Annotated in this window: 60 protein-coding genes (2 of these 60 running past the window's edge); 33 read left to right on the top strand and 27 right to left on the bottom strand. The window is 68.4% G+C overall.

Annotation, left to right across the window (positions count from 1 at the left end; translation table 11 throughout):
* The 4 genes from serA to H6G16_RS08585 form a co-directional block, all read left to right on the top strand.
* Positions 1-629, top strand: partial view of a phosphoglycerate dehydrogenase gene (serA, locus tag H6G16_RS08600; RefSeq protein WP_190389905.1) — the 3' portion only. The gene continues 958 nt to the left of window position 1, outside the view; only the last 629 of its 1,587 coding nucleotides appear in the window; the start codon falls outside the window, past its left edge; it ends in the stop codon at positions 627-629.
* The gene (gene prmA, locus H6G16_RS08595; protein WP_190389904.1) at positions 629-1,531 is read left to right on the top strand and encodes a 50S ribosomal protein L11 methyltransferase; all 903 of its coding nucleotides are present in this window, start codon (positions 629-631) and stop codon (positions 1,529-1,531) included. Before serA ends, prmA begins: the two co-directional genes overlap by 1 nt.
* 141 nt (positions 1,532-1,672) lie before the next feature.
* Positions 1,673-1,972, top strand: a complete 300-nt coding sequence (locus tag H6G16_RS08590; protein ID WP_094560128.1) for a ferredoxin — start codon at positions 1,673-1,675, stop codon at positions 1,970-1,972.
* A gap of 85 nt (positions 1,973-2,057) precedes the next feature.
* Complete coding sequence (locus H6G16_RS08585) at positions 2,058-2,525, top strand: hypothetical protein (RefSeq protein WP_242036305.1); 468 nt, start codon at positions 2,058-2,060, stop codon at positions 2,523-2,525.
* A 55-nt stretch (positions 2,526-2,580) separates the two neighbouring features.
* Here H6G16_RS08585 and psbV read toward each other — a convergent pair whose 3' ends face one another.
* Together psbV and rnz are read right to left on the bottom strand one after the other, a co-directional pair.
* Entirely contained in the window at positions 2,581-3,129 is a 549-nt protein-coding gene (psbV, locus tag H6G16_RS08580) for a photosystem II cytochrome c-550 (RefSeq protein ID WP_190389903.1), read from the bottom strand.
* Between the two features lie 97 nt (positions 3,130-3,226).
* Positions 3,227-4,186, bottom strand: coding sequence for a ribonuclease Z (gene rnz, locus H6G16_RS08575; RefSeq protein ID WP_190389902.1), 960 nt, complete (start codon positions 4,184-4,186; stop codon positions 3,227-3,229).
* Positions 4,187-4,258: 72 nt separating this feature from the next.
* On the opposite strand from rnz, the gene H6G16_RS08570 reads away from it, so the two are divergent.
* A complete protein-coding gene (locus H6G16_RS08570; RefSeq protein WP_190389901.1) occupies positions 4,259-5,581 on the top strand; it encodes a SpoIID/LytB domain-containing protein in 1,323 nt (440 codons plus the stop codon).
* Positions 5,582-5,589: 8 nt separating this feature from the next.
* Positions 5,590-6,339 carry a glucosamine-6-phosphate deaminase gene (locus H6G16_RS08565; protein WP_242036318.1) on the top strand — a complete coding sequence of 250 codons (750 nt, stop codon included), beginning with the start codon at positions 5,590-5,592 and terminating at the stop codon, positions 6,337-6,339.
* On the opposite strand, the gene H6G16_RS08560 is transcribed toward H6G16_RS08565, so the two are convergent.
* The 4 genes from H6G16_RS08560 to truB form a co-directional block, all read right to left on the bottom strand.
* Positions 6,336-7,715, bottom strand: a complete 1,380-nt coding sequence (locus H6G16_RS08560; RefSeq protein ID WP_190389900.1) for a DUF1254 domain-containing protein — start codon at positions 7,713-7,715, stop codon at positions 6,336-6,338. The genes H6G16_RS08565 and H6G16_RS08560 overlap by 4 nt on opposite strands.
* Before the next feature lie 50 nt (positions 7,716-7,765).
* Positions 7,766-9,259: a DUF1254 domain-containing protein gene (locus H6G16_RS08555; RefSeq protein ID WP_190389899.1), complete on the bottom strand. Its 1,494-nt coding sequence runs from the start codon at positions 9,257-9,259 to the stop codon at positions 7,766-7,768.
* A 93-nt stretch (positions 9,260-9,352) separates the two neighbouring features.
* Entirely contained in the window at positions 9,353-10,141 is a 789-nt protein-coding gene (locus H6G16_RS08550; RefSeq protein WP_190389898.1) for a YebC/PmpR family DNA-binding transcriptional regulator, read from the bottom strand.
* 51 nt (positions 10,142-10,192) lie between these two features.
* The gene (truB, locus tag H6G16_RS08545) at positions 10,193-11,080 is read right to left on the bottom strand and encodes a tRNA pseudouridine(55) synthase TruB (protein WP_190389897.1); all 888 of its coding nucleotides are present in this window, start codon (positions 11,078-11,080) and stop codon (positions 10,193-10,195) included.
* Positions 11,081-11,122: 42 nt separating this feature from the next.
* Here truB and H6G16_RS08540 point away from each other — a divergent pair, with 42 nt between their 5' ends.
* Both H6G16_RS08540 and H6G16_RS08535 read left to right on the top strand, forming a co-directional pair.
* Positions 11,123-11,860, top strand: a complete 738-nt coding sequence (locus H6G16_RS08540; RefSeq protein WP_190389896.1) for a queuosine precursor transporter — start codon at positions 11,123-11,125, stop codon at positions 11,858-11,860.
* A gap of 31 nt (positions 11,861-11,891) precedes the next feature.
* Entirely contained in the window at positions 11,892-12,659 is a 768-nt protein-coding gene (locus H6G16_RS08535; RefSeq protein WP_347238838.1) for a methyltransferase domain-containing protein, read from the top strand.
* Positions 12,660-12,729: 70 nt separating this feature from the next.
* Here H6G16_RS08535 and rpmA read toward each other — a convergent pair whose 3' ends face one another.
* Both rpmA and rplU read right to left on the bottom strand, forming a co-directional pair.
* A complete protein-coding gene (rpmA, locus tag H6G16_RS08530; RefSeq protein ID WP_190389894.1) occupies positions 12,730-12,993 on the bottom strand; it encodes a 50S ribosomal protein L27 in 264 nt (87 codons plus the stop codon).
* 47 nt (positions 12,994-13,040) lie between these two features.
* Positions 13,041-13,424 carry a 50S ribosomal protein L21 gene (rplU, locus tag H6G16_RS08525; RefSeq protein ID WP_190389893.1) on the bottom strand — a complete coding sequence of 128 codons (384 nt, stop codon included), beginning with the start codon at positions 13,422-13,424 and terminating at the stop codon, positions 13,041-13,043.
* A 200-nt stretch (positions 13,425-13,624) separates the two neighbouring features.
* On the opposite strand from rplU, the gene H6G16_RS08520 reads away from it, so the two are divergent.
* From H6G16_RS08520 to kaiC, 3 genes are read left to right on the top strand one after another with little or no spacing between them, the layout of a single operon-like run.
* Positions 13,625-14,485: a circadian clock protein KaiA gene (locus H6G16_RS08520; RefSeq protein ID WP_190389892.1), complete on the top strand. Its 861-nt coding sequence runs from the start codon at positions 13,625-13,627 to the stop codon at positions 14,483-14,485.
* A 19-nt stretch (positions 14,486-14,504) separates the two neighbouring features.
* Complete coding sequence (gene kaiB / locus H6G16_RS08515) at positions 14,505-14,939, top strand: circadian clock protein KaiB (RefSeq protein ID WP_242036304.1); 435 nt, start codon at positions 14,505-14,507, stop codon at positions 14,937-14,939.
* A gap of 28 nt (positions 14,940-14,967) precedes the next feature.
* Positions 14,968-16,509, top strand: a complete 1,542-nt coding sequence (kaiC, locus tag H6G16_RS08510) for a circadian clock protein KaiC (RefSeq protein WP_190389891.1) — start codon at positions 14,968-14,970, stop codon at positions 16,507-16,509.
* Between the two features lie 12 nt (positions 16,510-16,521).
* On the opposite strand, the gene nblS is transcribed toward kaiC, so the two are convergent.
* A complete protein-coding gene (nblS, locus tag H6G16_RS08505; protein WP_190389890.1) occupies positions 16,522-18,501 on the bottom strand; it encodes a two-component system sensor histidine kinase NblS in 1,980 nt (659 codons plus the stop codon).
* A complete protein-coding gene (purD, locus tag H6G16_RS08500) occupies positions 18,498-19,820 on the bottom strand; it encodes a phosphoribosylamine--glycine ligase (RefSeq protein WP_190389889.1) in 1,323 nt (440 codons plus the stop codon). The genes nblS and purD overlap by 4 nt, the downstream gene beginning before the upstream one ends.
* A 153-nt stretch (positions 19,821-19,973) precedes the next feature.
* Here purD and H6G16_RS08495 point away from each other — a divergent pair, with 153 nt between their 5' ends.
* The 9 genes from H6G16_RS08495 (at position 19,974) to H6G16_RS08455 (ending at position 28,380) form a co-directional block, all read left to right on the top strand.
* Complete coding sequence (locus tag H6G16_RS08495) at positions 19,974-20,981, top strand: hypothetical protein (protein ID WP_190389888.1); 1,008 nt, start codon at positions 19,974-19,976, stop codon at positions 20,979-20,981.
* Entirely contained in the window at positions 20,978-21,733 is a 756-nt protein-coding gene (gene purC, locus H6G16_RS08490) for a phosphoribosylaminoimidazolesuccinocarboxamide synthase (protein WP_190389887.1), read from the top strand. Before H6G16_RS08495 ends, purC begins: the two co-directional genes overlap by 4 nt.
* 43 nt (positions 21,734-21,776) lie before the next feature.
* Positions 21,777-23,972, top strand: a complete 2,196-nt coding sequence (locus H6G16_RS08485; RefSeq protein WP_190389886.1) for a BamA/TamA family outer membrane protein — start codon at positions 21,777-21,779, stop codon at positions 23,970-23,972.
* Positions 23,972-24,847 (top strand): UDP-3-O-acyl-N-acetylglucosamine deacetylase, encoded by an 876-nt coding sequence (gene lpxC, locus H6G16_RS08480; RefSeq protein ID WP_347238837.1) that lies wholly within the window; start codon positions 23,972-23,974, stop codon positions 24,845-24,847. Before H6G16_RS08485 ends, lpxC begins: the two co-directional genes overlap by 1 nt.
* Entirely contained in the window at positions 24,847-25,335 is a 489-nt protein-coding gene (gene fabZ, locus H6G16_RS08475) for a 3-hydroxyacyl-ACP dehydratase FabZ (RefSeq protein WP_242036303.1), read from the top strand. Before lpxC ends, fabZ begins: the two co-directional genes overlap by 1 nt.
* 3 nt (positions 25,336-25,338) lie before the next feature.
* A complete protein-coding gene (gene lpxA, locus H6G16_RS08470) occupies positions 25,339-26,145 on the top strand; it encodes an acyl-ACP--UDP-N-acetylglucosamine O-acyltransferase (RefSeq protein ID WP_190389884.1) in 807 nt (268 codons plus the stop codon).
* Positions 26,145-27,329, top strand: a complete 1,185-nt coding sequence (gene lpxB, locus H6G16_RS08465; RefSeq protein ID WP_190389883.1) for a lipid-A-disaccharide synthase — start codon at positions 26,145-26,147, stop codon at positions 27,327-27,329. The genes lpxA and lpxB overlap by 1 nt, the downstream gene beginning before the upstream one ends.
* Complete coding sequence (gene msrA, locus H6G16_RS08460) at positions 27,326-28,003, top strand: peptide-methionine (S)-S-oxide reductase MsrA (RefSeq protein WP_190389882.1); 678 nt, start codon at positions 27,326-27,328, stop codon at positions 28,001-28,003. The genes lpxB and msrA overlap by 4 nt, the downstream gene beginning before the upstream one ends.
* Positions 28,004-28,179: 176 nt before the next feature.
* A complete protein-coding gene (locus H6G16_RS08455) occupies positions 28,180-28,380 on the top strand; it encodes a hypothetical protein (protein WP_190389881.1) in 201 nt (66 codons plus the stop codon).
* A gap of 7 nt (positions 28,381-28,387) precedes the next feature.
* Here H6G16_RS08455 and H6G16_RS08450 read toward each other — a convergent pair whose 3' ends face one another.
* The 5 genes from H6G16_RS08450 to H6G16_RS08430 are packed head-to-tail and all read right to left on the bottom strand — an operon-like array spanning position 28,388 to position 32,263.
* Positions 28,388-28,642 carry a hypothetical protein gene (locus tag H6G16_RS08450; RefSeq protein ID WP_190389880.1) on the bottom strand — a complete coding sequence of 85 codons (255 nt, stop codon included), beginning with the start codon at positions 28,640-28,642 and terminating at the stop codon, positions 28,388-28,390.
* Positions 28,643-28,658: 16 nt separating this feature from the next.
* Positions 28,659-30,185 carry a leucyl aminopeptidase gene (locus H6G16_RS08445; protein ID WP_190389879.1) on the bottom strand — a complete coding sequence of 509 codons (1,527 nt, stop codon included), beginning with the start codon at positions 30,183-30,185 and terminating at the stop codon, positions 28,659-28,661.
* A gap of 43 nt (positions 30,186-30,228) precedes the next feature.
* On the bottom strand, positions 30,229-30,822 hold the full coding sequence (locus H6G16_RS08440; RefSeq protein ID WP_190389878.1) for a GIY-YIG nuclease family protein: 594 nt from the start codon (positions 30,820-30,822) through the stop codon (positions 30,229-30,231).
* Positions 30,823-30,826: 4 nt separating this feature from the next.
* On the bottom strand, positions 30,827-31,516 hold the full coding sequence (locus tag H6G16_RS08435; RefSeq protein ID WP_190389877.1) for a hypothetical protein: 690 nt from the start codon (positions 31,514-31,516) through the stop codon (positions 30,827-30,829).
* Positions 31,517-31,549: 33 nt separating this feature from the next.
* The gene (locus H6G16_RS08430) at positions 31,550-32,263 is read right to left on the bottom strand and encodes a response regulator transcription factor (protein ID WP_190389876.1); all 714 of its coding nucleotides are present in this window, start codon (positions 32,261-32,263) and stop codon (positions 31,550-31,552) included.
* Between the two features lie 116 nt (positions 32,264-32,379).
* Here H6G16_RS08430 and H6G16_RS08425 point away from each other — a divergent pair, with 116 nt between their 5' ends.
* From H6G16_RS08425 to H6G16_RS08410, 4 genes are all read left to right on the top strand, one after another.
* Entirely contained in the window at positions 32,380-32,703 is a 324-nt protein-coding gene (locus H6G16_RS08425) for a DUF1825 family protein (protein WP_190389875.1), read from the top strand.
* Positions 32,704-32,750: 47 nt separating this feature from the next.
* On the top strand, positions 32,751-34,031 hold the full coding sequence (gene tyrS, locus H6G16_RS08420) for a tyrosine--tRNA ligase (protein WP_190389874.1): 1,281 nt from the start codon (positions 32,751-32,753) through the stop codon (positions 34,029-34,031).
* Positions 34,032-34,164: 133 nt separating this feature from the next.
* Positions 34,165-34,884 carry an orotidine-5'-phosphate decarboxylase gene (pyrF, locus tag H6G16_RS08415; protein WP_277874988.1) on the top strand — a complete coding sequence of 240 codons (720 nt, stop codon included), beginning with the start codon at positions 34,165-34,167 and terminating at the stop codon, positions 34,882-34,884.
* Positions 34,881-35,780: an oxaloacetate decarboxylase gene (locus H6G16_RS08410; protein WP_190389873.1), complete on the top strand. Its 900-nt coding sequence runs from the start codon at positions 34,881-34,883 to the stop codon at positions 35,778-35,780. The genes pyrF and H6G16_RS08410 overlap by 4 nt, the downstream gene beginning before the upstream one ends.
* Here the strand turns inward: H6G16_RS08410 and H6G16_RS08405 are convergent.
* Genes H6G16_RS08405 through raiA form a run of 5 tightly spaced genes read right to left on the bottom strand, consistent with a single transcriptional unit; the run spans position 35,766 to position 40,411 of the window.
* Positions 35,766-36,962 (bottom strand): glycosyltransferase, encoded by a 1,197-nt coding sequence (locus H6G16_RS08405; RefSeq protein ID WP_190389872.1) that lies wholly within the window; start codon positions 36,960-36,962, stop codon positions 35,766-35,768. The two genes, H6G16_RS08410 and H6G16_RS08405, sit on opposite strands and share 15 nt — an antisense overlap.
* Before the next feature lie 27 nt (positions 36,963-36,989).
* Positions 36,990-38,330: an MFS transporter gene (locus tag H6G16_RS08400; protein WP_190389871.1), complete on the bottom strand. Its 1,341-nt coding sequence runs from the start codon at positions 38,328-38,330 to the stop codon at positions 36,990-36,992.
* Between the two features lie 25 nt (positions 38,331-38,355).
* A complete protein-coding gene (gene recO / locus H6G16_RS08395) occupies positions 38,356-39,150 on the bottom strand; it encodes a DNA repair protein RecO (RefSeq protein WP_190389870.1) in 795 nt (264 codons plus the stop codon).
* Between the two features lie 8 nt (positions 39,151-39,158).
* Positions 39,159-39,827 (bottom strand): deoxyribose-phosphate aldolase, encoded by a 669-nt coding sequence (deoC, locus tag H6G16_RS08390; protein WP_190389869.1) that lies wholly within the window; start codon positions 39,825-39,827, stop codon positions 39,159-39,161.
* Positions 39,824-40,411, bottom strand: coding sequence for a ribosome-associated translation inhibitor RaiA (raiA, locus tag H6G16_RS08385; protein ID WP_190389868.1), 588 nt, complete (start codon positions 40,409-40,411; stop codon positions 39,824-39,826). The genes deoC and raiA overlap by 4 nt, the downstream gene beginning before the upstream one ends.
* Positions 40,412-40,465: 54 nt before the next feature.
* Here raiA and lipB point away from each other — a divergent pair, with 54 nt between their 5' ends.
* The 6 genes from lipB (at position 40,466) to queA (ending at position 48,071) form a co-directional block, all read left to right on the top strand.
* Positions 40,466-41,146, top strand: a complete 681-nt coding sequence (gene lipB, locus H6G16_RS08380) for a lipoyl(octanoyl) transferase LipB (protein WP_190389867.1) — start codon at positions 40,466-40,468, stop codon at positions 41,144-41,146.
* Positions 41,147-41,178: 32 nt separating this feature from the next.
* A complete protein-coding gene (locus H6G16_RS08375; RefSeq protein WP_347238836.1) occupies positions 41,179-43,134 on the top strand; it encodes an AMP-binding protein in 1,956 nt (651 codons plus the stop codon).
* Between the two features lie 82 nt (positions 43,135-43,216).
* On the top strand, positions 43,217-43,660 hold the full coding sequence (locus H6G16_RS08370; protein WP_190389865.1) for a YlqD family protein: 444 nt from the start codon (positions 43,217-43,219) through the stop codon (positions 43,658-43,660).
* Positions 43,661-43,710: 50 nt separating this feature from the next.
* On the top strand, positions 43,711-45,036 hold the full coding sequence (locus tag H6G16_RS08365) for a dihydrolipoamide acetyltransferase family protein (RefSeq protein ID WP_190389864.1): 1,326 nt from the start codon (positions 43,711-43,713) through the stop codon (positions 45,034-45,036).
* Positions 45,037-45,049: 13 nt separating this feature from the next.
* Positions 45,050-46,915 carry an amino acid permease gene (locus H6G16_RS08360; protein WP_190389863.1) on the top strand — a complete coding sequence of 622 codons (1,866 nt, stop codon included), beginning with the start codon at positions 45,050-45,052 and terminating at the stop codon, positions 46,913-46,915.
* Positions 46,916-46,931: 16 nt separating this feature from the next.
* Complete coding sequence (queA, locus tag H6G16_RS08355; protein WP_190389862.1) at positions 46,932-48,071, top strand: tRNA preQ1(34) S-adenosylmethionine ribosyltransferase-isomerase QueA; 1,140 nt, start codon at positions 46,932-46,934, stop codon at positions 48,069-48,071.
* Between the two features lie 79 nt (positions 48,072-48,150).
* On the opposite strand, the gene H6G16_RS08350 is transcribed toward queA, so the two are convergent.
* From H6G16_RS08350 to H6G16_RS08340, 3 genes are read right to left on the bottom strand one after another with little or no spacing between them, the layout of a single operon-like run.
* Positions 48,151-48,750 (bottom strand): superoxide dismutase, encoded by a 600-nt coding sequence (locus tag H6G16_RS08350; RefSeq protein ID WP_190389861.1) that lies wholly within the window; start codon positions 48,748-48,750, stop codon positions 48,151-48,153.
* Between the two features lie 52 nt (positions 48,751-48,802).
* Positions 48,803-49,444 (bottom strand): FKBP-type peptidyl-prolyl cis-trans isomerase, encoded by a 642-nt coding sequence (locus H6G16_RS08345; RefSeq protein ID WP_190389860.1) that lies wholly within the window; start codon positions 49,442-49,444, stop codon positions 48,803-48,805.
* A 35-nt stretch (positions 49,445-49,479) separates the two neighbouring features.
* Positions 49,480-49,836 (bottom strand): hypothetical protein, encoded by a 357-nt coding sequence (locus tag H6G16_RS08340; protein WP_190389859.1) that lies wholly within the window; start codon positions 49,834-49,836, stop codon positions 49,480-49,482.
* 48 nt (positions 49,837-49,884) lie between these two features.
* Here H6G16_RS08340 and H6G16_RS08335 point away from each other — a divergent pair, with 48 nt between their 5' ends.
* Positions 49,885-51,348, top strand: a complete 1,464-nt coding sequence (locus tag H6G16_RS08335) for an apolipoprotein N-acyltransferase (protein ID WP_190389858.1) — start codon at positions 49,885-49,887, stop codon at positions 51,346-51,348.
* 26 nt (positions 51,349-51,374) lie between these two features.
* The gene (locus H6G16_RS08330) at positions 51,375-52,019 is read left to right on the top strand and encodes a TerB family tellurite resistance protein (protein ID WP_190389857.1); all 645 of its coding nucleotides are present in this window, start codon (positions 51,375-51,377) and stop codon (positions 52,017-52,019) included.
* On the opposite strand, the gene H6G16_RS08325 is transcribed toward H6G16_RS08330, so the two are convergent.
* From H6G16_RS08325 to H6G16_RS08310, 4 genes are read right to left on the bottom strand one after another with little or no spacing between them, the layout of a single operon-like run.
* Positions 51,943-52,482, bottom strand: coding sequence for a cytochrome b/b6 domain-containing protein (locus H6G16_RS08325; protein ID WP_190389856.1), 540 nt, complete (start codon positions 52,480-52,482; stop codon positions 51,943-51,945). The genes H6G16_RS08330 and H6G16_RS08325 overlap by 77 nt on opposite strands.
* Positions 52,483-52,498: 16 nt before the next feature.
* Entirely contained in the window at positions 52,499-52,879 is a 381-nt protein-coding gene (locus tag H6G16_RS08320; protein WP_190389855.1) for a CrcB family protein, read from the bottom strand.
* Positions 52,876-53,253: a CrcB family protein gene (locus H6G16_RS08315; protein WP_190389994.1), complete on the bottom strand. Its 378-nt coding sequence runs from the start codon at positions 53,251-53,253 to the stop codon at positions 52,876-52,878. Before H6G16_RS08315 ends, H6G16_RS08320 begins: the two co-directional genes overlap by 4 nt.
* A gap of 15 nt (positions 53,254-53,268) precedes the next feature.
* Positions 53,269-53,520 carry a DUF2811 domain-containing protein gene (locus H6G16_RS08310; protein ID WP_190389854.1) on the bottom strand — a complete coding sequence of 84 codons (252 nt, stop codon included), beginning with the start codon at positions 53,518-53,520 and terminating at the stop codon, positions 53,269-53,271.
* A 369-nt stretch (positions 53,521-53,889) separates the two neighbouring features.
* On the opposite strand from H6G16_RS08310, the gene H6G16_RS08305 reads away from it, so the two are divergent.
* A protein-coding gene (locus H6G16_RS08305) for a chlorophyll a/b-binding protein (RefSeq protein WP_190389993.1) crosses the window boundary here: on the top strand, positions 53,890-53,972 show its 5' portion. The gene runs 103 nt beyond the window's last position; 83 of the gene's 186 nt are visible here — the first part of the coding sequence; it begins with the start codon at positions 53,890-53,892; its stop codon lies off the right edge, out of view.

The following is a 53,972-nucleotide window of genomic DNA, read 5'->3' as shown; positions in this document are numbered from 1 at the left end:
AGGTGATGGAGCAGCTCAAACCCCACCTGCAACTGGCCGAAACCCTGGGGCAACTGCTGAGCCAGCTGGCCGGCGGCCCCATCAGCGAGCTGGAAGTGCGGCTCCAGGGCGATTTTGCCGCCCACCCCGCCCAGCCCCTGGTGGTGGCGGCCCTCAAGGGCCTGCTCTCCACCGCCCTCGGCGACAGCATCAACTACGTGAACGCCAGCCTGGAGGCCAAGGAGCGGGGCCTCCACGTGGTGGAGGTGAAGGACGACGCCAGCCGCGATTTCGCGGGCGGCTCCCTGCAGCTCAGTTCCAAGGGGTCCAACGGCAACCACACCGTCACCGGGGCGGTGTTCGCCGAGGGTGAACTGCGGATCACCACCATCGATGAGTTTCCGGTGAACGTGGCCCCCAGCCGCCACATGCTGTTCACCCGCCACCGCGACATGCCTGGCATCATCGGCCATCTGGGCTCCCTGCTCGGCGAGCACAACGTCAACATCGCCTCGATGCAGGTGGGTCGCCGCATCGTGCGCGGCGACGCCGTGATGGTGCTCAGCCTCGATGATCCGATTCCTCCGAGCCTGTTGGCTTCGGTGCACGCCATCAACGGCATCCAGGAAGCCCATCCGGTCACCCTCTGATGGGGACCGCGCCGGGTTGGTGGCGGCTGGAGCTGGCGTCCCTGCCGGAACTCGAGGAATCCCTGGTGTGGAAGCTCGGTGCCCTGGGGATTCCCCGGGTTGCGGTCCAGCACCGTCCAGAGGCTCCCGCTGAACGCCAGCTGATCGCCTGGCTGCCAGCGAGCGATTGGCCCGAGCACGAGCGCTGGCAGCTCGAGCAGGCCCTGGCGCCCCTGGCGCAGCCCTTCGGTTTGGACCTGCCGCCCCTGCAGTGGAGCCAGCAGGCTGAGGAAGACTGGAGCCTCAGCTGGAAGCAGCACTGGCAGGCTGATCCCGTGGGCCAGCTGCTGCTGATCCTTCCCGCCTGGTTGCCCTGCCCGCCCGAGCATGCCGGGCGCCAGGTGATCGTCATGGATCCGGGCAGCGCCTTCGGCACCGGCAGTCACCCCACCACGCGCCTCTGTCTCGAAGCGCTCGAATCCCTGGATCTGGCGGGCGTACGGCTGGCCGATCTCGGCTGCGGCAGTGGCGTGCTGGGCCTGGCGGCCCTGCGCCTGGGGGCGGTTTCCCTGGCCGCCGCCGATACCGATTCCCTGGCGGTGCGGGCTACCGCCGACAATGCCGGCCTCAACGGGCTGACGGACCAGGTCCGGGTGGCGCTGGGGTCGGCAGACACCCTGGCCGGTCTGCTCGACGGCCAGCCAGCCGATTTGCTGCTCTGCAACATCCTGGCGCCGGTGATTCAGGCCCTGTGTCCGGCTTTTCACACCCTGTTGGCTCCCCACGGAGTCGGCCTGCTCAGCGGCCTGCTGGTGGACCAGGCCCCCGCCCTCCAACAGGCGTTGCTGGAGGAGGGCTGGCGGGCCGAACTCACCGCCCAGCAGAGCCAGTGGGGCCTGCTAACGATCCGCCGTGTTGCATAAGGCACGCTGATCTGTGCCTTGGCTTTGATTGGGCTTCCTCCGTCCTCGCTGACAAATCGGCAGGAAAGGTGCGCGGCGGATGTATGAAGGGCGGGTCCTACAGGCCCGGCTTCCGGGTGCCTGTGAGCCCCAATCCCTTTCATGGCTTCCTACAAGGTCACCCTCATCAGCGAGAGCGAAGGCCTCAACAAGACCATCGAGGTTCCTGACGACCAGTACATCCTCGACGCCGCTGAGGAGCAGGGCATCGACCTGCCCTACTCCTGCCGTGCCGGCGCCTGCTCCACCTGCGCTGGCAAGTTGACCGCCGGCACCGTGGACCAGAGCGACCAGAGCTTCCTGGACGACGACCAGATCGAAGCTGGGTTTGTGCTCACCTGCGTGGCCTACCCCACCAGCGATTGCACCATCAAGACCCACGCCGAAGAAGAGCTCTACTGAGTTCCCGCTTGGGTCATGGCCCCTGGCCTTGAGCCAGGGCAGCCATGCTGCTTCCGGCCCCTGCCAGGCACCCTTCCGTGCCTTGATGGCCGGATCCCTCTCTGCCACCCTGCGGGGTGGCTTTTTGCTGTCATCTCGGAGCCGTCGTTCTGTGTCAGCCCAGGCACCCCCCTCCCGGGGCCACGTCGCAGCCCTGCTGGAGCCGGGGAGCGAGCACACCAGCCCTGGTGGTCAGTACAGCTACCGGGTGCTGGGGCCGTGCTGCCGCCTGTTTGATCGTGAGGAGCTGCCCTGGCCCTGCTGCCGTCTGGCCTGGCGCAGCAAGGAGCCCAGCTGGCGGCGTATCGGCCGGCGCTTCGTGGCCGATCTCGCCTCGCGTCGCTGTCCTTCCTATGCGGTGGAGCTGCTCCAGCCAGGAGCCCGCCCCACCCGCACGGTAATCACCCTATTTCCGGTGCGGCTGGACGCTGATCTGCAGGAGTGGTGGTACAGCAAGCAGCCCGGCTCGCTCGATCCAGCCAACAGCCGTCCCCCGGAGACGGCGGGCCATTAAAAAGCCGGTGTGGAAAACACCGGCTCGAAAGGGGCACTGGATCTGCTGTGCTTGCTCAGAAGTAGATCTTGCCGCCGCCCCACTGAACACCCTGCACCTTGGGGGCCACCAGGATGTAGCCGGCCATCAGACGCAGGTCGTCGTCGTCGAGATCGCGCATCTTCACGAAGATGTCGCTGCTGCGCAGGCTCGGGTGCACGTCGGCGATGCTGTATTCCCCGTCGTAGGACGTGGGATCTTTCATGTAGTCGACCAAGGCCTCGACGTTGTCCCGGGGCGGAGTGGCCAGGGCCAGGGTCTCGGGGTCGAGGCCCACGTTCTGGTTGGTCTTGGTGATGCCGCCGGCGTGGCACTCACCGCAGCTGCTGTTGAACACCTTGCGTCCGGCCTTGATCTCCTGCTCGCTGAAGGTCACCAGGGTGCCGTCAGGGGTGGCGGGCACGGTGAGCTGCTCCGTGCTCCACTGGGCCGCCAGGGCTGGGCTGCCGATGCCCAGGCACAACAGCAGGGCCAGGGGTGCGGCCAGCAGGGTTCGGGCAAGGGCGCGAACGGCACTGCTGAAGCTGGCCCTGCGGAAGGCAGCCGAGGAGAAGGAGGAGGCCATTGGGAAAAGCCGGCGGGTAGGCGGAAAGACCGCATCGGAGACCTTGTATCACGGGGGAAGGGCCCTCCGGAGCGGAATCGCGTGAACTGTTGCAGGCCTAGGCCGTGGCCGGATCGGCTGGGGTGATGTCGAGGCTGAGGAAATCCTTGGCCACCAGGGTGTTGGGGAAGATGGCGCTGGCCTCCGCCACCAGGTCGTCGGGGGTCATGGGATTGCCGGGCATGTAGCGGGGGCTCAGGTGGGTGAGCACCAGTTGCTTGACGCCCGCTTCCAGCGCGGTTTGGGCGGCCATGGTGCTGGTGGAGTGCTGGCGCTGGTAGGCCAGCTCCGCTTCGGCGTGGGAGAAGGTGGATTCGTGGATCAGCAGGTCGGCTCCCCGGGCCAGCTCCACCGCCGCCTCGCAGAACACGGTGTCGGTGCAATACACGACACTCGCCCCCGGGCGCTCGGGGCCGCACAGGCTGGCCCCCTTGATGATCCGGCCATCGTCGAGGGTCACGGTGCGTCCGGCCTTGAGCTCCGCATAGATCGGCCCTGGCGGGATGCCCTCGGCCCTGGCCCGCTCCACATCAAACCGGCCTGGGCGGGGTTTTTGATCCACCCGGTAGGCGAAGGCCGGGACCCGGTGGGTGAGGGGGGCGCAGCGCACGGTGAGGTCGTCGTCGTCGAGCAGCATGGCGCCGCTGCTGGCGGCGGGCTGGACCTTGTGGGTGCGCAGGGGGTAACCGATCCGGGTGGAGGAGGTGCGCAGCACCCCTTCGAGGTAGTCGCGCAGGGGATCGGGGCCGTAGAGGTCGATGCCCGTGCAGGTGCCAGCCAGGCCGAGGCTGGCCAGCAGGCCTGGCAGGCCAAACACGTGGTCGCCATGCATGTGGGTGATGAAGATCCGGCGCAGCTGGCTCACCCGCAGCTCGCTGCGGAGGAACTGGTGCTGGGTGCCCTCGCCGCAGTCGAACAGCCACAGCTCACTGCGCTGGGGTAGCCGCAGCGCCACCGCCGACACGTTGCGGCCCCGGGTGGGCACGCCGGAACTGGTGCCTAGAAAGGTGACCTGCACGGTCCTGCCGCCTCTGGCGCATGCTGCCACGCCGGGCACAATGGGCCCCCTGAGCAGGAACCTGTCCCGGTGATGCCCTTGTCCCGCTCTTCCCTGGTCTCCTGGCTGGCAAGCGGGCTGGTGGGCTGGCCCGTTCTGGCCCTGGTGGGGGTCGGGGCGGTGCCCGCCGCCCTGCGGGCGCAGAGTGCCGACCCCCAGGTGCGGGTGCTGCTGCTGGAGGCATCGCGGGTTCCCCTGGTCGCCCGGCAGCAGCCGCTGGTGTTGCGGGCCGGCGCCCGGCGCTGGCCCGTGGCACCCAGCGAGAGGCTGGTGGTGACGCTGGCCGCCTCCGGTGGCCTGGAGCTGGAGCGCGGCGGCGCCGTGGAGGCCCTGCCGGCGGTGGCCGAACTCTGGTTGGAACCGGCACCGGCCGCTTCGACGGCCCCGCTGGACCAGGCTCTTGCCCTCCTTCCTGGGGATGGGGCCGCGTTCCAGCTGCAGCAGCGGGGCTATCGGGGGCGCCTGCAACTGTTGGTGGCGGGCTCGGCCCTGCAGGCCATCAACCATGTGCCCCTGGAGGACTACCTGCCCAGCGTGGTGGGCAGCGAAATGCCGGCCAGTTGGCCCCAGGCAGCCCTGCGGGCCCAGGCGGTGGCGGCTCGGACCTACGCCCTGCGGCAGCGGAAGCCCGCGGCCCCCTTTGACGTGAGCGCCACCGTGTCGAGCCAGGTGTACAAGGGCGTGGAGGCGGAAACCCCCTCCACCCGCCAGGCCGTGGCTAGCACCCGCGGCCAGGTGTTGATCTACGGCTCCAGTTTGGCCAATGCGGTGTTTCACAGCAGTGCCGGTGGGAGCACGGAAAACAGTGGTGATCTCTGGAGTCAGCAGCTCCCCTACCTGGTGAGCGTGCCCGACTTTGACCAGCACAGCCCGGTGCATGCCTGGCAGCAGCGATTGGAACCCGACCAGCTGCAAAAAGCTTTCGGCGAGATCGGCGGCGCCCAGAGCATCGAGGTGCTCGCCACCACGGGCTCCGGCCGGGTTCGCCAAGCCCGGGTGATCGGCCCCAGCGGCACCCTGGTGCTCACCGGCGCCCAGTTGCGCAGTCGCCTCGGCCTCAAGAGCACCCTGGTGCGCTTTGAGGTGGTGGCCCCCGAATTGGCGGCCCTGCCGGCCTTGCCCCCGCTGCTGCCCTTGGACGGCCAGGGTCGCGGCGCCGATCCTGCCCCGACCCCGGATCAGCCGCCCATGCAGGTGCCCCCGCCGTCGCTGCTGGCCATCGGCCGGGGCTACGGCCATGGGGTGGGGATGAGCCAGTGGGGGGCCCACGGTCTGGCCCAGCGGGGCCAGACCTATGACCAGATCCTGCGCCACTACTACCGGGGAGCGGAGTTGCGTCCCTACGGCACCCCCTGACCGTGGAGTTGACCGTGATGGCAGACCCCGGGGCCGTGGCCGAGGCGGTGGCGGAGCGGCTGTTGCAGGAGCGTCGCGCCTCCTGTCCCCGTCCCCTGGGCCTGGCCACGGGACGCACCATGGTGCCCGTGTATGGCGCCTTGCGGCGGCAGTTTGATCGGTTCAACGCGCCGGACCAGCAGGCCATCCGGCAGGGCTGGCTCAGCTTCAACCTCGATGAATACGTCGGCCTCGGGCCGACCGATCCCCGTTCCTTCGCCGCGTTCATGGCGGATCAGCTGCAGGGCCCGCTCGGGTTGGCGCCGGCCCAGGTGCAGCTGCCCGATGGCCTGGCGGCCGATCCCCTGCAGGAGGCCGGGCGCTATCGGGCGGCCCTGGTTGGCGCAGGGGGGATCGGTCTGCAGCTCCTGGGCTTGGGCAGCAATGGTCACGTGGGCTTCAACGAACCCCCCTGTGGCCCGGAGGCCCCCTGCCGTTGCCTGGCGCTCAGTGCCGCCACCCGGGCCCAGAACGCCCCGGCCTTCGGCGGGGATGCCGGGGCGGTGCCGCTCCAGGCGATCACCCTGGGATTGGCCGAGATCCTGGCGGCCGAGCGGATTCTCCTGGTGGTGACCGGTGCGGCCAAGGCCTCGATGCTGCGCCGGGCGCTGCTGGAGCCTCCCTGCCCGGAGGTGCCGGCCAGTTGGCTGCAGCACCACCCGCGGCTGGAGGTGCTGGTGGATGGCCCTGCAGCCACCGCCCTCCCCCAGGAGCGCTAGGGGCGTTCCTGCAGGGGGGGCAGCTGCCATTGCCCGGAGAGGGCCGACGGGCCTGGTCCATAGAGACGGCCCACGAAGAAGAAGGGCCCAGCGGGGGCGGGTAACCAGTTGGAGACCTTGTCTGGCCCTGGGTTGTCATGCTGGAGATAGATCTCCAGGGAGCCGTCGGGCCCCAGCTTCAGGCCCTGGGTGCGATCCCCGATTGAATAGCGGTTGATCGGATTGGCCACCAGCAACCGCTGGGGCAGGTTGTACATCGTGATCGACCAGAACTCACGCACCGGCGGCAACTGGCCGGCGGGGAACCGCAGCACCCACTGGCGACGGCCGTCGAGCACCTTGCCGTCGGGGCCCGTCTGTTGGCTGGCGTAGAAGGCCTCGGCACTGCTGTTGCCGTAGATCCCCAGCATCGCCCCCATGGCGCGGTAGGTGAGGTAGTCGCTGCCCAGTTCGTCACGGGTGCCGAAGAACCCCTTCGAACTGCTCTGGGCCAGGGCCTTGGTACGCAGGTTGGCGGCGGCGGCGGCCACCCCGGCCTCGATGGCGCTGCGGGTGGCGGGCTGGAGCTGATTCGGATCAAAGGGGCGGCCCGGGCCGATGCCGATGCGGGCAAAGCGCGCCATCAGCGCCCTCTCCGAGGGCACGGTGGGCATGAACGGCAGCAGGGCGTTGAGATAGCTGATGAAGCCGATTCCCTCGGCCTTGGCGGCATCCCAGGCAGGCCAGGTCACCGCCGGTGCGGGCCTGGGGGGCTGGGTTCCTTCAAAGCGCGAGAGGGGGATCAGTTGGTACTGGGCCTGCAGCGCCTGCAGGGCGGGGATGTCGTCGGGTCCGTTGAGCTGGGTGCGGGTGAGGGTGCCCACGAAATCGGTCTCGGCCCGGAACACCTTGGTGATTCCTTTGGGAACCGTGCCCCGCCAGCGGGGGCCGCCGAACAGGTAGGTGCCGGCGCCGCGCCCCGTGGCCCGCACGCCGGTATAGGCGAAGTTATGGGTGTAGAGGTCGAACCACTGGTTCACGTAATACCGGGGTGCCTTCACCGCCGGCAGCTTCAGCACGATCGGCTCGGCCCGCAGATCCAGCCAGGCCCAGGAGTAGGGCGTGTCGTTGTTGGGGGTGACGATGTCCGTGTCTGCCGGGGTGGCCGAACGGCTGTAGTGGCGGAACCGGTTGAACCCGCCCACATAGCCCGGAAAGGCCTTGTTCTGGGTCTGGTTCCAGAAGGTCTGGTAGCCCTGCAGCGGCGCGTAGGCGTAGAGCCAGGCCTCCTCGGCGATGGCCTTCGCTTCGGCGGGGGTTGGGGCGGTGGTGGCCGCCGGCGCTATGGCGGCTGGCGTGGCGGCTAGGGCTGGGCCCGGCACGCTGGCCATCGTCATCAGGGCGAGGATCAGCCCAAGGGGCCGGAGCGGGCGATGGTGGATCGGTGTCATGGCTGAATGGGTGTGATGTCGTTCAGCTGCCAGGTCTTGGCGAAATAGGGCTCAGTGGGGCCGTAGAAGCGGAAGTAGGCGAACCAGCCCTTACCCGGGCTGGTCTGGATCCAGTTCTTCGCGCCCGCAGGGCGGACAGGCCCGAAATCCACATCCACCGAGCCGTCGGCGTTGCTCACCAGATCGGGTTTGCGGGAGCTGAGGTCGGCGGCGCCCTGCGCCGTGATCAGCGGTCCGCGGCTGAGGTTGTCGTAGAGGGTGATCGACCAGAACTGCTTCACCGGGGCGCTTGCCGGCACCCGCATGCGGTAGGTGCGACCGCCATCGAGCCATTGGCCCTTGGCGTCCTTGGACGCCTCCAGGTACACCTGGCCGAAGCCCACCACCCGGCCCTGCATCCCCACCGACATGCCGATCGCCTCGTAGAACCACGACGTGCGCTCGTCGAACTGCACCCGCCGTTTGTCGGGCGATTCCTGGTCGAGATCGAAGAGCACCGCGTATTCCCAGAGTTTGCCCGGGTACACCGTGGCGCCGGGGGTGCGCTTGTCGTAGGCGATGCTGCGGGCCATCAGGTCGCCCAGCTGGGCCGCCTCGCCCAGGATCCGCGCCTGGCGGGCATCGGGCTGGAAGGGCTGGCCGGGGTTGATGCCCAGGGGTGACAGCATTCCGAACATCATCCGGTCGCGCGGGGCCACCGGCTCGTTCGCATAGAGCTCACTGAGCAGCCGCCAGTAGGAGAGATCGGCGGGCTGGGCCGACTGCCAGGGGCGACCGCCCACCTCCGCGTAGCGGGACACCGGCGGATTGGCGCGCTGGTTCCAGCCGTAGAGCCGGTGCTGGCGCACGGTGGCCTCGGCCACGGCCTTGTCGGGGGCCAGGCCGCGGGTGCCGAACCACACCTGGTTGCTGGACGCCCGGAAGATTCGGTAGCCCGGGGCCACCACCTCCGGTCCCCCGGGGGGAAGGATCAGGTACTTGCCGCCGGCACCCTTGTCGGGCCCGGTCTGGCCCATGTCGGTGATCGGCTGCTGCCAGATGTCGAGCACGCCGCCGGCGGTGAGCCCGGCCGGCACCTCCACCACCAGCGGCCCCTGCTTGGCCAGATCCCAGAAGCTGAAGGCGTAGAGGGTGGTGATGTTGGGGGTGAGCATCCCCGCCTTGTCCTGCAGCGTGCGGTAGAGCAGCACGTCGCCGTTGCGCACGCCCATGGTTTTGGCCTGGGCGTCGTAGAGCGCCTTGAAGCCCACGGCGGGTAGGGCCCAGAGGTAGCCCTGGGTGGCCCGCTGCAGATCGAGTTCGTTGTAGAGCTTGCGGGCGGTGGCGGCGCTCGGGTAGCCGTTCTCCAGGTCCAGGCGTCCCAGCGCCGGGATGTCCACGCTGGTTTTGGTCGCTGGGGTGGTGCCGCCCTGGGCCAGGCCGGCCGAGGGCAAGACGCTCAGCAGCCCCAGGACGGCGAGGGCCCAGGCTGCGGAGGGACGGTTTGGCATGGGGCGTGGTGAGCGGGCATGGGCTCCAGCTTGATCAACCCACCCAGTCCGGCCAGGTGCCTACACCGGTTGTGATCCGACCGGCTTGGGCTTTCAGTCGAGCACGGTGGCGATCAGGTCTTCGTCGGCCTCCAGGTTGCTGGTGACGCTGCGCACGTCGTCGAGCTCTTCGAGGGCATCGAGCATGCGCAGGCAGCCCCGCAGGGTGGCAGGGTCGCTGAGGAGACAGGCCGTCTGGGGGATCCAGCGGTGCTCCCAGCCAGTCACCGCGAAACCCTGGCCCCGCAGGCCATCCTGCAGGGCCTCCAGCACCTCGTAAGCCCCGAACACCTCGGCCCCCTGGCCATCGAGCTCGTAGCCCAGGGACGGCGGGCCGCCCCGTTCCTCCAGGGCCAGCAGGCCCTCCAGCAGGGCGTCTTCGTCCAAGGCCTGTCCCGGCTGGGACGGCGAGGCGACTTGCACCACCGCCCGCTGTTCGAACAGATAGCCCACGCAACCCAACTCGCCCAGGTTGCCGCCCTGTTTGCTGAAGGCCAGGCGCACCTCGGCGGCGGTGCGGTTGCGGTTGTCGGTGAAGGCCTCTACCAGCACGGCCACGCCGCCGGGGCCGTAGCCCTCGTAGCGCACGGCCTCAAAGGTGTCGCCACCGCTGCCGCCTTGCCCGGATCCTTTGGCGATGGCGCGCTCGATGTTGGTGTTGGGCAGCCCGGCGGCCTTGGCTTTCTCAAGTGCCGTGCGCAATTGGAAGTTGCCGGCTGGATCGGCCCCGCTCCGGGCCGCCACCGTGATCTCCCGCCCCAGCCGGGTGAACAGGGCGCCGCGTTTGGCGTCCACCACGGCTTTGGTGCGTTTGATCTGGGCCCACTTGCTGTGGCCGGCCATCGGAGCGACTGGAAAAAAACAACAGGACTGAGACAGCCCGACCGGGTCGGCTCAACCGGCGGCATTGAACACCAGTTTCGGGTGCAGCAGGCCGGTGTCCTGGGCGCGTGCCATGCCGGCCAGGTTGCCATCCGGCCCCAGCACCGCCACGGGCTCGCCGGTTTCCACGGGCAGATCGTGGCCCAGGGCCCGGCCGCAGCGCCAGCTCTCCAGCTCCCCGCCATCCAGTTGCCGCTTGGGCAGGTGGGCCAGGGCCGTCAGGGGATCCAGCAGGGTTGGGCAGGGGGTCTGGTCGAGGGCCTCCAGGGGCACGGCCTGCTCCAAACCGAAGCCAAGGGCCTCGGTGCGGCGCAAGGTGGCCAGGGCACCGCCGCAGCCCAGCACGTCTCCCAGGTCGCGGGCCAGGGAGCGGATGTAGGTGCCGGCGGAGCAGCGCACCAGCACCTCCAGGCGGGCGGTGGCCCCATCCCAACCCAGCAGCTCCAGGCGGTGCAGTGTCACGGCTCGGGCGGCCAGGTTGAGCTCCTCTCCCTGGCGCACCCGGGCGTAGGCCCGCTGCCCCTCCACGTGCACGGCCGACACCTGGGGGGGCACCTGCTGGATTGGGCCGCGAAAGGCCGCCAGGGCCACCTCCAGATCGGCTCTGCTCAGGGCGGGCACGGCGGCTTGGCTCAGCACCTCCCCCTCGAGGTCATCGCTGACGGTGCGCACCCCCAGCTGCACCACGCCCCGGTAGGTCTTGTCGCCCTCCAGGTAGGGCAGCAGCCGGGTGGCGGGGCCCAGGGCAATCGGCAGCACGCCGGTGACCGCTGGATCGAGGGTGCCGCCGTGGCCCACCCGCTTGAGGCCATAGGCGCGGCGCACCCTGCTCACACAGCCATGGGAGGTGAGTCCGGTGGGCTTGTCGAGCACCAGGAAGCCGCAGGGCTGGTCAGCCATGGATCGGAGCGTCAGCCTTGCAGGGTCCCATGCTCCGCTTCGATGACCGTGCAGCAGCGCCGCGACCTGGCGTTTCTGGTGCTGGCCGGCCTGTTCCTGGGCACGATGGGCATGCTCAACATCCTCGGTCTCACCCGCTTTCTGCAGCTGGGGTCAATCGGCAGCTGGCCCATTGTGGTGGCGGTGGGGGCCCTGCCCTATCCGATCACCTTTCTGTGCACCGATCTGATCAGTGAGCTCTGGGGGGAGCAGAAGGCTTCCCAGTTGGTCTGGGTGGGCCTGTTGCTCAATGGTTGGATCGTGCTGATCCTCTGGCTCGGCGGCATTTTGCCGGGGCTGCAGGGGGCGCCGGAGGCCACCTTCTTCGAGGTGCGGCGGCTGGCCTTTGGTGCCGTCGGAGCCTCGATGGTGGCCTATCTGGCAGCCCAGTTCACCGATGTGCGCCTGTTCCATTTCTGGAAGCGCTTCAGTGGTGGCAAGGCCCTGTGGCTGCGCAACAACGGGTCCACCCTGGTGAGTCAGCTGGTGGACACCAGCGCCGTGGTGCTGATCAGCCATTACGCCAGCCATGTGCTGCCGGTGCGCCCCGGTGAGCCCGTGCTGCCCCAGTTGGCCTCGTTCATTGCCAGTGGCTATCTGTTCAAACTGATTGCCGCCTTGGCGGACACCCTGCCCTTTTATGGCCTGGTGGCCTGGTTGCGGCACTGGCTCGAGGTGCCCGGTGACGGGGTTGAGCTGGCCGATGGCCCCACGGAGAGAGCCCCGAATCCCGGCACCTAGGTTGGCGTCAACCTGTTGAGGGATGGCGTTGGTGGTGGAGAGGCAAGAGGGGCTGGCGCCGGCATCCCCCCTCACGGTGGAGCGGTTTCTGGCCGACGGCTTTGCCCTGCGCCCCCAGTTGGCCAGCTTTCTCCAGATCGCCCCCCAGGAGTTGGAGCGCCGCTTGCCCAGCAGCACCGACGATCTGGCCGCCCTGCATCCCGGAGCCTTCGATCCGGACCGGGTGGAGCAGTTCTACGAAGATGCCGTTGGCACGGGCCACCTGCTGGAGCTGGCGGCCTGGCACCTCGGCAGTGCCGATTACATCGCCGACACCCTGCGCCTGCAGCAGCGCTTTGCCGCCGGTCAGGTGCTCGACTTTGGTGGTGGCATTGGCAGCCATGCCCTGGCGGCGGCGGCCCTGCCCCAGGTGGAGCAGGTGTGGTTCGTGGATCTCAATCCCCACAACCGGGCCTTCGTGGAGGCCCGCGCCGCCGAGCTGGGCCTGGCGGCCAAGCTGCGCTGCTTCCGCGATCTGGCCGATCCGGCCCTGCCCCCGCGCTTCGACACCATCGTCTGCCTGGACGTGCTCGAGCACCTGAGCGATCCGGCCCGCCAGCTGGAGGTGTTTGCCGAGCGCCTCACCCCGGCCGGGATTGCCCTGCTCAACTGGTATTTCTTCAAAGGGTTTGAGGGGGAGTACCCCTTCCACTTCGATGCCCCCGAGCTGGTGGAGGCCTTCTTCCGCACCCTCCAGAGCCGGTTTCTGGAGGTGTTTCATCCCTATCTGATCACCACCCGGGCCTATCGCCTGGCCTGAACGGGCCCTGGTCCCTGGCCATCAAAAAAGCCGGCGGGAGACCCGCCGGCAGATGGGGGAAGCGCCGCGATCAGCCGACGGCGATGTTGATGCGCTTGCGGCTGCGCAGGCCGCGCTTGATGGTGTCGAAGCTCACCACCCCATCCACTAGGGCAAACAGGGTGTCGTCGGAGCCGCGACCCACGTTCACGCCGGGGAGCACCGAGGTGCCGCGCTGGCGGATCAGGATCGAGCCGGCGCTCACGGTTTCACCGCCGTAGCGCTTGACGCCCAGGCGCTTGGAGTTGGAATCGCGGCCGTTGCGGGTGGAGCCTGTGCCTTTCTTGTGGGCCATGGGGTGGAGGAGTCAGGGAAACGTTCGGAAAAGCTAGAGGGATAGGGTCAGGAAATCGCCTTGCCGCCCACGGTGATCGACTCGACCATCACCCGGGTGAGTTCCTGGCGGTGACCGTTCTTGCGACGGGTTTTTTTCTTGGGACGCATCTTGTAGACAATGATCTTCTGGCCGCGGCGATGGGCCATCACCTTCAGCTGCACCGTGGCGCCTTTGACGTAGGGCTGGCCCAGGGTGGTGGCCTTGCCGTCGTTGACCAGCAGCACGTTGTCGATGGTCAGGGTGCCATCGACGTCCACCGCGAGGCGATCGAGGTCGTAGTAGCGGTTTGGCTGCAGCCAGAACTGCTGACCGGAGGCCTCAACAATGGCGTAGGGGCCGGTGACGGGGCTGTCCTGAACGGCAGCGGTGGTTTCGGGGGTTGGGCTCATGGCGGCAAGGGCGTGGCCAGGCTGACGGGGCGACTTCGGGAGGGGCCCCTCTCAGAGGGGGCATCTCCGCGAAGGCGACCGGCCGTCATTCGGCCTGGCGCACACAATCGAAAAACAAACAATAATCTTCCCGCTCAGGCCTTCCTTTCGTCAACATTTGGAGGCCATTCCCGCGGGTCATCCCGCCGCCGAAGCGGTCCATGCCCGAACCGGCTCTCACCATCGCTTCCCTGATCCGCAACACCCGCCTGCAGGAGGCCTGCTCCCGCTGGCTGGCAGGGGGGCACTGCCAGATGGTGTGGGTCGATCCGGCCCGCAACCCGGTGGGGGAGCTGGATCAGCGCCGGGATGAGTTTGATGCCGTCCTGCTGGAGCAGGGCGCCCTGGACAGGCAGAACTACCAGTCGCTGGCCGATCTGGGCCTGCTGTTGCCTGCTGTGGTCATTGGGGAGGTGAGCGGCCAGATCGAGTTCCATGACTCCGAGGTGCACCTGCCTCCCGATCAGCTGGAGCAGCTCAGCTACAGCCTCGATGCCGCCGTGTCCCGTTTCCTCCAACGTGGCTTGGTGAGTGCCGGAAGCCCGCCGGCCGATCAGGCGTCCGCGCCGCCGGACCGCTGGAAGTTGGCCAACCGGCTGAAGGGACGGCTGGGTTTTGTGGGGGTGTTTTACAAGCGTGATCCGGCCCGGTTCCTGCGCAACCTGCCGGAGATCGATCGGGAGGAGCTGGTGAATTCCCTGGAACGCACCTACCGGGACCTGCTGCTCAGCTACTTCCGCGACCCCGCCGCCGCCAACCAAGCGCTTGAAAGTTTTGTCAATACGGCATTTTTCAGCGATCTACCCATTACCAAAACTGTTGAGATTCACATGAATCTGATTGATGGCTTCTCGAAACAGCTCAAGCTAGAAGGGCATAAGAACGATTTTCTCCAGGACTATCGATTGGCCCTGCTCGACGTGATGGCCCATCTTTGCGAGATGTATCGCCGCTCCATTCCCCCCGATGCCCCTCTCGCTGGCCTTCAGGCCCAGTCCCCCGGCCAGTCTTCGATGGCCTGACCCAGGAGCTTCCTGAACCATGACTCCACGCAAGACCTACATCCTCAAGCTGTATGTGGCGGGCAACACGCCGAATTCGATGCGTGCCCTCAAGACCCTGCGGAACATTCTCGAGACGGAGTTCCGGGGTGTCTATGCCCTCAAGGTGATTGATGTGCTGAAAAATCCCCAGTTGGCCGAGGAAGACAAGATCCTGGCCACCCCCACCTTGGCCAAGATCCTGCCGCCGCCGGTGCGGCGCATCATCGGTGACCTCTCGGATCGGGAGCGGGTGCTGATCGGTCTCGACCTGCTCTACGAGGAGCTCACCGAGGAGGCCCTTGGCGATGACGAGGACGCTGAGGAAGGCCATCCTGGGGACTCCCCGTTGGATCGCGTTCAGTCCGATGGCGGGTTTGGGGAGGCAGCCCCAGCTCCTACAGATCCTCTCCCTTCTCAGTCCCCACTGCCCTGACTAGTTTTACTTCAGACCCCGACTGTCGATGCAGGACCCAAGCGCCACCAGCAATCCCCTGATGCAGGTGCAGAAGCTCCCGACTGGGATTGAGGGCTTCGATGATGTCTGCCATGGAGGGCTGCCCATCGGCCGCTCCACCCTGATCAGTGGCACGTCTGGCACGGGCAAGACGGTGTTCTCGCTCAACTTTCTCTACAACGGCATTCGCGAGTACAACGAACCCGGAATTTTTGTCACCTTTGAGGAGTCGCCGCTCGATATTCTGCGCAACGCCGCCAGCTTTGGGTGGAACCTGCAGGAGATGGTTGAGCAGGACAAGCTCTTTATCCTCGATGCTTCGCCCGATCCAGAAGGGCAGGATGTGGCCGGCAGCTTTGATCTCTCTGGCTTGATCGAGCGCATCAATTATGCAATTCGCAAGTACAAGGCACGGCGGGTTGCGATTGATTCAATCACGGCAGTGTTTCAGCAATACGATGCTGTTTCGGTCGTGCGGCGTGAAATTTTTCGCCTGATTGCGCGCCTCAAGGAGATTGGTGTCACCACACTGATGACCACCGAGCGCATCGATGAATACGGCCCGATCGCCCGTTACGGCGTTGAGGAGTTCGTGTCTGACAACGTTGTGATTCTGCGCAACGTGTTGGAAGGGGAGCGCCGGCGGCGCACTTGTGAGATCCTCAAGTTGCGGGGCACCACCCACATGAAGGGTGAATTCCCCTTCACGATGGGGGCCCACGGGATCAGCATCTTCCCGCTCGGAGCGATGCGCCTCACCCAGCGCAGCTCCAATGTGCGCGTGAGCTCCGGGGTGCCGCGGCTCGATGACATGTGTGGGGGCGGCTTCTTCAAGGATTCGATCATCCTGGCCACCGGCGCCACCGGTACGGGTAAGACGCTTTTGGTGAGCAAGTTCGTGGAGAACGCCTGTGCCAACAAGGAGCGGGCCATTCTCTTCGCCTATGAGGAGTCCCGGGCCCAGTTGCTGCGCAATGCCACCAGTTGGGGGATTGATTTTGAACAGATGGAGCAGGATGGCCTGCTGAAAATCATCTGTGCCTATCCCGAGTCCACCGGTCTGGAGGACCATCTCCAGATCATCAAAACCGAGATCAGCCAGTTCAAGCCCTCGCGCATGGCGATCGATTCGCTTTCCGCCCTCGCCCGAGGCGTGAGCCACAACGCCTTCCGCCAGTTTGTGATCGGCGTGACCGGCTATGCCAAGCAGGAGGAGATCGCCGGCTTCTTCACGAACACCTCCGAGGAGTTCATGGGTAGCCACTCGATCACCGATTCCCACATCTCCACGATCACGGACACGATCCTGCTGCTCCAGTACGTGGAAATCCGTGGCGAGATGGCCCGGGCCCTCAACGTGTTCAAGATGCGTGGCTCCTGGCACGACAAGGGCATCCGTGAATTTGTGATCACGAGCAATGGTCCGGAGATCAAGGACTCCTTCTCCAATTTCGAGCGAATCATCTCTGGCGTCCCCCATCGCATCACCACCGACGAGCGCAGTGAGCTCTCCCGGATTGTGCGGGGTGTGGCGGACGACGACCGCTAAGCGAAGGGCTCCCTAGGCGGTGACAGCCTGGTCGTAGCGCCGCCGTTCGGCCAGCAGCCGCAGTTCGTCGGAGTCGGAATCCTCCAGGGGCAGGTCAAACCAGAAGGTGGTGCCGATGCCGGGCGCGCTGGCCATCCGGATTCGGGTGCCGTGCTTCTCGAGGATCCCCCGCACAATCGAGAGGCCCAGCCCCGTGCCGGCCTCGGTGTGCACCGCATTCTCCACGCGGAAAAAGCGCTCGAAGATGCGGTCCTGGTCGGCCTCGGAGATGCCACAGCCGCTGTCGGCAATCTCGATGCGCAGCCTCGGCAACGGCGAGGTGAGTTCACAGCTCGGACTGTCGCTGCTGGGTTCGGTGCCGGGGGTGAGCTGGCAGAGATCGGGCCAGGGGTAGGCCCGCAGCTGGAGCTGCCCACCTTTGGGGGTGAACTTGAGGGCATTCCCCACCAGGTTGTCGAACACCTGCAGCAGCAGGTCCCAGTTGCCCAGAACCCGCGGCAGCAGGGGATCGGCGTCGAAGGCCAGGGTTACGCCTTTTTCGTCCGCATTCAGCCGGTAGGTGCGCAGGGTCTGCTCGATGGCGGGAGCCAGCTCCATGGGCTCCAGACTCCACACCCGGTCCGACTCCAGTCGGGAGAGGTCGAGCACGTCGTTGACGAGTCGGGTGAGACGATCGGTTTCGGCGTTGGCGATGCCTAGGAATTCCCGCTTTTCCTCCTCGGTGAGCTGGTCGCCCAGGTCGTGGAGGGTTTCCACATAGCTCTTGATGTTGAACAGCGGCGTGCGCAGCTCATGGGAGACGTTGCTGATGAAACGGCTCTGGGCAGCGTTGAGTTCCACCTCGCGGGTCAGGTCCTGGATGGTCATGGCGATGCCCTTGAGGCTTTCCCCGCTGGCATCGCGCACCGACTGCAGCACGATCCTCAGGGTGCGGGAGGGTTCGCCGAAGCTGCAGCGTACATCCGTCGTTTCCCGGTCGCGACAGGTGACGCTTTCGAGGGCCGATTGCAGCTCCATCGCCAGCCGCTCGGGCAGTTCGGCGATCAGATCGTTGCCCTCCAGGTTGCGGCCCTCCCAGCGAAACAGGCGCCGGGCGGTGGGATTGGCCAGCACAATCGCCCCTTCGGCATCGAGCAGCACGGCCCCATCCGCCATGGTGGCAATCAGGGATTGCTGCTTCACCTGGGCCGCGGTGAGCTCTTCGATGTTGGCCGCCTTGTAGTCCTCCAATTGGGAGGCCATCGTGTTGAACCCTTCAAGCAGCTCCCCCAGTTCCCCCCCCACGGGCAGGGCCAGGCGCGTTTCGAACTTGCCTCCCGCGATGGAGCGCACGCCCTGCAACAGCTCCTTGACCGGGCGGGTGATGGTGAGGGCGTTGAAGACGGCCCCCAGAATCACCAGCACCCAGATCGAGATGAACACCGCCACGGTGACCTCCCGGGTGAGGGCGGCACTGGCCAGCAGGGTTTCATTGGGATTGATGCCGAGGGCCAGCACCCCCAGATAGCGGCCCTCGCTCAGCATCGGCACAAACACATCGGTCACCTGGCCATCCGGGCTGAGGTGCTGGCGTACCAGCGGCGTATCGGGTCGTTTCTGCAGGTCGGCCGGCAGCTCCAAGCGGCGACTGAGCAGCAGCTCACTACTGCCCGAGCTGGCGCCGATGGGGATCCCCAGGTAGATGACCCCCTCGGGGTCGGCGAAGAAGATGTAGCGGAGACTGCGGCTGGAGCGCCAGAACCGATCGGCGACGGCCGCCAGCTCCCGGTCGTTCCCCTCGGCCACCAGCGGGGTCACGTTGGCGGAGAGCAGCAGGCCAAGATCCCGCGCGTAGCGGGTGTCGCTCATCTGGGCATCCCGTTGGATGCTGTTGAGGGCAAAGAAGGTGATGCCTGTCATCAACAGGCTCACCACCAGGGTGGCCACCGCCAGCAGCTTGGTCTGCAGGCTGAATTCCGCCCACCAGCGGCCCAGGGCCTGTCGCCAGCTCATCGGCTGCGCACCTGATGGCCGATGTCGCGGCGGAAGGTCATGCCCGCAAAGCTCACCTGGGCCAGGCCGCCGTAGGCCCGCTCGAAGGCGGCATCAAAGCTGTCGGCCTGCCCCACCACCGCCAGCACCCGGCCGCCGCTGGTGAGGCAGTGGCCATCCGCGTTCCGCTGGGTGCCGGCATGGAAGAGCTGCAGGGTGTTGTCACTTTCGAGTGTGCTGGTGATGACGTCGCCCCTGCGGATCTCGCCGGGGTATCCCGCTGCCGCGGCGATCACACAGGCACTGCAGCCGGGATGGATGGTGAGAGCGGGAGCCTGGTCCAGGCTGCCGTTGGCGCAGGCGAGCAGGATCTGGGCCAGTTCCGGCCCCAGCAGCGGCATCAGGGTTTCGCATTCCGGATCGCCGAAGCGACAGTTGAACTCGATCACGCTCGGACCGCTCTCGGTGAGCATCAGGCCGGCATAGATCACACCGCGGTAGTCAATGCCGCGGGCCCTCAGGGCGGCCAGGGTGGGTTCCAGCACCAGCTGGCGCACCGCCTCCAGGCCCTGGGCATCCAGCAGGGGCGCGGGTGCATAGGCGCCCATGCCGCCGGTGTTGGGACCGGTGTCCCCCTCGCCGATGCGCTTGTGGTCCTGGGCGGTGGGCAGCAGCACCATCCGCTGGCCGTCGCAGAGCGCAAAGACAGACACCTCGGGGCCGTGGGTCCGCTCCTCCAGGACGAGGGAGGCCCCGTTGTCTTGAGCTTCGCTTCCCCCACCCCCGAACCGGCCGGCAAAGATCGCCTCAATGGCGGCTCGGGCCTCGTCCAGGCTCTCCGCCACGGTCACTCCCTTGCCTGCCGCCAGGCCATCGGCCTTCACCACCAGGGGGCGGCCCTGGGCCTCCAACACCGCCAGAGCCTGCTCCCGGCTGCTGGCGGGCCAGAAGCCGGCCGTGGGGATGCCGGCCTCCACCATCAGGGCCTTGGCCCACTGCTTGCTGGCCTCCAGCTGGGCCCCATCGGCTCCCGGGCCGAAGCACGGGATGCCGGCGGCCCGCAGCTGATCGGCCAGGCCCGCGGCCAAGGGCGCTTCCGGGCCGACCACCACCAGTTCCACCGACTGGTCCCGGCAGGCGGCGAGCAGCCCGGCTGCGTCCGTCTCTGCAATGGGGAGCTGGCGGCAGCCGGCCAGCTCGGCGCTGCCGCCGTTTCCGGGCGCAATCCACACGGCCTCCACGCCGGGACAGCGGGCCAGGGCCCAGCCCAGGGCGTTCTCGCGCCCGCCGCCGCCGACCACGAGGATTCGGGAGGGGGTGGGGTACGGGGCGGATGCCATGGGCGGGGAGGTGGTCGGAAGGGCTGGGTGGTGGAGCGGGTCTGCCTGGGAGGAAGGGGTCTGGGCAGCAGTGGGCTCGGAAGGCTGGAAGGGACGCGGCAGCTCCCTTAGGTTGAACCCTGCTGATCGGGTTGCCGTGCCCGATGTCCCGACATGCCGACCAGCCGAGCCCCATTCTCCCAGCGCGCCCGTTCGGTGCCATCGCTGGGGCGCAGTCTGGGGCTCGGGGTGGCGCTGCTGGCCCTGGGAACCTGGATGGCACCCGGGGCGGTGCGGGCCGCTGCCGCCCCCACGGCCGCCGATCCCGCTTTTGCCGCCCTGCTGCGCCAGGGAGATCTCACGGCCCTGGATGGGGCCTGTGTTGCAGCTCTGCAGCAGGGAGATGGACCGCGGTTGCGGCAGCTGCAACAGCGCCTGCTCACCATCCATCCGGCGCCCCAGCCCCTGGCGGTGGTGTTGGCCAATGCCCATGGTCTGCTGAGTTGCCAGGCGCCCGATGGGGCGCTGCAGGTGCTCGGGCGGATCAGTCCGGCGGCGGGCCCTGAGCGCAGTCAGTGGCTGCAGCTGCAGTGGCGGGCTGCCCAGGCGGGCCTGCACCATGGGCTGGCGGCGGCGGCGCTGGAGCGCCTGGCGGCCGGCGACCTGGCCCGGTTGGCGGCCCTGGAGCTGCCGGTGGCCCAGCGCCAGGACGGCACAGCGGTGACGCGCCCCGCCCTCGATCTTCTGGCCGGTCATCTCGAGAGCCTGGGCCAGCGCCAGCGGGCCGCTGAAGTGTTGCTGGCCGGTCGCCCATCCGGGCCGGTGGCGGCGGAGCGGCTGGCCCAGGCGGTGCTGCTGCTGGACGGGTTGCCCGCCGTGGAGCAGGAGCGCCTGTTGGAATTGGCTCTGGAGCAGGCCGCCGCTGCCGGATCCTGGGGTCTGGTGGCCCAGATTCTCGATCAGCAGCTGGCCCTGGCGGGCAGCTCGCCGCAGGCCTCGGCCCGGGCGGCCGAGCGGCGCCTGCGGCTCAGCGGTGGCCTCGATGATGCCTACGGTGAATGGCTCTGGCGGCGCCGTGATCCGGCCTCCCTCACCCGCCAGGGTGAGTTGGAACGGCAGCTGCGATCCCCCCGCTCCCCCGGCGGTCACGCCGCGCCTCCCACCTCCGATCCCCAGCCATGACGGCCTTTACCCTCGGTTCCCTCCTGTACGAAGGCAAGGCCAAGCGGGTCTTCGCTACCGACCAGCCCGACCTCGTGGCGGTGGAGTACAAGGACGACGCGACCGCATTCAACGCCCTCAAGAAGGCCCAGCTGGCCGGGAAGGGGGAGCTGAACTGCCGGATTTCGGCCCTGCTGTTCGAGCATTTGGCCTCCCGTGGGGTGCCGACCCACTACCTCGGCATCCAGGGCAGCCAGTGGATGCTGGTGCGGCCGGTGCGGGTCATCCCGATCGAAGTGGTGATCCGCAATGTGGCGGCCGGATCCCTGTGCAAGCAGATGCCCATCCAGCCGGGGACGCCCCTGGATCCCCCCCTGCTGGATCTCTATTACAAGGACGACGCCTATGGCGACCCGCTGCTCACGGAGGCCAGGCTGGAGATTCTGGGCCTGGTGACCCCGGAGCAGCGCCGTCAGCTGGAGGAGTTGGCTCGCCGGGTGAATGGGGAATTGCTGACCCTGTTCGACGGGATCGGCCTGCAGTTGGTGGACTTCAAGATCGAACTGGGCTTCACCGCCGGCGGCGAATTGGTGGTGGCCGATGAGATCAGTCCTGACACCTGCCGTCTGTGGGACAGCGCCGTGGCCGATGCCAGCGACCGAATTCTCGACAAGGATCGATTCCGTCAGGATCTGGGCGGCGTTGTCGAGGCCTACGGGGAGGTCCTCAAACGGGTCCAAGGGGCCTGTCCCGAACCCCGGATCTACCGGTAAGGTCGACGGCATTTGCGGCCTGTCCGCTCCGCCCCCCTTCCTCATGGCTGGCTTGCTGGGTTTGAAGGCCGCATGGCCCCTCGTGGGTGCTGCCCTGCTCTCGGCAGCCCCTGCCCTGGCCCAGCCCGCTGGCGGCCCGGCGCCCGCCTCCGAGAAGCCCGTTTCCGAGCAGGTCGACAACCCTCTGGCCGACCCGGTCAGCCCCCCATCAGGCCAGCCCCCCCCCACCCAGGCGCCCGCCCCTGCCCCCGCCCCAACCCCTGAGCCCGCGGCCAAGGCTGAGCCCAAGGTGTTGATCGCCGAGGTGGTGATTGAAGGGCTCCAGGATCACCCGGAGCGGGAGCGGCTGGAGTTGGCGGCCTACGCCGCCATGGCCGCAACCCCGGGTTCGCGGGTGACCCGCACCGAGCTGCAGACCGACCTCTCGGCGATCTATGCCAGCGGTTGGTTCTCCGATGTGCGGATCCAGCCCGTTGACGGTCCCCTGGGCGTGCGCCTGGTGGTGGTGGTGGTGGCCAACCCCGTGCTCCAGCAGGTCAAGCTCGACCCGGCCGATCTCAAATTGCCCGAGCAGGTGGTGCAGGACACCTTCGTGGCGGATTACGGCAAGACTCTGAACCTCAACACCCTGCAGACCCGCATGCAGGAGTTGCAGCGCTGGTATGCCGATCAGGGCTATTCCCTGGCCCGGGTCACCGGCCCCAGTCGGGTCAGTCCCGACGGGGTGGTGGAGCTGTTGGTGCGTCAGGGCACGGTGGAAGGGGTGGAAGTGCAGTTCCTCAACAAGGAGGGTTCGACCACCAATGACAAGGGTGAGCCGATCCGGGGCAAGACCAAACCCTGGGTGGTGACCCGGGAGGTCTCCCTGCGTCCTGGTCAGGTGTTCAACCGGCGGGAACTGGAGGAGGACATCAAGCGCATCTATGGCACCGGCCTGTTCAGCGATGTCAAGGTGACCCTGAAGCCGGTGCCGGCCGAGCCCGGCAAAGTGGTGATTGTTCTTGGCATTGTCGAGCAGTCAAGCGGCTCTCTCTCCGGTGGTCTCGGCTACAGCCAGAGCCAGGGGGTGTTCGGTCAGATCCAGCTGCAGGACAGCAACCTCTTCGGTCGTGCCTGGGATCTGGGCACCAACATCTCCTACGGCCAGTACGGCGGCCTTGGGGACATCACCTTCACCGATCCCTGGATCAAGGATAACAAGTACCGCACTTCGTTCCGGGCTCGCGTCTTCTTCAGTCGTGAGGTGCCCCAGTTGTTCCAGAATGAGAACAACTCCTTCACCTACGAGCTGCAGAATTTTGATGGGGCCGACTTTGATGTGGTCACCAGTCGCACCGTCAATAACAACGGTACGGAAACCGTCACGACCAATTTCGACACCGTGGCGATTCAGCGCATCGGTGCCAACGTCCAATTTGTGCGGCCCCTCAATGGCGGCAACCCCTACAAGAAAGCCCCCTGGAACCTGATCCTGTCCTTCGGAGGGCAAGAAGTCACCCCGATGGATTTCTCGGGAAGCAAGTACTCCTACGGGGTGGTGGGAGCAACCAGCTCACCCGATACCGTGCCGAGTAATCAGGTGATTTGCCTGGCCTACAATTGCGCCTCGGAAAACCAATTGGTGAGTTTTCGAGTCGGTGCTACCTACAGCACGCTGAACGACCCTCGCAATCCCACCAAGGGCAATTTCTTGAGTTTGGGCACCGAACAGTTCATTTCCGTCGGTGAAAACTCTCCCACCTTCAATCGCCTCCGCGGCAGCTTTACCCACTACATCCCGGTGGAGTGGCTCAAGATCTTCAAGGGGTGCCGCCCCAAGCCAGGCGAAACCAAAGATTGCAAGCAAGCCCTCGCTTTCCAGGTATCCGCCGGCAGTATGATCGGCAGCGAGATTCCCCCCTATGAAGCATTTTGCTTGGGTGGTGGTAATTCGGTTCGGGGTTATTACGACTGCGACCTAGGCGTGGGCAAGAGCTTCGCTGAGGCGACGATCGAATATCGCTTCCCGATCTTCAGCATTATTAGCGGCGAAGTTTTCTTTGACGCGGGTACCACCTTTGGCACCCAAGGCGATATTCCTGGCAACCCCGGCGGGCTGCTGGGCAAGAAGGGCGAGGGCTACTCCCCCGGGATTGGTTTGATCGTCACCACCCCGGTGGGCCCCCTGCGGCTCGAGGCCGCCACCCAAGACTTCACCAGCGACTGGCGCTTCAACCTGGGTGTGGGCTGGAAGTTCTAGTGATGCCCTGGCCCACTGATTACACCGGGGCGTGGACCCTCCATGCCTCCGTGGAACGGCGGGGTGTGGGACTGCACAGCGGCGCCGAGTCCCGGGTTCGCCTCCAGCCCTCGGAGCGGCCTGGCTACTGGGTGGGTTGGTTGGATGCTCCTGAGTTGCCCCTCTGCCGGCTTACCCCTGCCCAGGTGCGGGATACCCGCCTCTGCACGGCCCTCCAGCTCGATCAGCGCCGTTTGGCCACGGTGGAGCACCTGCTGGCGGCCTTGGCGGGTACCGGCGTGACCCAGGCCGAGATCCTGGTGACTGGCGAGGAGATTCCCTTGCTGGATGGCTCGGCCCTGCCCTGGGTGGAGGCCCTGGCTGAGGCTGGGCTTGAGGCCTTGCCCGGGCCATCCGGGGGGCTCGCCTTGGCGCAACCCATCACGGTGAGCAGTGGCGCCAGCTTCGCCACAGCCCTCCCCTATGAGGGCCTACGCCTGGGGGCGGCCATTGAATTCGCTGAGGCGGCCATTGGCCGTCAGCTGTTCAGCCTTGATCTCTCTCCCCGCCAATTCGTGGCCGAGATCGCCCCGGCCCGCACGTTTGGCCTGCGCTCCCAGGTGGATCAGTTGCGGGAGGCGGGCCTGATCCAGGGGGGCTGCCTGGAGAATGCCCTGGTGTGTGACGGTGATCAGTGGCTCAATCCGCCCCTGCGGTTTGCCGAGGAACCAGTGCGCCATAAAATCCTCGACTTGTTGGGGGATCTTGCCCTCGTCGGCCTGCCACGGGCCCAGGTCTTCGCTTACCGCGGCTCCCACGGGCTTCACACATCCCTGGCGGCAGCTCTTTCGGGCCTGCCCGAAGCTCCAACCCCTGTCTGCCCCCCATCCGGTTGATGCCCTTGTCCGAGCCCAGTTCCCCCCCGTCTTCCAGCCCCGGCGCTCCCAGCCCGGTGCTGCTCACCACGGAGCAGATCCAGGGCCTGCTGCCCCATCGCTATCCATTTGCGCTGGTGGATCGGGTCATCGCGCATGAGCCGGGCAAACGGGCCGTCGCGATCAAGAACGTCACCATCAACGAACCCCACTTTCAGGGCCATTTCCCTGGACGTCCCCTGATGCCAGGGGTGTTGATCGTCGAGGCGATGGCCCAGGTGGGTGGACTGATCGTCACCCAGATGCCCGATCTGCCCAAGGGGCTGTTCGTGTTTGCCGGGATCGATGGGGTGCGTTTCCGTCGCCCGGTGGTGCCCGGTGACCAACTGCTGATCAGCTGTGAACTGCTCAGCCTCAAGCGCCAGCGCTTCGGCAAGGTCAAGGCCGAGGCCACCGTTGATGGCCAACTGGTCTGCTCCGGTGAGCTGATGTTCTCCCTGGTGGACTGATCGATGGCGACGACCATCCATGCCACCGCCGTCATCGATCCCAGGGCCCAGCTGGCGGAAGGGGTTGAAGTGGGTCCCTATGCCGTGATTGGTCCGGAGGTGGAGATCGGTCCGGGCTGCCGCATCGGTCCCCATGTGGTGCTCGATGGGCGCGTGCGCATGGGCAGCGGCAATCGCATTTTTCCGGGGGCCTGCATCGGCCTGGAGCCCCAGGACCTCAAATACACCGGGGATCCCACCGAAGTGGTGCTGGGCGACGACAACACCATTCGGGAGTGCGTCACCATCAACCGCGCCACCACGGGCCATCAGCAGACCCGGCTCGGCAGCGGCAACCTGCTGATGGCCTACAGCCACCTTGGCCACAACTGTGAACTGGGCGACCGGATCGTCATCGCCAATGGGGTGGCGGTGGCGGGCCATGTGGTGATCGGCGATCGGGCCGTGATCGGCGGGGTGCTCGGCATCCATCAGTTCGTGCACATCGGCACCCTGGCCATGGTGGGGGGGATGAGCCGCATCGAGCGGGATGTGCCTCCGTTCACGATGGTGGAAGGTCACCCGTCCCGGGTGCGCGCCCTGAACAAGATCGGTCTGCGGCGCAGTGGTCTGGTCGACCTCGACGGCGGTCAGCAGTTTGAGGAGCTCAAGCAGGCCTGGAGCCTCCTGTATCGCCGTGGGCTCACCCTGGCCGAGGCCCTCAGCCAACTCCGCAGCCAGCCGCTGCAGGGTGCCGCTGACCAACTTTGCGCTTTTCTGGAAGCCTCCCTGGGCCCCTCCCGCCGTGGCCCGATCCCGGGGGCGCGCTGATGCTGCGTCTGCTGGTCAGCACGGGGGAGGTGTCGGGGGACCTCCAGGGGGCTCTGCTGGTCCGGGCCCTGCACCAGGAGGCCAGGCGCCGGCAGCTGGATCTCGAGATCGTGGCCCTGGGCGGCGAGCGGATGGAGCGGGCTGGGGCCGAGCTGCTCGCCAACACCACCCGCATGGGGGCCATCGGCCTGCTGGAGGCCATTCCCTTTGTCTTGCCCACCCTGAAGCTGCAGCGTCGGCTCAAGCGCTGGTTCCGCAGTGATCCCCCTGATGGGGTGGTGCTGATCGACTACATGGGCCCCAACGTGAGCCTGGGCCTGCGGCTCAAGCGCAAGTTTCCGCGGGTGCCGGTCACCTATTACATCGCTCCCCAGGAGTGGGCCTTCAAATTCGGCAACGGCGGCCGCTCCAATCTGATCAGCTTCACCAATCAGATCCTGGCCATCTTCCAGGAGGAGGCCCGCTTTTACCGCTGCCGGGGTGCCAACGTCACCTACGTGGGCCATCCGCTGTTGGACACGATCGGCCAGCTGCCCAGTCGCCAGGAGGCCCTGCGCCAACTGGGCCTCCGCGATGCCCCGGTGCTGTTGCTGATGCCGGCCTCGCGCCGCCAGGAAATCCGCTACATGCTGCCCCATATCGTCGCGGCTGCTGCGGAGTTGCAACGCCAGCGGCCCGAGCTCCAGGTGGTGGTGCCGGCGGGCCTGCCAGGCTTTGAAGCCCACCTGTCGCGACAGTTGAGCGAAGCAGGGGTGCGCGCCGAGATCATTCCCGCCGCCGATTCCGACCAGCTCAAGGCCTGCCTCTGCGCAGCGGCCGATCTGGCCCTGGCCAAATCCGGCACGGTGAACCTGGAACTCGCCCTACGGGGGGTGCCCCAGGTGGTGGTGTACCGCGTCAGCCGGGCCACGGCCTTTGTGGCTCGCCACATCCTGCGGTTCAGCGTGCCCCATATCTCTCCGGTGAATCTGGTGTTGGGGGAGCGCCTGGTGCCCGAGCTGCTGCAGGAGGACCTCTCGGCCGCGGCGATTGTGCGGGAGGCCCTGCCCCTGCTCGATCAGGCCAGCGCACCGCGGCACACCATGCTCGAGGGTTACCGCCGGCTGCGGCTCGAGCTGGGCGAGCCCGGTGTCACCCAGCGGGCGGCCTGCGCCATCTTTGACCAAGTGTTGGAGGCGCGATGAGCCGGCGCGGCCAGTCCCTGGGCTCCTCGCTTCAGCGTTGGATGCTGGCTGTCGTGCTCAGTGGGCTGTTGCTGTTCAGCCTGGTGCCTGCGGCAGCCTGGGCGGCCCCGACCCAGGACGCCGTGTTGGCGGGGGGCTGTTTCTGGTGCCTGGAGCACGACCTTGAAAGCCTGCCCGGAGTGCTTGATGTCCAGAGTGGCTACAGCGGCGGCTCCCTTGAGCAGCCGACCTATGGCCAGGTGTCGGCCGGGGGGACCGGCCACCAGGAGGTGGTGCAGGTGCGCTTCGACCCTGACCGGATCAGTTACGCAACCCTGCTGCGCTCCTACTGGCGCAACATCGATCCCCTCGATGGGGGCGGCCAGTTTTGCGATCGCGGCAGTTCCTACCGGCCGGTGATCTTCACCAGCGGGGCTAGCCAGCAAACCCAGGCCCAGGCGAGCCTGGCTGCGGCGGCCACTGAACTGGGGCGGGACAGGGCGGCTCTGAAGGTTCAGATCAAGCCCCTGAAGCGTTTCTGGCCCGCTGAGGGCTATCACCAGAACTACGCCGACCGCAACAGCGTCAAATACACCTACTACCGCTGGGCCTGCGGCCGGGATCGGCGGCTTGATGCGGTCTGGGGAAGGCGAGCCCGCAGCTCCACCGCTTGGGACTCCGGCAGGAAGTCCTGACCGAAGGCCTGGGCCCGGGGAGCGCTGCCGCACCTGAAATCCCGGCAATTCCGATGAAAAGTTGAAGAGTTGGTGCCAGTTGGAAGCTCCAAATGGCAGTGATGGAGCGGATTTCCGACCTTCCCAGGTCCAGGAGGATTCCTTAGCGTGAGGGCTGCCACCGAGTGCTTCCCTGTATGTATCTGCTGACCATTCGCGACGGTCTGCAGACCCGCCATATCGGGCCCTACGGGAGTCCGAAGCAGGCTGCGGACGATCTGGATCGGTTGTTGCCCCTCTGCGGGGAGCGGGCGCGCTGGCAGATCCATGCCCTGGAATCGCCCGCCGAGGTGATGGCCAGCCTGGCCGGAGCCGTGCGGCAGGGTGTGGCGGCCTGAGGTCGCCTCAGTTGCGGCCGGGGTAGCCCCGCAGCAGGCCGCTTTCGATCATCAGGCCGACGCCCGCATTGATCAGGATCAGGCCGAAGGTGCCGTACCAGAACCAGGGCCCGGGCTTGGTGAGCGTTTCCACCGTGCCGGAGGCCGCCAGCACCTGGATCCCTTTGCGGATCACCGCTTCGCCGAAGAGGCACAGCCCGGCCGGCAGCAGCAACACGCCGAGCTGGGCTTTGACGTACCAGCGAATCTTCTGAACGGCCATGGACGAAGCGAAGGCGTCAGGACTCCAAACCTAGGCCGCCCGAACACACCCAATGCACCAGGGTGCGCACGCCGAAGCCGGTGGCGCCGGCGGGATCCTGGCCGCGGCCCTTGTCGCTCCAGACGGTGCCGGCGATGTCGAGGTGGGCCCAGGGCAGCTTCGGGGTGACGAAGTCCTGCAGGAAGAGGGCTGCGGTGATGGAGCCTCCGGGCCGGGGCCCGGTGTTCTTGAGGTCGGCGTAGGGGCTTTTCAGCCCGGCCTTGTAGGAGGACCGCAGGGGCATGCGCCAGAGGCCTTCGCCCTCGGCCTCGGCCGCGCCCAGCAGGGCATCGGCCAGCCCGTCGTTGTTGGACCACAGGCCTGCCATCTCCTCGCCCAGGGCGATCACGCAGGCGCCGGTGAGGGTGGCCAAATCCACCACTGCATCGGGTTCGAGCTTGCAGGCGTACACCAGGGCATCGGCCAGCGTGAGCCGCCCTTCGGCATCGGTGTTGTTGATTTCGATGGTCTTGCCGTTGGAGGCGGTCACGATCGCGCCGGGGTGGATGGCCCCGCCGCTGATCATGTTTTCGCAGGCGGCCACGATCATGTGCACCTCCACGCCAGCGGGCTTCAGCTCGGCGATGGCGCGCATGGCCCCCAGCACCGCCGCGCTGCCGCCCATGTCGTACTTCATCATCTCGATCTGGGAGCCGGCGGTCTTGAGGTTGTAGCCGCCGGAATCAAAGGTGAGGCCCTTGCCCACCAGCACCAGCCGGCGCGTGGCGGTTCCGGCTGGCCGGTAGGTGAGGTGGATGAATTTCGGGGCCAGATCGGAACCCTGGGCCACGGCCAGGTAGGAGCCCATGCCGAGGGCTTCGCAGTCGGCCCGTTCCAGCACCGTGAGCTCCAGGCCGAAGTCGCGGGCGAGGGCGGCGGCAGTGTCGGCCAGGTGCTGGGGGGTGGCCACGTTGGGTGGGGCGGCCACCAGCTCCCGGGCCAGTTCCACACCAGCGCAGGTGGCCGAGACCGCCGCCAGGGAGGGCTGGCCATCCTCGGTCAGGCCGATCAGGCTGACCGTCTCGGGCAGGTTGCGGGGCTCGGGTTCTCCCTTGAAGCGCTGGTCACTGAACAGGGCCAGGCGGGCCGCCTCGGCCATGGTCCGCGCTGCCGCGCTGCCATCCAGCCCCGCCAGCGGCATGGCCAGGCCGAGATGGCGGGCTCCGGCGGTGGCGGCGGCCTGGCTGGCGGCGGCACAGGCCTGGCGCAGGCCGGCGAGGTCAAAGTCGGCCGGGGCCCCCAGACCCACCAGGATCAGGGTCTGGGGGGTGCCGTCGAGGCGCTCCAGGCTCAGGCAGCTGCCTGGCTTGGCCTTGAAGCGCCGTTGCTCTAGCCGCCCCGGGAGCGACGGGTCAAGGCAGGCCGCCAGCTGGGCCAGCTGGACCGGCTCGGCTTGCCCGGCTGCGGGGGTGTCGCCGTCGGCGAAGAGACCGACGGCCAGGCAATCCCCGTCCCACTGGTCCAGAACCGTGGGCAGGGTGTCGGGGATGCAGCGAAACTCCATGGGCCGGCCGGGGGTGGCGCGATCGTAGCCAGGGTGCTCAGGTTCACTCCGCCTGGAAGGGCGTGGCCCAGCGGCTGCGGGTTTCCTTGTTGAAGGGCGGGAGCCAGCGCTGGATCAGGGCCTGCTCGAGGGCCCGCCGCGGCCGGGTGGCCTCGGGTGCATCCAGCCAGAAGCGGATGCTCAGCTGGCAGGTGAGGCCAGCAGCCAGCAGCGCCTCGCTGTAGGCCGCCAGGTAGGCCTTGCAGTCGTGCTCCCCCTTCCAGCGCTGGTCGGCCCGGCCCGTCTCCCCGACGTAGAGGAGCAGGGGCTGGTCGAGGTTGGTGGGGCGGTCCGCCACGAAATAGAGCGCTGCGCCCCGCTGGGGGGCGGTGGGCCAGCGCCAGAAGGACAGGGGTTGGGGCCGCAGCAGCAGCGGGTTGGGCGGCTCGCTCTGCCCCCCGGTGGCTGGACCGGCTTCGCCGAACAGGGAGCCCTGCTGCGGGGTGTCGCCCTGCTCGCCCAGCAGGGGGTGCTGGTGGGCGGCCAGGCGGGCCTGCCACTCCAGCAGCTGGTGGGCCAGGAGCGGCAGCTCCCGGGTGCCGTTCTCGCTGGCGTGTGCGAGGGCCGATGGGCCGAACAGTTCCCCCTGGCGTGCCATGGCCCTAGCGGTCCCTGGCGGCGGGTGGCAACACCGGTCCGGCCGGGCCCGGCCGGAACTGGACCCGGCCGATCCAGCTCTCCACCAGCGCGGCGGGCAACTGCAGCCGCTGCTGCAGGTCGGCCAAATCCTGGAAGGGGCCGCGCCCCCGCTCCCGCAGCAGGCGGTTGAGCCGTTCCGGGCCCAGGCCCAGGCGCTCCAGCTCCCGGGCCGGGGCCCGGTTCAGATCGATCCGGCTGGGGGGACCTGCCGTCAGGGCGGGCTCGCCGTACCAGCGGAACTCCAGCAGGGGCAGCCAGGTCCGCACCACGGCCTCGGGCAGTTCCAGCACCCGTTGTAGGTCGTCGCTGCCGCTCAGCTGGACGCCGCCGGCTTGGAGCCGCAGCAGCAGGTCCACCTGGGCCGGCTCCAGGCCGGGCAGTCGCAGCCAGTCGGTGGCGGTGGCGCGGTTCACGTCGAGACGCCAACCCAGGGCGGCGGCGCGCTCCACGGCTGCGGCGTCCTCCAGGCGGAGGTTCGGGTCCTGTTGGAGTTTCAGGGCCAGCAGATCCCGCTCGACGTGCTCCCGGTGGCTGGCTTCGGCGGGAGCATCACCGCAGCAGGGCTGGGCGGGCTGGCGGCTGGGTGCCGGAATCTGGCCAGTGGCCCGCAGCACCTGACGGGCCAGGGGATCCAACCAGTGCCGCTGGGCCATGGCGGAGCGCCACCGCATCAAATCCGACTGAACCTAGCGGGGGTCTTCGTGGTCGGGCCAGTCGATCAGGCCCCAGCGCAGGCCCAGCACGGCGGCGTGGGTGCGGTCGCGGGCCTGGAGCTTGCGGCTCAGATGGCGCAGGTGGGTTTTCACCGTGTCAGCGGTGACAAACAACCGCTGGCCGATTTCGCCGTTGCTGTCGCCCCGGGCCACCAGGCTCAGCACCTCCCGCTCCCGCTCGCTCAGGGCTTCGAGCGGGCCCGGCCCGGCCGGACCCTGGCGGAACAGGTCGGTGAGGCTGCGGTCGACATACACGCCGCCGCCGCTGATGGCATGCAGGGCGGCCATGGCGCTGCCCAGGCCGAGGCGGGACTCCACCAGCAGGCCGTCACAGCCGGCCGCGATGGCGCGCTGGATCGCCGCCTGGCGGTGCTCCTGGGTGATCAGCAGCAGGGTATGGACGGTGGGCCAGCGTTGTTTGATCGTCTCCACTAGGGCCACCCCCGATCCCTGCTCCAGGGTGTCGCTCAAAAACACCATGGAGGGGTGGTGCCGCTCCACCAGGGCCAGCCCTGCGGCTTCGCAGGTGGCGGCCCCGACCAGCTGGTCCCGGTCCACCAGGGCACCCACAAACAAACTGAGCAGGGCCCGGTTGCCCAGGCAGGTCACCAGCCGGGCTTCGCGTAGCAGGTTGTGGATCTGGCCGGTGTTGCGTCGGAGCTGCTCGAGCTTGGGCGTGAAGTCCATGGCTGGGGCTCACCGGCACCGAGCACTGGTCCCATGCTGGCGGGATTACGTCTATCCGCACTCCCCAGAGCGGCCCTTGGTCACCAGAATCGGACCACCGCAACGCTGCCAGGGTCATGGCGTTCTTTGAATCCGAGATCGTTCAGGACGAAGCCAAGCGTCTGTTCGGCGACTACCAGCAGCTGATGCAGCTCGGCGGTGAGTACGGCAAGTTCGATCGCGAGGGCAAAAAGCTCTACATCGAAAAGATGGAAGACATGATGGAGCGCTATCGGGTGTTCATGAAGCGCTTTGAACTCTCCGAGGATTTCCAGGCCAAGCTCACCGTGGAGCAGCTGCGGACCCAGCTCAGCCAGTTCGGCCTGACCCCCGAAACCATGTTCCAGCAGATGCACCAGACCCTGGAGCGGATGAAGGGTCAGCTCGATGCGCCTGCTTAGCGGCTGCGTACGATCCCGCCACATCGCCACCCAGGGGACCTGCGCTGATGACCGGATCGCAACCGTCCGCAGCGCAACCGTCTTCCCTGCCGGCCTGGCTGGTCCGGGGCATGGCCGACCTGTTCCCAGCCGGTGCGGCCGCGGCTGATCCGGATCAACAGCTCAGTGCCCGGCTGGACCAGGCCGAGCGTCGGGGGGTGCCGTTGCGGGTCAAGCTCGGCATCGACCCCACCGGCTCGGACATCCACCTGGGTCACTCGATCCTGTTCCGCAAGCTGCGGGCCTTTCAGGATGCGGGCCACACGGCGGTGTTGATCATCGGCGACTTCACCGCCCGCATCGGCGATCCCACGGGCAAGAGCGCCACCCGGGTGCAGCTCAGTGCCGCCGAAGTGGAGGCCAATGCGGACACCTACCTCGTCCAGCTGGGCCTGGGGCAGGATCCGGCGCGGGCCCTGCTCGATTTCCACACCCCCGGCCGGCTGGAGGTGCGCCGCAACAGTGAATGGTTGGCGGGCCTGGATCTGCCCAAGGTGATCGAACTGCTGGGCACCAGCACGGTGGGTCAGATGCTGGCCAAGGAAGACTTCGCCAACCGCTACGGCTCCGGCACGCCCATTTCCCTGCACGAGTTCCTCTACCCGCTGCTGCAGGGCTACGACTCGGTGGCCATCGGGGCCGATTTGGAACTCGGCGGCACCGACCAGAAGTTCAATGTGGCCATGGGCCGCGATCTGCAGCGCCATTTCGGCCAGCGCCCCCAGTTCGGGATGTTGCTGCCGATCCTGCCGGGCCTCGATGGCGTGCAGAAGATGAGCAAGAGCCTGGGCAACACGGTGGGCCTCAGCGACGACCCCCTCTCGATGTATTCCAAGCTCGAGAAGGTGCCGGACGGCGTGGTTGAGGACTACCTCACCCTGCTGACCAACCTCGACCTGGAGGCGCTGCCGGCCAATCCGCGCGAGCGCCAGAAGGCGATGGCCCTCGAGATCACCCGCCAGCGCCATGGGGAGGAGGCCGCCTGCGCCGCCCAGGCCGATGCGGCCACGTTGGTGGGCGGTGCCCAGGGTGCCGGGGCGGCCGCTGCCGAGGTGCCTGAGGCCTCCCTGGCGGCGGTGAATTTCCCGGCCAAGGCCTTCTATCTGCTCAGTGCCGTGGGCCTCTGTGCCAGCAGCAGCGAGGCCCGGCGCCAGATCCAGGGGGGTGGGGTGAAGCTCGACGGCGAGAAGCTGGCCGATCCCAACCAGGAGTTCGCCGGCCCCGAGGCCCTCGCCGGCAAGGTGCTGCAGCTGGGCAAGAAGACTTTCCGGCGGCTGGTGCTGGGCTAACGGCTAAGGGCTCCGGATCCCCATCCGCCGCCGCCCCATCGGCGCAGCGCCAGGGGAGTGGGCTCGGAGAAGGTCATCGCCCTGTCGGCTGGGCGACCCCCTTCCTAACCTTCCCCCCAGCTGTCAGCGGCCCTTGCTCGATCCTGCCGATCGGATCATCGTCGCCCTCGACGGCATGGCGCCCGCCCAGGCCCTGGCTTTCGCGCGGGCCGTGCCAGCCCTGCGCTGGGTGAAGGTGGGCCTGGAGCTGTTCGTGGCCGGCGGGCCGGCCGTGGTGCAGCAGCTGCGCGATCAGGGCCAGCGGGTGTTCCTCGATCTCAAGTTCCACGACATCCCGGCCACCATGGCCGGCGCCTGCCGCAGTGCGGCGCGCCTGGGGGCTGGGCTGATCACGGTGCATGCCTGCGCCGGTCGCGAGGCCTTGGCGGCGGCCCAGGCGGCGGCGGTGGAGTCGGCCGCGGCGGCCGGCCTGCCGGCCCCTACCCTGCTGGCGGTGACGGTGCTCACCAGCTGGGATCCGGCCCGCTTCGCTGCTGAACTGGCGATCAGTGAGCCCGTGGCCGACTACGTGCCACGGCTGGCCCAGCTGGCGGCCGCTGCCGGCATTGGCGGCTGCGTCTGCTCCCCCCTGGAAGTGGCAGCCCTGCGGGCGGCCCACCCCGAGCCCTTTGCGCTCGTCACCCCCGGCATCCGCCCCGCTGGGGCGGCCCTGGGGGATCAGCAGCGGGTGCTCACACCGGCCCAGGCCCTGGCCGCAGGAGCCAGCCAGTTGGTGATCGGCCGGCCGATCACGGCAGCAGCCGATCCGGCGGCAGCCTTTGCCGCCTGCTGCCGGGAGCTGGATCCGCCATGAGCCGGTTGCGTGCCACCACCCACTTCCGCCAGCTGCTGGCGGCTCCCCAGATCCTGCAGATGCCCTGCTGCCACGACGGGCTTTCGGCCCGGATCCTGGAGCAAGCCGGTTTCGAGGCGATTGCTGCCGCGGGCTACGGGCTGTCGGGCAGCCTGCTGGGGGCCCCCGATATCGGCCTGCTCAGCGCCAGCGAGATGCTGCAGGCCTATGGCCGGATTTGCCAGGCCGTCGCGATCCCGGTGTTCGTGGATCTGGATACGGGCTTCGGCGATGTCAACAACGTCATTCGTGCCGTGCGGGAGGCGGAGCGCGCTGGAGCCGCGGCCCTGTTCATCGAGGACCAGACCTATCCCAAGCGTTGCGGTCACATGGCTGGCAAGCAGGTGGTGCCGGTGGAGGAGTTTCTGCCCAAGCTGCGGGCTGCCCTCTGGGCCCGGGAGGATCCCGATCTGGTGATCACGGCCCGCACCGATGCCGCTGGCGTGCTGGGCCTCGACGAGGCGCTGCGCCGCGCCCGCCTCTACGCGGAGGCTGGCGCCGATCTGGTGTTCGTGGAAGCCCTGGAGAGCGAGGCGGCCATGCGGTCTGCCAACCAGCTGCTCGCCGAACTGGGCACACCGAGCATGGCCAACCTGATCGAAGGGGGGCGCACTCCGCTGCTGACGGCCGAGGCGCTGCAGGAGATGGGCTATGCGGTGGTGGCCCATCCCTGTGGCTCGGTCTTTACGGCGGCCCAGGCCCTGCAGGACTGGGCCCGTCACCTGCGCCTGCACGGCACCAGTGCCGGTTTCGAGGGCCGCATGTTGGATTTCGAGCGCTATGCCCTGCTGGTGGGGCTCGACACCATTCGTGCCCGCCAGGCCGGGTTCAGGGGACCCGCGTCAGGCGACCAGTGAACCCTGGGGCACCAGCTCGGCGTAGAGGGCTTCGAGGGCGTTGATGTTGCCTGCCAGGGTGTAGCGCTCCAGCGCCCGCAGGCGGGCGCGGCGGCCCAGCTCGGCGGTCAGGACGGGCTGGTCGCGCAGCACCGGCAGCAGGGTGCGCAGCTGGGTGGTGACCCCCTGGGTGCTGATCACAATGCCGGCGCCCCCTTCGAGCACTTCCCCGTCGGCGCCGGCATCGGTGGCGATGCAGGCGGTGCCGCTGGCCATCGCCTCAAGCAGGGCCAGGCTCAGTCCTTCCACCAGGGAGGGCAGGAGGAACACTTCGGCCAGCTGTTGGAAGGCCACCCGTCTCTCCAGGCTGGGCTCGTAGCCCCACCACACCAGGTCGGCTTCGTCTCCGGTGGCCTGCAGGGCGCTGCGCAGGGGGCCATCGCCCACGATCACCAGTGTGCAACCGGCCGGCCGTACGAGCCGCCAGGCCTTGATCAGGGCCTCCACGTTCTTCTCGGTGGCCACCCGTCCCATGTAAAGGAACACGCGCCGGCCGGCAAAGCGCTGGCGCAGCTCCTGCAACTCGGGGCTCGGGCTCTCGGGGGCGGGACGCCAGGTGTCGGTGTCGACGCCGTTGGGGATCACCGCCAGCCGCTCGGCCCGCACGCCCAGGCGCAGCAGGACGTCGGCCTGCAGCTCGGAGAACACGATCACCCGGTCGAATTTGGCCAGGGTCGGGGCGTAGAGCTGGTAGGTGAGTTGCTGGGTGCCGGCGGTGAGGTTGCGCAGGCTGGCGTCAAAGGCGGGATGGAAGGTCGCCACCACCGGCAGCCCCAGCTGCTGGCAGAGGTCGGGCAGGCGGAAGTCCAGGGGGGAGAGGGTGAGGCTGGCGTGCACCAGGTCGGGCTTGAGCCGCTCCAGGGACTCGCGCAGCTCCCGCTGGGCCCCCAGGGAGGGAATCGTGTACACCTGGGATTTCACCAGGTAGGGCAGAGCAACCTCTGGCCCCCCGCCATTGCTGTCGCCGAGGTTTTCAACCTCTGGCAACACCTCGCCGGAACGGCCCAGGCTGCCGGCCGGTGTATCGAAGTGGATGAAGCTGATCCCGTGGCCGCGGCTGCGCAGCGCATGGGTGGTGGTCAGTCCGTAGGTGACGTTGCCGCAGAACGGGGTTTTCTTGCCCAGCCAGGCAATGTGGGCCACCAGGGCTCGCGCGTCCTGGGATCCACGCTAACAGCGTTGCCAGGGGCGCTCTAGTAGGGCGGCCATCAGGGCGATGGCGGCTAGCCCCCACAGCACCGGCAACAACCCGTAGCGGCTCACCACCGTGCCCGCCAGCACCAGGGGCAGGCTCAGGGCGATGTTGATCAGATTGTTCTGCAGGCCGAACACCTTGCCCCGGAGTTCCTCCGGTGTTTCCTCCTGGATCGTGGTCTGGGCGGGGATCGCCAGCAGGGCCGAGCCCACCCCCAGCACGGCGCAGAGCAGCAGGGTGAACACGAGGTTGCCGCGCAGCTGGCCCAGCAGCACCAGGCTCCAGGCAATCGTGCCCAGTCCGGTGGCGGCCAGGTGACGGCGGTTGAGGCCCTGGCCCAGCTGGGCTACAGCCAGGGCACCGATGGCCAGCCCCAGGCCGCTCATCGCCAGCAGGGTGCCGAACTGGGTGGGCCCCAGCCCGGGGATGGCCGAAGCCAGGCTGATGGCCAGCACGTAGAGGGCCGCCAGCAGGCTGTAGAGCAGCACCAGCTGCACCATGGCGCTGCGCACCCGGGGGCGCTCGCGCAGCACCTGGACCCCTTCGCCGATTTCCTGCCACACCGAGGTTCGGCTGGGTGGTCGGGGCTCCTCCTGCCAGCGAATCCGGCTGATGGCCACGGCCGCCATCCCGTAACAGAAGGGCAGCAGCAGAAATTCCCCACCGTCGATGCCGATCCGCTGCAGGGCCAGATGCAGCAGCCGCAGGATGGGATCGCCCAGGGCAAATCCCACGATGGTGGCCGCCATGCTGGTGGCCTGGTAAAGGGAATTGGCGGCCAGGAGTTGATCGCCGGGCACCAGCTGGGGAATGGCCGCCTGCTCGGCGGGGGCGAAGAACTGGGTGAGCACCGACTCCAGGAAGGTCATCAGCACCAAGCCCCAGTAGCCCCAGCTCAGGCCGAGCCACTCCGGCCCCTGCACCAGGCAGAAGGGTGCCAGCAGCACCAGGCCGGCCCGCAGGGCGTTGGAGGCCACCATCACGGCCCGCTTGGGCCAGCGGTCGGCCCACACTCCGGCCACCGTGCCCAGCACCATGGCCGGGATCGTGTTGGCCACATAGATCCCCGTGGCCAGCAGGGTGATCATCTGGGCCCGGGTTTCGGGCAGGTCGAGGCGAATGGCCGAGGCGGCCTCGGCCAGGGCAGGATTGGCCTCGGGCGTTCCCCGCACCCAGGTCTGGGCGATCAGGAACACCATCAACACGATGTAGAACTTGTCGGCCAGTTGGGACAGGATCTGCCCCAGCCAGAGGCGCCGAAAATCCGGCAGGGCCAGAACGCCTTGCAGGCCGGTGGCGTGGGAACTGCCGCTCAAGTTCGCCGGGGCCGCGTCTGGCTCGTCATGATGCCGCAAGCCCGGTGGGGAAGCTGGAGCGCAGCAGCCGAAAGGACCGGGGACGGCGCTCAAGGTGCTCCTGGCACCAGTGCTCCACCAGGTCGAGCAGGTGCAGCCACACCGGTAGCGGACCCATCAGCTCGCCATCGCGCCGACGGGGCAGGTCGGGCCGCAGCAGCCGTTGCAGCAGGGCCAGTTCCGAGGCGTTGAGCACCACCCGGGCTCCGGCCAGGCCGCCGATCACCAGGCCCTCGCTGGGGACGAGGCTGCAGCGCCAGTCCCAGTTGCCTACGGGGGGCTCCAGCGGTTCGCCGCTGCGGGCGCAGCAGCCCAGGGGCAAGGCGTAGCCCCCGAGGGCGAGCAGATGGACACTGCCCTGTACCGCAATTGCCAGGGCCTCAAGGTCGCAGCCCCGTTCCCGCACCAGGGCGTCGAGACGGCCCAGCTGCATCAGCAGGTCGGCCAACATCCCCGGGGCGGGGGATTCGCTGGGCACCAGGGCCAGGCAAAGTTCATTGAGGGCCTGGGCGGCGGCCAGGGCCTCCAGCTGCTGGGCCAGGCCGCTGTAGCTGCGCAGCACCCTCAGTTGGCGCACGCGCCGCAGGCCGCTGCGACCGCCCACTTGCAGCTGCAGGTGGCTGAGGGGCACGGCGGCGGCCAGGCTGCTGCGGGGCCGCCGCGCACCCGGCACCGCCAGCCGGATGACCCCTTGGTCCTCGCTCAACAGGGTGAGCAGGCGGTCGTTTTCACCGAGGGGTTTGCAGCTCAGGGCCAGGCCCTCCAGGCTCTGTTCGGGCACCGCTGCGCTCAGCTCCGCAGGGCCTGGGCCAGGGCCACGCCACGGCTGGTGCCGAGTCGGGTGGCGCCCGCTTCCACCAGGGCCAGGGCGTGGTTCAGGTCGGCAATGCCACCGGAGGCCTTGATGGCGGCCCGGCCCCGGGCCAGCTCCCGCAGGTGTTGCACCTGCTCCACCGTCACCGCTGGGCCGAAGCCGCTGCCGGTCTTGAGGAAGCGGGCGCCGGCATCGATGCTGATCTCCACCAGCAGGGCCAGGGCCTCGGGATCGAGCCGGCCCACCTCGAGGATCACCTTCACCGGCAGGCCCAGCTCACAGATGGCGGCCAGCTCGTCGTGGATCGGCGTGCTGCGGCGATCCGCCAGGGAGCCGAAATCGGGCACCACATCGAGTTCATCGGCCCCGGCAGCGGCAGCGGCCTCGGCTTCGGCCTGTTTGACGGCCGGCGGCACCGCTCCAAAGGGAAAACCCACCACGGCGATCAGGCTGGGGCTGGGGCCTTTCCCCTCGCGCGGGAGGTGCTCCCGGGCGCTGTCGACCCAGCGGGAAGCCACGCACACCCCGGCAAAGCCGAAGTGGCGGGCCTCCTCGCAACACTGGCGGATGGCCGTGCTGCCCTGGTGGGGATCCAGCAGGGCGTGGTCGATCAGGGGGCTGAGGTCGGGCCGGTCGGCGCTCACGCGTCCTTGGCCTGGATCACCCCAAAGCCGCCATGGTTGCGGTGGTACGCCACCTGGATCTGGCCGCTCTCGGCATCGCGGAACACGTAGAAGTCGTGGTCGATCAGCTCCAGCTGGTGCAGGGCGTCATCGAGGCTCATCAGCGGCATGGGGAAGTACTTGCGCCGCACGCCCCGGCTGGGCAGCTCCGGTTCCTTGCCGTCCACCAGGCTGCTGCCGGGGGGCGGCAGGGTGGCGGCGCCGGCCTCCTCGTCGCGGGCGGAGCGGTGCACGGGCCCCTGGCTCTGCTCCTGGATGCGGTCCTTGTAGCGGTGCAGCTGGCGGCTCAGCTTGCTGGCCACCAGGTCGATGCTGGCGTAGAGGTTGTCACTGCGCTCCTGGGCCCGGATCACCGTGCCGTTGGCAAACATCGTGACCTCCACCGTCTGCTGGGGTACCCGGGGGTTGCGGGCCACCGAGAGGTGCACATCGGCTTCCTTGACGAGGCCTTCGAAGTGGTGGATGGCGCGGGTCAGCTTGGTTTCGGTGTACTCCCGGATGGCCGGGGTGACGTCAAGATTGCGGCCATGGATCAGCAGTTTCATCAGATGGCAACCGCCTCCGGTGTTCTGGTGCCCCAACGCTAAGAACGGTTGGTGATGGGCCCCAAGCTCGACGCAATCCTTTTTGAAGCGGCCCAACCGGTGCCCTTTCTCCAGGCCTGGGCAGCCCAGCGCAGCCTGCAACAGCGGCTCCTGGCCCAGCCGGATGGGCCAGAGGCGGTGCTGCTGCTCGAGCACGAGCCCTGCTACACCCTGGGCCGTGGCGCTTCGGAGAGCTTCCTGCGCTTCGATCCCCGCCGCCCTCCCCTGCCGCTGCACCGGATCGACCGGGGCGGGGAGGTGACCCACCACGCCCCGGGCCAGCTGGTGCTCTATCCGGTGCTCAATCTGCAGCGCCACGGGGCTGACCTGCACCACTACCTGCGGCAGTTGGAGCAGGTGGTGATCGACGTGCTGGCCGGGCTCGACCTGGAGGGAGAACGGATCGCCGGGCTCACCGGCGTGTGGCTGGAGGGTCGCAAGGTGGCGGCGATCGGCGTTGGGGCGCGCCGCTGGATCAGCCAGCACGGCCTGGCCCTGAATGTGGATGGCGACCTGGCTGGCTTTGCGGCAGTGGTGCCCTGTGGCCTGAGTGATCGCCCGGTGGGGCGGCTGGTGGACTGGCGGCCGGAGCTCACCGGCCAGCAGCTGCGGGGGCCCCTGCTGGGGGCCTTCGCCCAGCGGTTCGGGTTGGATCTGCGGCCACCGAACCCCCAGGAAGGCCTCCAGGGGTGGTAACCCTGGGGCCAAGCCGTTCCCCCGCCGTCGCCGTGGCCAGCGCCGCCTCCCCCGCCGAGATCCACTGGAGCGGCAGCCGCCGCGACCGCCAGGCCCTGGCCCGCCGTGCCGACTGGAGCGGCTGCACCGGCCTGGAGCAGCTCTGGTCCGTGCTGGCCGAACGCCATGGAGACGCCATCGCCCTGGAGGCTCCCCACGCCGCCACGCCTGAGCAGGTCAGCTACCGCCAGCTGCACCGGTGCATTGAGCAGGCCGCGGCAGCCTTTGCCGGCCTGGGGGTGGCAGCCGGGGATGTGGTGGCCTTGTTCGCCGAAAACAGCCCCCGCTGGCTCCAGGCCGACCAGGGCCTGATGCGGGCCGGTGGCGCCGATGCGGTGCGGGGCAGTGCCGCTCCGGTAGAGGAGCTGCGCTACATCCTCGACGACTCCGGTGCCGTGGGCCTGGTGGTGGAGTCGGCGGCCCTGCTGGCCAAGCTCGCCCTCGACGCAGAGCGATCAGCGCGGCTGCGTTTTGTGGTGGTACTGGAGGGAGAACTGGGCGATGGGCCGCCGCCGGTGCCCTGCCTGAGCTGGGGGGACCTGCTCGAGCGCGGCGCGGCGGCGTTGGCCTCCGGCACGCCCGTCCCGCCCCCACTCGGGGATGGGGCCCGCCTCGCCACGATCCTGTACACCTCCGGCACCACGGGGCAGCCCAAGGGCGTGCCCCTCAGCCACGCCAACCTGCTGCACCAGTTGCGGCACCTGGGGGTGGCGGTGGCGCCCCGGGCCGGGGATCGGGTGGTGAGTGTGCTGCCCATCTGGCACTCCTACGAGCGCAGCGCCGAATACTTTTTGCTGGCCTGTGGCTGCCGGCAGACCTACACCACCCTCAAGCAGTTGCGGGCCGACCTGCAGCGGGTGAGGCCCCACTATCTGATTAGCGTGCCGCGCCTGTGGGAGGCGCTGCTCTCGGGCTTTGACGACGCCCTGGCGGCGATGCCGGCGTCCCGGCAGCGGGTGCTGCGGGCCGCCCTGGCCAACAGCCGCGCCTACGGCCAGCGGCGCCGTCAGGCCCTCGATCTCACCCTCACCCCGGAAGCCTTGCCGGCCCGACTGGTGGCGGCTGCGCAGGCGCTGTTGCGCTGGCCCCTGCACCGCCTGGCTGCAGCCCTGTTGTGGCCCAAACTGCGCCAGCAGCTGGTGGGCGGGCGGCTGCGCACGGCGATCAGCGGCGGCGGCGCCCTGGCCCTGCACGTGGATGGCTTTTTTGAGGCGATCGGCGTCGAGCTGCTGGTGGGCTACGGCCTCACCGAAACCAGCCCGGTGCTCACCTGCCGCCGCAGCTGGAGCAATCGCCGCGGCAGTGCCGGCCAGCCCCTGCCGGCCACCAGCCTGCGGATCGTCGATCCCGACACGGGTGCGCTGCTGGCCATCGGCGAGCGGGGACGGGTGCTGGCCCGGGGGCCCCAGGTGATGGCGGGCTACTGGCGCAAGCCGGAGGCCACCGCGGCGGTGCTGGATGGCGAGGGCTGGTTTGACACCGGCGACCTGGGCCAGCTGCTGCCCGATGGATCCCTGGTGCTCACCGGCCGGGCCAAGGACACGATCGTGCTCAGCAGTGGCGAAAACATCGAGCCCGGCCCGCTGGAGGAGGCCCTGGTGGCCAGTCCCCTGATCGAGCAGGTGATGCTGGTGGGCCAGGACCGCAAACAGCTCGGTGCCCTGCTGGTGCCCAAGTCCGAGGCCCTGGCTGCCTTTGCCGTGGCTGCGGGCCTGGCCCCGGAGTGGGATCCGGCCGATGGCGCCCTGCTGCGGGCCCTCACCCGCGAATGCAACCGGCTGTTGGCCGCCCGCCCGGGCTCCCGGCCCGAAGAGCGCTTGGCCGGTGTGGCCCTGGTGGAGCCTTTCAGCCTCGACAATGGCCTGCTTACCCAGACCCTCAAGCAGCGCCGCGACCGCATCGCTGCCCGGGATGGTGAGGCGATTGCGGCCATCTACGCGCCCCGCTGAAGGCCCGGCTGTGAGGTGCGGCCAACCGGCCGTTGACCCGGGCCCGCCGCACTGACAGCCTGGGCGCTGCTTTGCATGACCCATGGCCGACGGCTCCCTGACGATCAAGCGCACGATCACCGTGCGTGCCGTGGTCACGCCCCGCTGGAAAGAGGACGCCGAGCGCGAACTCAGCAACGCCATTGCCAACGTGGATGCCCAGCTGTCCCAGCTGGAGCAGGAGGGGCAGCAGCTGATCGACGAGATCCGCCGCCAGAGTGCCAACCCGCTCGACCCCCGCGTGCAGGACCAGGTGGCGTCGGTGCAGCAGCAGGTGGCCGCCAAGCGGGCCGAGCTGGAGGAGCAGAAGCGTCAGATGCTTGAGCAGCAGCGCCAGGTGCGCGAGCTGGAGATGGAACAGATCGTGGAGCAGGGGCAGATCGAGAGCCTCTGCGAGGTGCGGGTGGGCGACAACTTGGTGGAGAAGCTCCAGGCGGCCGTGCTGGTGCGTGACGGTGTGATCGAGGCCATCGAAGCCGGCGCCTGAGCCCTGGCCAGGAGCCACGTAAAATCCGCCCAACTCGCGGCAGACCCCCGTTGGCCACCCACGAAATCTTCATGCCGGCCCTCTCGTCCACCATGACGGAGGGCAAGATCGTGGAGTGGCTCAAGAAGCCCGGCGACAAGGTGGAGCGTGGTGAGTCGGTGCTTGTCGTGGAGTCCGACAAGGCCGACATGGATGTGGAGTCGTTCAATGAGGGGTTCCTGGCGGCCGTGTTGATGCCCGCTGGCGGCACTGCCCCCGTGGGCGAAACCATCGGCCTGATTGTGGAAACCGAGGCCGAGATTGCTGAAGCGGCCGCCAAGGCTCCGGCGGCTCCGGCTGCAGCCGCGGCTCCCGCGCCGGTGGCGGCCACTCCCCCCCCCGTCAGCGCCCCCCCCACTCCCGCACCGGTGGCGGTTCCCGCGCCCGCTCCTGTTGCGGCGCCGGCTCCCGTGGCTTCCGGCCGGGTGGTGGCCTCCCCCCGGGCCAAGAAACTGGCCAGTCAGCACGGCGTGGCCCTCGACAGCCTGCGGGGCAGTGGCCCCCACGGCCGAATCCAGGCGGAGGATGTGGAGCGGGCCCTGGGCCTGACTGTGGCCGTGCCCCGGGTGGCGGAAGGCTCCGGTGCTGCCGTGGTGGTTGCCGGCACCAACGGGGCCGCAGCGGCTCCCGCCCCTGCCGGTGAGGCCTTCGGGCGCCCCGGCGAGAGCGTGGCCTTCAACACCCTCCAGGGGGCGGTGAACCGCAACATGGTGGCCAGCCTGGCGGTGCCCTGCTTCCGGGTGGGGTACACGATCACCACCACCAAGCTGGATGCCCTGTACAAGCAGGTGAAGCCCAAGGGCGTCACGATGACGGCCCTGCTGGCCAAGGCCGTGGGCGTGGCGCTGGCCCGCCATCCCCAGGTGAACGCCGCCACCAGTGCCGATGGCAGTGCCATGAGCTTCCCCGCCGCCGTGAACGTGGCGGTGGCCGTGGCCATGGAAGACGGGGGCCTGATCACCCCGGTGCTGGCCAACGCCGACAAGACCGACATCTATTCAATGGCTCGCACCTGGGCCGATCTGGTGGCCCGGGCCCGCAGCAAGCAGCTGCAGCCTGAGGAGTACAGCACCGGCACCTTCACCCTCTCCAACCTGGGCATGTTCGGCGTCGATCGCTTCGATGCGATCCTTCCCCCGGGCACCGGGGCGATTCTGGCGGTGGCGGCGTCGCGTCCCACCGTGGTGGCGGGCAAGGACGGCTCCATGCGCGTGGCCAACCAGATGCAGGTGAACCTCACCTGCGACCACCGCACCATCTACGGCGCCCATGCCGCCGCCTTCCTGAAGGACCTGGCCCAGTTGATCGAGACCAACCCGGAGAGTCTGGCGCTCTGATCTCCTGATCACCGTGAACCAGCCGGCGGCCACGGCCCTGTTTCGCAGGCTGCTCGGCAAGCCTCTGCCGAAAGCTGCCGCAGCTTCGGAGCGCCTGCCCAGCCTGCAGGCCCTGCCGATCCTTGCCTCCGACGCCCTGTCCTCGGTGGCCTACGCCACGGAGGCGGCCCTGGGGGTGCTGGTGTTGGCCGGCAGCCAGGCGCTGCGGCTGTCCCTGCCGATCACCCTGGCGATCATTGCCCTGATCGCGATCGTGGTGGCGTCCTACCGCCAGACCATCGACGCCTACCCCCAGGGCGGCGGCTCCTACGTGGTGGCCCGCGAGAATCTGGGCACTGGCCCCTCCCTGGTGGCGGCGGCGGCCCTGCTGGTGGATTACACCCTCACGGCAGCGGTGAGTCTGATGGCCGGCACCCAGGCCCTCTCCTCCCTCTGGCCAGCCCTGCTGCCCCATGAGGTGCCCCTGGCCCTCCTGTTGCTCTTGGGGGTGGGGTGGGCCAACCTGCGGGGCCTGCGGGAAGCCGGTCAGGCCTTCAGCCTGCCCACCTACGCCTTTGTGGTGATGGTGGCCTTGCTGGCGGTGTTCGGCCTCCAAAACCTGGTGGGGGCCCATGGCTTTAGCCCCGATGCCCCACCGGCCATCCGGGCCGTGGAGCCCCTCGGAGCCTTTCTGGTGCTGCGGGCCTTCAGTTCTGGTTGCTCGGCCATGACGGGCATCGAGGCGATTGCCAATGGGGTTTCGGTGTTTCGTGAGCCAGCCGCGCGCCGCGCCCGCGCCACCCTGTTGGTGATGGGCCTGATGTTGGGGGCCATGTTCCTGGCCGTCAGTGGCCTGGCCTATCTGTACGGCATTGCTCCCAATCCCGATCGCACCGTGCTGGCCCAGGTGGGCCTGCGGGTGTTCGGTGCGGGCAGTCCCCTCTTCTGGGCGCTGCAGATCACCACCCTGCTGATCCTCACCCTGGCGGCCAACACCGCCTTCGCGGGCTTCCCACGCCTGGCCGCGATGTTGGCCCAGGATCGGTTTCTACCCCGCCAGATGGGCTGGATCGGCGACCGGCTGGTGTTCCAGAACGGCATTGCCGTGCTGCTGGCGGCAACGGCCCTGATCATCCTGGTGTGCCGGGGGGATACCACCGTGGCGGTGAATCTCTATGCCCTCGGTGTGTTCATGGCCTTCACCCTCTCCCAGGCCGGGATGGTGGTGCGCTGGTGGCGGCGGCGCGGTGCCGGTTGGTTCGGGCGGCTGGCCATCAATGCGCTGGGGGCCTTCACCACCTTGGTGGTGTTGCTGGTGATCGTGGTGAGCAAGTTTGGGGAGGGGGCCTGGACGGTGGTGATAGCCATCCCCCTGCTGGTGTGGCTGCTGGCCAGTATCCGCAGCCGCTATCGCCGCGTGTATGCCGCCATCGCCCTGCCGGCCGACACCAGCAGCAGCCTCTCTCTGCCTGCCCGGCGGGACCCGGTGGGCAACCGCAGCATCGTCTGGATGGCTTCCTTCTCCCGTCCCTCCCTGGATGCCCTGCGCTATGCGGCCACCGTGTCGGATCAGGTGACCGCCGTGTGGGTGCGCTCCGAGGGGGACGACATCGATGCCATTCAGCGCGATTGGCGGCGGCTGGTGGGCGAGTCGCCCGGCATCGGCCTGCGGATTCTGGACAGCCCCTACGCCTCGCTGATCGATCCGTTTGTGGCGTTGGTGGCCGCCGAAGAGCAGGCCCATCCGGAGGTGAGTCACACCATCGTGATGCCGATGGCGATCCCCCGCTACCGCTTTGATTCCCTGCTGCTCAATCAGCGCGGCATCAACATGCACCGGGCCCTCGATGCCAGTGGCAACCGGGTGTTTACCCTCGTGCGCTATTACCTGCCGGCATGAGCCCAGGCCCGACTGCATGAGCGATCCCGCCGATCAGCGGCTCTCCAGCTACGACTTTCAGCTGCCCGAAGAGCGCATCGCCCAGCGCCCGGTGGAGCCCCGCCATGCCGCTCGCCTGCTGGTGGTGAATCCCCCCGGGGAGGGCCCTGCCCGCCATGCCCGCCATCTGAACGTGTGGGACCTGCAGCAGGAGCTGCAGCCGGGGGATCTGTTGGTGGTGAATGACACCCGGGTGCTGCGAGCCCGCCTGGAGGCGCGCCGGCCCAGCGGCGGCGCCGTGGAGCTGCTGGTGCTCGAGCCCTGGCAGGGCGAGGGCCAGGAGGCCGGCCAATGGCTGTGCCTGGCCAAGCCGGCCAAGAAGCTCCAGCCGGACGATTGGATTGAGCTGGTGGCCGCCGATCAGCCCCCCCTGCCCGTGCAGGTGCGGGGCCGTGACCCCGCCACCGGCGGTCGCATCGTGCAGTTTCCGGCCGAGTGCGGGGATGCGGCGGCCCTCGAGCCGTTGCTCGTGCAGTACGGCGCCATTCCACTGCCCCCCTACATCCACGAGCACGACGCCAGCGACAACGAGCGCTACCAGACCCGCTATGCCGCGCGCCCCGGAGCCGTTGCAGCGCCAACGGCGGGCTTGCACCTCAGCGACGAACTTCTGGCGGCGATCCGCGGGCGCGGGGTGGACCTGGCCACGACCACCCTGCATGTGGGTCTGGGCACCTTCCGGCCGGTGGAAACGGAAGATCTCAGCCAGCTGCAGCTGCACAGCGAGTGGGTGGAGGTGAGCCCGGATCTGGTGGCCGCGGTGGCGGCCTGCCGGGCGCGCGGCGGCCGCGTGATCGCCATCGGTACCACCTCGGTGCGCAGCCTGGAGGCGGTGGCCCAGCTGCATGGTGGCGAGCTCAAACCCCACACCGGCCCGGTGAACCTGGTGATCCAGCCCGGTTATCGCTTTGCTGTGGTGCAGGGCCTGCTCACCAACTTTCACCTGCCCAAGAGCTCCCTGCTGCTGTTGGTGAGTGCCCTGATCGGCCGCGAGCGCCTGTTGGCCCTCTACACCGAGGCGATCGAGCGCCAGTACCGCTTTTTTTCCTACGGCGATGCCATGTGGATCGCGCCGCAGGCGGTGCTCAGCAGCGCTCGACCAACGGGATCAGGCTGAGGACAACAAAAAGCCCCCGGGATCTCCGGGGGCCATGGGGAGACAAGCTCCCTGTCGGGTCACCGTTGCCGGGACGGAATCAGGCGGCAGCCAGGTTGGCGGCCACGAAGTCCCAGTTCACCAGCTTCTCCAGGAAGGTGGTCATGTAGTCGGGGCGGCGATTCTGATAGTCGAGGTAGTAGGCGTGCTCCCACACATCCATGGTGAGCAGGGCCTTCTGACCGTGGGCCAGGGGCAGGTCGGCGTTGGGGGTCTTGGTGACCTTCAGGGTGCCGTTGTCGAGCACGAGCCAGGCCCAGCCGCTGCCGAACTGGGTGGCGCCGGCAGCTTTGAACGCCTCCACGAAGGCTTCGTAGCTGCCGAAGTCAGCGTTGATCTTGTCGGCCAGGGCGCCGGTGGGCTGGCCGCCGCCACCGGGCTTCATGCACTGCCAGTAGAAGCTGTGGTTCCACACCTGGGCGGCGTTGTTGAACACGCCGGCCTTGCCAGCATCCCCGGCCACGGCGGTGATGGTGTCCTCGAGGCTCTTGCTCTCCAGGTCGGTTCCTGCCACCAGGTTGTTCAGGTTGGTGACGTAGGCAGCGTGGTGCTTGCCGTGGTGGAACTCCAGGGTGGAGCGGGAGATGTGGGGCTCGAGCGCATCGAGGCCGTAGGGCAGCGCGGGCAGCGTATGAGCCATGAAGGGGGATAAGGCGAGGCTGCATCTTAACGATCACGCCCCGCCCCGCCCCTCAGCCGCCGATGCGCACCAGTTCGACCTCAAAGGTGAGGGTGGCATTGGGAGGAATCACGCCGCCAGCCCCCCGCTCGCCGTAGGCCAGATCCGGGGGGATCACCAGCTTGCGCTTGCCGCCCACCTTCATGCCGGCCACACCCTCATCCCAGCCCTGGATCACCCGGCCGCCGCCCAGGGGGAAGGAGAAGGGGCCGCGGCCGTAGCTGCTGTCGAATTCGGTGCCGTTGGCCAGGGTGCCGCGGTAGTTCACCACCACCGTCTGACCGGCGATGGCCTCGGCGCCGTCACCCACCACCAGGTCGGTGATGCGGAGGCCGCTGGGGGTGGTGCGCTCCTTGGGGGCATTGAGCTCGCCGCCGAGGCCAGCGGCCTGGGCCAGATCGCCGCTGGAGGCCATGCCGTCGTCCGATGCCATAACAAAAAGGGTGGGGTTGGGGTCGTCCGGGTCCAGTTCGAAGCTGCTGCTCACCGCCGGTTGGCTCCGGGGGCTGGCCGGCGCTGAGGTGGCGAGCGCCGCCTCGGCTGGCGCGCCAGCGGCACTGGCCGCCGCCACGGTGGTGGGGCTCACCAGCTGGCTGACCAGGGCCAGCAGCAGGCAGGCCACAAACACGGCGGAGCTGATCAGGATGTCGCGCATGGGAACCCGCGGGTTGGCCTGATTCTGCCGCCTGATCAATCGGGAATGTCCAGGTCTTCGGAGACCTCAGCGCCCGGGCGCTGGCGCAGGGCCCTCTCCAACCGGTCGATCCGCCCCCGCAGTTCATCCAGTTCCCGCTGACGGGCCAGGCCGAGGTCCTGCAGCAGCTGGTCCTTGTTGCGCTCCAGCTGGCGCTCTGCCTGTTGTTCCAGTTCCGGCGTCTCGCCGCGCAGGGCCTTGAGCACATCGTCCACCAGGGCTGGGGCCTGGCTGGGATCGAGCTTGCCGCTCCGCACCCAGGCCTGGGTCACGGTGCGCAGCCGTTCCGACACCAGGGAGGTGGTGCCGAGGCCGCGCAGCAGCAGTTGTTGGAGCGGGTTGTTGGGATCCATGGTGGCAACTGGTCTGCCTCACCCTGGCGCTTCCTACGCTTCCGTGCCATGGGCAATGACCGGCTGGGGGGATGGTGGCTGGCTGGGGGCGGTGGCCTGCTGGCCGGCCTGGCGCTGCCTCCTCTGGGTTGGCCACCCCTGCTGTGGTTGGCATTGGCCGGGCTCTGGGCCCTGCCGGGCTCGGCCCTTGGGGCCCGCGGTGGGGTGCTCTGGGGCGGTGCCGCCGTGCTGGTGAGTCACCGCTGGTTGCTGGGCCTCCATCCCCTCGACTGGATTGGTGTGCCGGGCCCCCTGAGCCTGCCTTTGGCAGCCTCGTTGTTGGCGATCTGCGCCCTGGCGGGGGCGGTGCTGGTGGGGCTGTGGGTGGGGCTGGCTCGCCGCCTCGATCCCCGTCGGCCCAGCAGTGCCCTGTTGCTCAGTGGCGGTTGGGGCCTGGTGGAGGTGGGGCTGGCCAAGGGCCCCCTGTTCTGGCTGGGGTTGGGGGCGGCGGCCCTGCCGGGTGACCGACCCCTGGCCGGCCTGGCGGCCCTGGGGGGGAGTGGGCTGCTGGCGGCGGTGCAGCTGATGCTGGGCTGGTGCCTGTGGCGCTGCTGCACGGCACCCCAGCGGCAGCGCTGGATTGCCGGCACGGTTGCGGCGGTGCTGCTCAGCCATGGTCTCGGTGCTGCCCAGCTGCTGGCGGCGCCCGCCGAGGGCCGCGAGTCCGAGCGGGTGCTGGTGCTGCAGCCAGCGATCCCCACCCGCCAGAAGTTTGCGTGGGCCCAGCAGCAGCGGCTCCAGCAGCGGCTGGCGGCAGCCCTGCTGGAGGCCAAGCAGCGCGGGGCCACGGTGGTGCTGTTGCCTGAGGGGGCCCTGGGGCTGGAGCCCCAACTTGAAGCGGGTGCGGCCGTGGAGCTGATCGGCGGCGGCTTCCACGCCCTCGAGCGGGCTGGCGAGCCGGAGCAGCGCAGTGCCCTGTTGCGCTTTGCCCCTGGGGAGCGGCAGGCCAGCAGCTGGCTCGACAAACACCGCCTGGTGCCGCTGGGCGAATGGGTGCCCCTGGCCGGGTTGATCCGCTGGAGCGGCCTGTCGGCGGTGGGGGGGCTCCAGCCAGGCCCCTCTTCCCGGCTGTTGCTGCGCCCAGCCGGAGCCATTGCCGGGGCGATCTGTTACGAGCTCTCCGATGGCGCTGCTCTGGCCACCGCGAGCCGGGATGGGGCGGGCTGGCTGTTGGCCAGTGCCAACCTCGATCCCTACCCGCTGATGCTCCAGCGGCAATTTCAGGCCCTGGCCCAGTTGCGGGCGATCGAGACAGGCCGCTGGCTGGTGAGCGCGGCCAACACGGGCCCCAGCCTGCTGGTGAATGCCCGGGGCGAGCTGGTGGCCTCCCTCCCTGCGGGCCGGGCCGCCACCGGGGTGTTCGACCTGCCCCGCCTCCAGGGCCTGACCCCCTACGACCGCTGGGGTGAGGCCCCGTTGGTGTTGCTGCTGGCAGGGGCAGGGGTGCGGCGCTGGCGCCCATCCCTAGCTTGATCTCAGCATCTTCAGCTGGGCTCGCGATGGATTGGCCGCCGGATCAGTCAGATCGCCCGCTGAATCTGGAGCTTGAGATTGCGACGGCCGAGGCGGATGGCACCACCTTGCGCCGCCGGATCACGGTGAAGCGCTTTCGCCTGAGCCCGGGTGGCACGGGGGTGACCCTGGGGGCCCACTGCCACCACCGGGGAGACTTTCAGGACTTTGACTCCGCGGCGATCCTGCAATGCCTGGATCCGGAATCCGCCGCGGTGATCGAGGACCTTCCGGCCTTTCTCTCGTCCTGCTACGGCGCCTCCCGCCAAGGCCGGTTGGAGCGGCTGATGGGTCAGTTCGCCGATGAGCTGGCGGTGCTGCTCCATCTGGGCCGGGCCGACGGGGTGTTGCAGACCCAGGAGAAGCAGCGCATCGCTGCCTACCTGGTGGAACGGGCCGGTCCGGCCAGCCCTCCCGCGGCGGAGATCGCTCCCCAGCTCAGCTGGTTGGCGAGTCCCTCGGAGGAGCGGTTTCAGGCAGCGTTGGAGCAGCTCACCAGCCTGGAGCCGGCTCTGCGGGGTCGCTTGGTGGAGATCGGCCGGGAGGTGGTGGACGTCAAAGCGTCTCGCGATGGTTTGGAACAGCCCCGCTTGGATGCCCTGGTGGCGGCCCTGCTGCCAGGTTGCGGCTGAACTTGGTGCTCAGCATCGATTGGGCCAGGGGCCAGCCGCCAAGCCGCAGCACCCCCCAGAGGTGGGTCGCGACGGCGGCGGCGATTAACAGCCAGGCCAGCAGGTGCAGGCTGTACACGACGTGGTGAAGCTGGCCCGTGCGCGGCCAGTCCTCCTGCATCAACTTGCCGCTGCCGATGGCTAGCCCCAGGGCGAGCAGGGGGATCGCATTGGTCGGTCGCCGCAGCCGCCGGCGGCCCTTGGTGAGGGCATAGGCCGCCAGCAGGACGGCCAGGGGCAAGAGCACCACACCGAGGCTGCCGTGGATGTCGATCCAGTTGCCCGGCACAGTGAAGGGCAACCGTCCCCAGCGGCCGTCGTAGGTGCTGTAGACCACCAGCCCACTCAGCCAGCAGCCCAGCACGGCCAAGGCCGTGGTGCCGTGCAGAACGCGTAGCAGGCCGGGTTGGGTCGGACGAGCCATGGGCCCTGGGAGGGGTTCATCGTGCCGTTGGGGAGTCTGGCCGCCACCGCCCGAGGGCGTGGCCCAGGGCCACCAGAGCCAAGCCGCCCAGCAGGCTGGCCATCAGCACCAACAGGCTCTCCCAGACCTCACCGGCCCGCAGGGCGCGGGCCAGTTGCAGCATCCAGGTGGAGAAGGTGGTGAGGGAACCGCAGAAGCCGATGCCCGCCCACAGCATCAGCGGCCTGCGCCGGGCCGGCTGGGCCAGCACCAGCCCCAACAGCAGGCAGCCCACCATGTTGGCGACGAAGTCGGCCTCAAGGCGCCAGCGGAGCAGGGCCCCCGGGATGGCCCCGGTAGCCACCAAGGCCAGGTCCCGCAGGTCGCCCTGCAGGCTGCGGGGCGGTGGGACGCTCATGACCCGGCCCCAAGGGATAGGCCCGTCAGCAGGGCCAGCAAGCCACCGCCCACGGAGCCGCCGGCCAGGACGGCGGCCTCCCGCCAGTGGCGTGCCAACAGCTGGGCCCACAGTTCGGCGCTGAACGTGGAGAAGGTGCTGAAGCTGCCCAGAAAGCCCGTGCCCACCAACAGGAGCACCCGACGGGACGCCTCTCCGCAGCTCTGCTCCAGGCCCACCATCAGGCCGAGGGCGAAACAGGCGATCACGTTCACGCCGAAGGTGCCCCAGTGGCGGCGAGGCAGCACCGGCTCCAGGTGATCCACCACCCGAAAGCGGAGCCAGGCTCCGGGCACGGCGCCGATGGCCACCAGCAGGGCTTCGCTGCCGGACATGCCTGCGGCCATGGTTCAGCGCTGGGGCTCCGTGAGTTTGCCGCTCGGATCCTGGCGGCGGAAGAGACCATCGAGATAGTGACGGGCCACGGCGCGGTCCTGGCAGCCGTGTTGAAACAGAAAACCGGCCAGGGCGGCCTGCATCAAACGGTATTGATCCCATTGGGGATGGAGCCGGACAAACTCCCGCATCGCGTCGTACAGGTCTTCCGGAAATTGGTTTTCGACCGAAACGGAGTTGGGGGCGTGGTCCGGGATCTGCAGCATGGAGGCAACGGCCTGGGGCCCCCATCAGGCCATGGTCAGCCCCCCGGCGTCAAAGGGGGCTCCAGCGCTTGAGTCCGGCAAGACCCATGGGCTCATCGACCGGCCCAACGGCATTCTCAGCCTTTTCTGCCGCCTGGCTCGGGCTCGGAAGTGGGCCCGCCTGAGCCGTCAAGGGGCGGGTCCTTTTTCCCCATCTCCAGCCCAGAGGTGGGGTGGACGCGGCCCTTTCCGGATCCTGCTCCTGTGGAAAAGCAACCCCGAAACTGGGGAGAAGGCCAACCGATTGGGGAAAAGATCACTGCTCAGCAGTGGTGATCAATCCCAGGCTGGCCTGCAGCAGCGCTCATCACCGAGCCACCTCCCTTCACGATCTGTTACGATCAGTTCAAGTTTCGTAACTCCCGAACATCCATGGCTGAATCCACCACCCGTTTTGGTTTTGTGGCCTTTGC

Source organism: Cyanobium sp. FACHB-13342 (genome assembly GCF_014697415.1).
GTDB lineage: Bacteria > Cyanobacteriota > Cyanobacteriia > PCC-6307 > Cyanobiaceae > Cyanobium_A.
The sequence above is the reverse complement of the archived record's forward strand: the minus strand, read 5'-3'. Positions and strand labels throughout refer to the sequence as shown.

Bases quoted from the DNA above. Each gene is read 5' to 3' on its own strand.
- H6G16_RS08495 (WP_190389888.1), top strand. From the start codon at position 19,974: ATGCCGACCAGCCGAGCCCCATTCTCCCAGCGCGCCCGTTCGGTGCCA.
- H6G16_RS08485 (WP_190389886.1), top strand. From the start codon at position 21,777: ATGGCTGGCTTGCTGGGTTTGAAGGCCGCATGGCCCCTCGTGGGTGCT.
- nblS (WP_190389890.1), bottom strand. From the start codon at position 18,501: ATGAGCTGGCGACAGGCCCTGGGCCGCTGGTGGGCGGAATTCAGCCTG.
- fabZ (WP_242036303.1), top strand. From the start codon at position 24,847: ATGCCCTTGTCCGAGCCCAGTTCCCCCCCGTCTTCCAGCCCCGGCGCT.
- H6G16_RS08520 (WP_190389892.1), top strand. From the start codon at position 13,625: ATGCCCGAACCGGCTCTCACCATCGCTTCCCTGATCCGCAACACCCGC.
- lpxA (WP_190389884.1), top strand. From the start codon at position 25,339: ATGGCGACGACCATCCATGCCACCGCCGTCATCGATCCCAGGGCCCAG.
- prmA (WP_190389904.1), top strand. From the start codon at position 629: ATGGGGACCGCGCCGGGTTGGTGGCGGCTGGAGCTGGCGTCCCTGCCG.
- H6G16_RS08335 (WP_190389858.1), top strand. From the start codon at position 49,885: ATGGGCAATGACCGGCTGGGGGGATGGTGGCTGGCTGGGGGCGGTGGC.
- H6G16_RS08325 (WP_190389856.1), bottom strand. From the start codon at position 52,482: ATGGCTCGTCCGACCCAACCCGGCCTGCTACGCGTTCTGCACGGCACC.
- H6G16_RS08455 (WP_190389881.1), top strand. From the start codon at position 28,180: ATGTATCTGCTGACCATTCGCGACGGTCTGCAGACCCGCCATATCGGG.
- purC (WP_190389887.1), top strand. From the start codon at position 20,978: ATGACGGCCTTTACCCTCGGTTCCCTCCTGTACGAAGGCAAGGCCAAG.
- kaiC (WP_190389891.1), top strand. From the start codon at position 14,968: ATGCAGGACCCAAGCGCCACCAGCAATCCCCTGATGCAGGTGCAGAAG.
- H6G16_RS08410 (WP_190389873.1), top strand. From the start codon at position 34,881: ATGAGCCGGTTGCGTGCCACCACCCACTTCCGCCAGCTGCTGGCGGCT.
- H6G16_RS08560 (WP_190389900.1), bottom strand. From the start codon at position 7,715: ATGACGATGGCCAGCGTGCCGGGCCCAGCCCTAGCCGCCACGCCAGCC.
- purD (WP_190389889.1), bottom strand. From the start codon at position 19,820: ATGGCATCCGCCCCGTACCCCACCCCCTCCCGAATCCTCGTGGTCGGC.
- kaiB (WP_242036304.1), top strand. From the start codon at position 14,505: ATGACTCCACGCAAGACCTACATCCTCAAGCTGTATGTGGCGGGCAAC.
- H6G16_RS08590 (WP_094560128.1), top strand. From the start codon at position 1,673: ATGGCTTCCTACAAGGTCACCCTCATCAGCGAGAGCGAAGGCCTCAAC.
- raiA (WP_190389868.1), bottom strand. From the start codon at position 40,411: ATGAAACTGCTGATCCATGGCCGCAATCTTGACGTCACCCCGGCCATC.
- H6G16_RS08370 (WP_190389865.1), top strand. From the start codon at position 43,217: ATGGCCGACGGCTCCCTGACGATCAAGCGCACGATCACCGTGCGTGCC.
- rpmA (WP_190389894.1), bottom strand. From the start codon at position 12,993: ATGGCCCACAAGAAAGGCACAGGCTCCACCCGCAACGGCCGCGATTCC.
- H6G16_RS08345 (WP_190389860.1), bottom strand. From the start codon at position 49,444: ATGCGCGACATCCTGATCAGCTCCGCCGTGTTTGTGGCCTGCCTGCTG.
- tyrS (WP_190389874.1), top strand. From the start codon at position 32,751: ATGACCGGATCGCAACCGTCCGCAGCGCAACCGTCTTCCCTGCCGGCC.
- queA (WP_190389862.1), top strand. From the start codon at position 46,932: ATGAGCGATCCCGCCGATCAGCGGCTCTCCAGCTACGACTTTCAGCTG.
- msrA (WP_190389882.1), top strand. From the start codon at position 27,326: ATGAGCCGGCGCGGCCAGTCCCTGGGCTCCTCGCTTCAGCGTTGGATG.
- H6G16_RS08570 (WP_190389901.1), top strand. From the start codon at position 4,259: ATGCCCTTGTCCCGCTCTTCCCTGGTCTCCTGGCTGGCAAGCGGGCTG.
- H6G16_RS08320 (WP_190389855.1), bottom strand. From the start codon at position 52,879: ATGAGCGTCCCACCGCCCCGCAGCCTGCAGGGCGACCTGCGGGACCTG.
- H6G16_RS08585 (WP_242036305.1), top strand. From the start codon at position 2,058: ATGGCCGGATCCCTCTCTGCCACCCTGCGGGGTGGCTTTTTGCTGTCA.
- H6G16_RS08445 (WP_190389879.1), bottom strand. From the start codon at position 30,185: ATGGAGTTTCGCTGCATCCCCGACACCCTGCCCACGGTTCTGGACCAG.
- H6G16_RS08430 (WP_190389876.1), bottom strand. From the start codon at position 32,263: ATGGACTTCACGCCCAAGCTCGAGCAGCTCCGACGCAACACCGGCCAG.
- H6G16_RS08425 (WP_190389875.1), top strand. From the start codon at position 32,380: ATGGCGTTCTTTGAATCCGAGATCGTTCAGGACGAAGCCAAGCGTCTG.
- H6G16_RS08550 (WP_190389898.1), bottom strand. From the start codon at position 10,141: ATGGCCGGCCACAGCAAGTGGGCCCAGATCAAACGCACCAAAGCCGTG.
- H6G16_RS08540 (WP_190389896.1), top strand. From the start codon at position 11,123: ATGACCGTGCAGCAGCGCCGCGACCTGGCGTTTCTGGTGCTGGCCGGC.
- H6G16_RS08450 (WP_190389880.1), bottom strand. From the start codon at position 28,642: ATGGCCGTTCAGAAGATTCGCTGGTACGTCAAAGCCCAGCTCGGCGTG.
- lipB (WP_190389867.1), top strand. From the start codon at position 40,466: ATGGGCCCCAAGCTCGACGCAATCCTTTTTGAAGCGGCCCAACCGGTG.
- H6G16_RS08330 (WP_190389857.1), top strand. From the start codon at position 51,375: ATGGATTGGCCGCCGGATCAGTCAGATCGCCCGCTGAATCTGGAGCTT.
- H6G16_RS08310 (WP_190389854.1), bottom strand. From the start codon at position 53,520: ATGCTGCAGATCCCGGACCACGCCCCCAACTCCGTTTCGGTCGAAAAC.
- H6G16_RS08555 (WP_190389899.1), bottom strand. From the start codon at position 9,259: ATGCCAAACCGTCCCTCCGCAGCCTGGGCCCTCGCCGTCCTGGGGCTG.
- psbV (WP_190389903.1), bottom strand. From the start codon at position 3,129: ATGGCCTCCTCCTTCTCCTCGGCTGCCTTCCGCAGGGCCAGCTTCAGC.
- H6G16_RS08350 (WP_190389861.1), bottom strand. From the start codon at position 48,750: ATGGCTCATACGCTGCCCGCGCTGCCCTACGGCCTCGATGCGCTCGAG.
- H6G16_RS08435 (WP_190389877.1), bottom strand. From the start codon at position 31,516: ATGGCCCAGCGGCACTGGTTGGATCCCCTGGCCCGTCAGGTGCTGCGG.
- lpxB (WP_190389883.1), top strand. From the start codon at position 26,145: ATGCTGCGTCTGCTGGTCAGCACGGGGGAGGTGTCGGGGGACCTCCAG.
- rplU (WP_190389893.1), bottom strand. From the start codon at position 13,424: ATGAGCCCAACCCCCGAAACCACCGCTGCCGTTCAGGACAGCCCCGTC.
- H6G16_RS08340 (WP_190389859.1), bottom strand. From the start codon at position 49,836: ATGGATCCCAACAACCCGCTCCAACAACTGCTGCTGCGCGGCCTCGGC.
- H6G16_RS08440 (WP_190389878.1), bottom strand. From the start codon at position 30,822: ATGGCACGCCAGGGGGAACTGTTCGGCCCATCGGCCCTCGCACACGCC.
- truB (WP_190389897.1), bottom strand. From the start codon at position 11,080: ATGGCTGACCAGCCCTGCGGCTTCCTGGTGCTCGACAAGCCCACCGGA.
- H6G16_RS08315 (WP_190389994.1), bottom strand. From the start codon at position 53,253: ATGTCCGGCAGCGAAGCCCTGCTGGTGGCCATCGGCGCCGTGCCCGGA.